Genomic DNA, 57671 nt, shown 5'->3' on the forward strand with positions numbered 1-57671 from the left:
ATCAGCATCGCCTTGAGAATCGCCTGCGCGTACCAATGCCGCGCTTGTGTCGCCGGTGCCGTCGGCTTGGTCTCGCCGGCGCGGCGCGGATCGGAGTACCGTCGCCCCGGGTAGCCCTTCACCTCGACGGCGAGGGTCCGGTCACCACGAGTCGCAAGAACGTCGATCCCTTGTTCCTTCGTGGTCGTATCCGCGACGCGCTGGATCCGCCAACCCTGACCGACGAGGTATGTCACGAGCATTGCCTGGGCCCGCGCTTCAGGCATGCCGTCTTCGACTGACGATGTTGAAACCATGATCGACTGGGGCGCCGGTATGGCCGGACCGGGCCTGGGGTTCCGCGCGATGGGATGGGGACCGCCAACGATGCTTCGTGTAAATACCACTCGCCCGGCGCGTTGGTCGACCGACTCGACATGCCAACCTGCGGCCCGCCACGCCTGAGCTTGGACCTTGGAGTCGTTCGCCCACCAGGCACGGTGGTCACGCGCAGAAGGGGGAAGCGATCCGACGAGCGCCTCGACCTCATCGAAACTCATCGTTACGCGGCTCATCTGCTCGGGTCGTGCGGCCAGATAATTCTGCAACGGCTCGTACTTGGCCATGAGGGGCTCCTACACGGGCTCCGACGCCACGCCGATCACGTTAGCCACCTCGACCAATCCACGCCATACACGTAGCGGTCATTTACACTCCGAGCCCGGCCTGAACAGATCACCCGCTCATGCCGCGATCCGCAGCGTCGAGGGAATAGCGGCGTCGGGCAGGATGGCGGGGTGGTATTGACCTTCGACTGGGTGGGCTTCGAGCGTGCGCTGGCGGACGCGCTGGTGCAGACCGTTCGGTCGACCATCGCTGGGCACCCTGACGAGCGGTTCTACGCCGCTGTGCTGGACCGGATCTACCGTGAGACCGACGGCCGGATCACGCTGCCCAACCTCGGGATGAACAGCGTCGAGGCGTTGGCGCCGCTTCCCGTCGAGGAGCAGGCAGATCTGCGGTGGGGCGCCGCCGACTGGGACCACTACTCCGACAAGTGGCTTCCCAAGGACCTGGCCCGGGAGTGGGAGCGGGCACTCACCGCGGAAGCCTGCCGGGGCGACCCGCCAATGGGCGTCAACGTTCCGCAGGTACCTCACGATGCTCGTCCGCGTGTGTTAGCGGGCCCGGACATCCCTTCGGACGAGCGGGATCACCGACCGGGACTTCGTCGTGCTGCTTCTCGACGACGAGCACTACGAGACGCTGGTGAAGCGCATCCTCACCAGGAGCGAGGTGACTCGGCACTTCCCCCAGTTCGACGCGCGGGCGGTCGAGCCGGCGCGGGTCACCGCGCTCCCGGAAGCCGAGCGCGTCGCGTACTACGTGTCCGGGCACTGGACGACGCGCTGACTCGGCGCGAAGGGGCGGACCAGTCGTGGGTGGCCACAGCGCTGTCCCGACTCGGCCGGCTGGACCTGGTGCTCGACAAGGTCGACCGCCTCCCGGAGGGGGCCGTGATCGGCGCCGTCGCCGCGCCGTACACCAGCTTCCGCAATCATGCGGTCGCCCCGCTGCAGCTGGACTACCGGCCCCTGGAGGATGTCATAGAGCGCTGGCCGGTGTACGTCCCGGCGCTGGCGGAGGGGCTCAAGCCCGGGCGGGGCTACTGCGACATCACAGTCGACGAGGTGGACGAAGCGGTCCGTGGGCTGACCTCGAAGCACGTCATCATCCGCCGGCACGCGGTGTGCTTACTCGGCGAACGGAGTCTCGGCGCGGCTGCCGCCCGGCGGGTCCTGCCGCTACTCTGCCGGTCGGTCAGCCGGGACGCGGACGCGGCAGTACGGCGGCTGGCGATCCTGTCCCTGCTGTTCTGGCAGAAGGACTCCCGCCGGTACGCGGATGTGGTCCGTGAGGCGCTCGGACGACCCGGCCGGAGAGGTCCGCGAGGCCGCTGCGTACTGGCTCCGGGAACAGGTCGCCGACCGGCATGACCGAGACCCGGCAGATTGAATACCGCGCGGCGGACACGGCCTCCACACACGGACCGGCGACCGTGACGCCTGGAGGTACTGCACATGTTGTGGCATCCACAGCGTCCTCAGTTCCAAATGATCTTCTAATCAAACGCACCATCATGCCGCTGTGCGCGGTCATGCCGATGAGCGGATGTTGGACTTTCGGCTATGAAGGTCGGTCTGCCGCTACGTCGCCACCGGAAACTCGGCGGCGCCATCACCGCCGAGATGCATGTTTACGGCGTCGCCTACACGGTGAACCACCTAAATCCTCTCCTGTAGCGTGACGCCTCGATCGCGCAGGTCGTCGAGGGTGCTGTGGTGTCCTTCAGGTGTGTTCCCGGCGATCGCCGGCAGGAGTACGGAGACCTTGTAACCCAGCCGCAGCGCGTCGATGGCAGTACTCGCGATGCCGCCCTCAGTCACCAGCCCGGCCAGCACGACATCGCGGACCACATGGTCGCGCAGCATGCTGTCCAATGGGGTACCCGCGAAGGCACTGCGGTCGTACTTGTTGACGACCGGCTCGCCGTCCTCGACCGTCACCGCGTCGACGAAGCGTGTCGTCGATGAGTCCGGCCCGCCGTCTGAGCCGTCGAGGGCCAGGTGGCGGACGTGGACGACAAGATTGCCGGATTCCCGGAACGAGCGCCGTGCTTGCTCGGCGGTTTGTGCCGCCGCGATGCCGCCGTCGGGTGCGTACCGCTCGACGATCCACTCCTGTAGGTCGATGAGGATTAGCGCCAATGCCATAGTCGCCCTTTAGTAGTATGCTGTCGTATGACAGGGTACTGCTATTCAGAGGGTGTGGGGCATGCGGACGCGTGAGGTGGGTGCCACCGGACGCCACGTGGGTGTGATCGGTCTGGGCTGCATGGGCATGAGCTGGGCCTACGCCGAGAGTACGCGCAACGATGCCGCGTCACGGGACGTGGTGCGCGCCGCCGTCGACGCCGGTGTCACCTTCATCGACACTGCCGATGTCTATGGCGACGGCCACAACGAAACCCTTCTCGGCGAGGCGTTGTCCGAGCTGCGCGACTCCGTGTTTCTGGCGACCAAGGCCGGGCTCGTGGTAGACGACATCCGCGCCAAGGGCATGCATCGCGACGGGTCGCCCGCCCACCTGCGCGCCGCCGTCGACGCGTCGCTGAAGCGCCTCGGCACCGATCACATCGACCTGTGGTACCTGCACCGCGTCGACGACGCCGTGCCGTTGACTGAGTCCTGGGCCGCCATGGCGGATGTGGTCCGCGCGGGCAAGGTCCGTTACCTCGGCTTGTCGGAGGTCACCGTTGAGCAGGCCGCCGCCGCGGCCGCGGTGCACCCGGTGACCGCCGTGCAGTCCGAGCTGTCTCTCTGGACCCGCGACGCGCTCGGGCAGCCCGGCACGGGCGCATCCGCGGCTGCCGTCGCCGGCGGCGGTACGTTCGACGCCGGCGACGTGGTCGGCTGGTGTGCCGCCAACGGCGCCGCGTTCGCTCCGTTCGCGCCGCTCGGCCGGGGCTTTCTGACGGGCGCGATCGACGCCTCTACCCAGTTCGAGGACAACGACCTCCGGGCCGGTAATCCGCGCTTCACCAGCGAAGCCCGCGCGTCCAATGCTCGCATCGTCGACACGGTGCGCGCCGTCGCCGCCCGCCACGGGGTGACTCCCGCACAGGTCGCGATCGCCTGGACCCTCGCGCAGGGCCCGCACGTCATCCCGATACCGGGTACGCGTCGGCTCGGGCATCTCGCGGACAACATCGGCGCCGCCGACGTCACGCTGACCGCAGCCGACCTCGCCGAGCTCGACGCCGCACCAACGGCCGTCGGCACCCGCTACTGAGATGGAACGGCTCGGCCTCGTCATCAAACGCGCCGAACAGGCGCTGATTGCCGAAAAGACGCGCGTGCTGCAGGAGTTTCACCTGACTGTCCCGCAGTACGCGGTGTTGCTCGTCCTGCTGCAGACCTCGGAAGCGTCCGCCGCGCAGCTTGCCCGCGCCTGCATGGTGACCCCGCAGACCATGGCGACCGTGCTCGCCAACCTCGAGGGGAAGGGGTTGATCGAACGGGCGGTGTCGCCGCTGCACCAGCGGGTACGGGTCGCCCGGCTGACAGCCGAGGGCACCGACCTGGTGCGCCGGGCAGACCGGGCCGTCCTCGCCGTCGAGCGGCGCCTAACCGCCGCGTTCAGCGCCGACGAACGGGAGGCGTTCACCGAGCACCTGGAGCGGGCGATCGTCACCCTGGCACCCCAGCGGATACACCGGGAGGACACACCGACGCAATAGCCTGGCTGCGAACAGTCGTAGTGTCGCGCGCCGGTTGCGTCCACGCGGCGAGCGGTTGGGCGCCGTCGGCGTTTCCGGAGGCCCATGGGCGGTCTGGGCAAGTAGGTCTCGGTGGCTCTCGCCGCCTCACATGTGGACCCGGGGGCAATTCGCCCTAAATGTGCAGGCAGGTAGACTGATGGGGAGACATTCCGAGGTGTCGGGGTGGGCAACATCAGGGGACGCTGAGGCCGGAAGATCGGCGGCCAACGAGGCCGCCTCGTCACACCGAGCATCATTGATCGACAGGCCCCCGGCTCCGTCCCAGTGACGTAACACCGTATGAGGGGGGTGCTCTCCGGTGGCCGAGGACAAGCGCATTCTGACCAATCGTCAGGGACATCCGGTCCACGACAACCAGAACCAGCGCACGGTCGGCCCGCGCGGCCCGGCAACGTTGGAGAACTACCAGTTCCTGGAGAAAATCACCCACTTCGACCGGGAGCGCGTCCCGGAACGGGTGGTGCACGCCCGCGGGGCGCTCGCGTACGGCTTCTTCGAGGCCTACGGCAGGTGGGGTGACGAGCCCATCGCGCAATTCACCCGGGCCAAGCTATTTCAGGAGGAGGGCAAGCGCACCGACGTGGCCGTGCGGTTCTCGACGGTGATCGGCGGCCGGGAATCCTCGGAGGCCGCCCGCGACCCGCGCGGGTTCTCGATCAAGTTCTACACCGAGGACGGCAACTGGGACCTGGTCGGCAACAACCTCGCCGTCTTCTTCATCCGGGACGCGATCAAGTTCCCGGACCTCATCCACGCGTTCAAGCCCGACCCGGTGTACTTCCGGCAGGAGCCGAAGCGGATCTTCGACTTCCTGGCGCACACACCTGAGTCGATGCACATGCTGGTCAACTTGTTCAGCCCTCGCGGCATCCCGGCGGACTACCGGCACATGCAGGGCTTCGGCGTCAACACCTACAGGTGGGTGACCATCGACGGGGAAACTTCGCTGGTGAAGTACCACTGGATTCCCAAGCAGGGTGTCAAGAGCCTCACCGAGGACGACGCCGCGCGCATCCAAGCCCGTGACACCGGGCACGCCACCCGGGATCTGTACGGCGCGATCGAGCGCGGCGACTACCCCGAGTGGGAGCTGCTGGTGCAGATGATGAGCGACGACGAGCACCCTGAGCTCGACTTCGACCCGCTCGATGACACCAAGATCTGGCCGGAGAACGAGTTCCCGCCCAAGCCGGTCGGCCGGCTCGTGCTCAACCGGATACCGGACAACTTCTTCGCCGAAAACGAGCAGATCGCCTTCGGTACCGGTGTGCTCGTCGACGGGCTGGACTTCTCCGACGACAAGATGCTCGTCGGGCGTACCTTCTCCTACTCCGACACTCAGCGGTACCGGGTAGGCGCGAACTATCTGCAACTGCCCGTCAACAGCCCCAAGAACGCCGAGCATCTGGCCACCAACCAGCGCGACGGCCAGATGGCCTTCTACGTCGACACCGGCGGGGAGAACCCGCACGTCAACTACGAACCCTCCGCCCTGGGCGGGCTGTCCGAAGCGGAGGAGCCGAACTACGACGAGCTGGGTCCGCTCATCACCGGCCGGCTCACCCGCGCCCCGATCCCACGCACCAACGACTACAAGCAGGCCGGGCAGCGCTACCGGCTGATGGAACAGTGGGAACGCGACGACCTGGTGCACAATTTCGTCACCCTGCTGTCCCAATGTGAACCGCAGACCCGGCAGCGCATGGTTTGGCACCTCCTGCTCATGGAGGACGAACTCGGGCTACGCGTCGGCAAGGGCCTGGGCATCCGCCCCGACGACGTCCGGCACCTGCAACCGCTGCCCAAACAGACGCTCACCGACAACGACCGCGACCGGCTGGCCAACCTCGGCAACAACGGCCCCCGCGATGTCGCCGGGCTCAAGATGACCCACTGCGTACCCAACGAACGCGTCGAGGTCCGGGCGGTGTCGCGGTGATGACCGCCTTCCGCATCACGGAATCCGGCCGTCTCGAAGGGCGCCCATCAGTCGTTTTGCCCTCTTTCGGAGAAAACCAGCCAAACGGCGGGGGATGATCCTTACCCGACATCCCAGGTGGGCAAAGGAGATCGTTGCCATGACTCGCGCTGGAGACGACCGAGCTCGTGCGGGACGCGGCGACACCTGCGGGTGCCGATTAATCATCCAGCCAGGTCATCGCATGTCGGTACTCCTTCAGGACTCCCCCGAGTCGATCATGTCGGCGGATGTCGAGCGGCGTGATCGGGCTGGGTCGGTGCTGGGATCGGGAAGCGGTCGAAGCGGAGCTGCCTGGCGGAGAGCCCGGTGCGGCCGATGAAAGGTGCTCGTCATCGTCAGGTAGGCCATGCGCAGCAACACGACCGATCATCATGCCGTTCCGTCGCAGTCCTCGCGATTCCCAGACGGGAGCACACGATCACCCATCATCCCTGCGACCCGCACGGATGAATTTTCGGCACCCGCAGGTTCAGGCGCCTGGCTCGACGAATCGCCGCAGCTCAGGTCCATAGTCGAAATGGGCCGGCAACGAGATTCCCGGCCCCTGCGGGGCGTGTACCAGCCCCGCGGCGTCGACGTGCCGCTCCCGCACCACAGTGCGGGAGGTCACCAATGACTCGTAATAGGTGGTGTTCGCGATCGCCATGCAAAGGTGATGGTTCGGGATGTCCGACCCGTGCACCTCCGCACGGATCCGGTACGCGTCGGCCAGGTGGGCCGTGCGCATCGCACCGGTGATGCCGCCCCGCAGCGTCGTGCTCGTACGCACGCCGAACGTCGCGGCACCGGCCTTGATGAAGTCGGCCGAGTTCATATGCGCTCCGTCGGAGGTCTCCCCCACCAGCAGGGGAACGTCCGTCGCCTCGGCCAGCCGCTGGTATGCGCTGATGCTGAACTCGCGCATCGGCTCCTCATACCACAGGTAATCCGCCTCACTGAGGGCGCGGCCCAGCCGGATCGCATCCGGCAGGTCGAACCCGGCCGAACCGTCGTACATGAGCGGCACATCCGGGCCGACATGCTCACGCAATGCCACGCACAACGCCGCGTCCCGGGCGGCGTCGCCCCAGGCGTGCAGCTTTATGCCGCGGTATCCCAGCTCGAGGCACTGGTCGGCGACCTCGAGGAACTCCTCAGTGGTGGCGAAGGTCGACGTCGACGCGTACGCCGGGATCTGCGTACGGAAACCGCCGAGGACCTGCCAGGTGGGCCGGCCGCTCACCCGGCCGGCCAGGTCCCACAGGGCGATGTCGATCAGGCCCAGGGTCGGCAGCGGGAGCTCCTGGATCCGGTCCAGCTCCCACACCCGGTGCCACAGCCACTCACGCTGGAACGGGTCCTGCCCGATCAGCTCCTCCCGGAACACCCGGTCCACCAGGTCCTCCAGCATCACCGCCGCACCCGGCCGGGCGAACAGCGCGACTCCCTCCGCGCCCTCGTCGGTTCCGATGCGCAGCACCGCGCCCTCGCCCGCGGGGGCGCTGCCGCCCAGCCCCTGCCGCCACTGGAACGGCGGGTCGGCCGCCGGGACGTGGAACCGGTGGACCTCAACATGCGTGATCTTCATACTGACTCTCTGTTCAGGGGGCGCCGTCTGCCCCGGGCAGGCTTCAGAAACCGCCGTAGACCTGCAGTTCGTAGATGCTGCCGCCGTTCCAGTTCGACCCGGTGATGGTCAGCCGGACATACCTGGCCTGCACCGGTGCCGGGGCGAACGAGGGGTTGGTCCGGTCCGTGGTGGCCGTGACGGTGTGGTCGTCAAAGGTCGACCACACCGTTCCGTCCTGGGAGTACTCGAGCCGGTACTTGTAACCGTTGGTCAGCTCGAACGTCGTCACGATGCTCTTCACGGAGGTGACCTGACCGAGGTCGACCTGGATCCACGACGGATCGGGAAGGCCGAGCCCCTGCGCCCACCGGGTCGAAAGATCACCGTCGACGGCCAGCGACGGGATGTTCGGGTCCGAATACGAGGACACGGTCACCGGCTTGTGCAGCGCCAGGTCGTTGTCGGCCGGTGTGGTCAGCGTCAGCTGAATCGGCGCCGACACGTTGCCCGCCGCGTCCTGCGCGGTGACCGAGAACGTGTACGGCGTCGCGGGGGTCAGCCCGGCCACGCGCAGTGTCGTCTGCCCGGTCAGCGCGATCTGCTTACCGTCCTGGGTGACCGTGTAGCCCGCGATCCCGGTGTCGTCGGTCGCGGCGGGCCAGCTGAGGTCGAGCGTGCTGGGCAGCAGCACGTTCGCCGTCGGCTTCCCCGACAGGACGGGGGCCTGCGTGTCGGTTCCCGTAGCCAGTGGAGCACCGTAGACCTGCAGTTCGTAGATGCTGCCGCCGTTGTAGTTGGAGCCGGTGACGGTCAGCCGCACATAGCGGCCGGCGATCGGCTGCGCGAGTGAGGAGTAGTTCGCCGAGGTGGTCGTGCTGGTGGCGGTGTGGTCGTCGAAGGTCACCCAGTGGCTCTGGTCGGTCGAGACCTCCAGCCGGTACTTGTAACCGCTCGACTTCTCGAAGGTGGTGATGACGCCGCTGATGTTGTGCTGCGCACCGAGGTCGACCTGGATCCACGACGGGTCGGGAAGGCCGAGCCCCTGCGCCCACCGGGTCGAAAGATCACCGTCGACGGCCAGCGACGGGATGTTCGGCTGCGAATAGGAGGACACGGTCACCGGCTTGTTCAGCGCCAGGTCGGCGCCGGCGGGCATCGTCACTGTGAGCTTCTTGCTCTTGTGTGACTCGTTGCCCGCCGCGTCTCGCGCGGTCACGGTGAAGGTGTACTTCTGTCCCGCGGTCAAGCCGGTGACGCGTGCCTGCGGGCCCTTGGAGGCGCTGACCAGGTCGCCGTCGCGGTAGATGGAGTAGCCGGTGACGCCGACGTTGTCCTGCGATGCGGGCCAGCTCAGCTGGGCGACGGTCGGGAACGCCGTCACCGCGGAGGGCGTGCCGGGAACCGACGGCGCGGACTGGTCGGCGGACGGCTGGTCCGGGTCGAGGTAACGGTACTGCGGTTGCAGACCCGCGTTGTCCACGATGGACGCCGGCAACTGCTGGCAGCCGTCGACCGTGGTGTTGTTGGCGACCGTGGTGTTGAGCGTGTTGGCCTGGGTCGTGTACTGCGACTGCGTGGTGAAGTTATAGTCCGCGTCGATGTTCAGCCCGTGGTTCATCAGCAACCACTGGTAAGCCACGTTGCAGAACGCGTTCTGCGTCGTGTGGAAGTACTGGCTGCCCTCATCGTGATAGATCGCGCCGTAGGCGGGCGCGGGTACGTCGGAGATGTAGTTGCCCGACACCACGCTGCCCGGGTTGGAGCTCAGCGTGTAGATCGCCCCGCCGTCGGCCTGGTGCTTCATGATGTCGAAGACCCGGTTGTCGGTGATGATGTTGTTCTTGGCCGTGGTGGGGGTGTCCCAGACCGGCACGCCGGAGTTGCCCGGGTAGTTGGTGTCGCCGCCCTTGTCGGTCAGACCCCAGCCCCAGCCGACCGAGATCCCGCTGTAGGGCAGGTTGTAGACCTTGTTGTGGCTGATCACGCTGTGATCGGTGTAACCGGCGAAGATGCCCAGAGAACCGCCGTACTGGTCGGCCACGTTCGTCACCACGTTGTTGGTGACCCTGTTGTTCTTGGTGATCGACCGCGCGTCGTCCGGGTGCGCGTCGATCACGTCGGTCCCGCCGACCTGCACGCCGGTGCCGGCGATCTCCTTGAACACGTTGCCGTTGATCACCGTGCCCTGGGAACCGGTGTTGAGGTTCAGCCCGACCGCGCCGAGGTGGGTGAAGGTGTTCCCGGTGAAGGAGATGCCATGGCCGTAGGTGACGTTCACCGCGCCGGGCGTCTTGACCCACTCGAGCCGCGTGGAGTCGAAGTCGGGGTTGTCCGTGCCGACGATGCGGAAGCCCGCCTGCCCCTCGACCATGCCGTCCGCCGAACTGGGCGCCAGCCAGGTGGCGTAGGAGAAGGTGATCCCCTCGAAGCCGACGTTGCTCACCGGATGATCGATGTCGCCGTTCAGGTCGACCAGGTCCTGCACCCGCGGCACGGTCACCGTCGCGGTGGACAGGTCCTGCCCGGACTTGGGCATGTAGTACAGGTCGCCGGTGGTCTTGTCGAGATACCACTCACCGGGGGTGTCCAGGAACTCGTAGGCGTTCTCCAGCCAGCTCGGCGTCTGGATCTCCTGCCCCTGATGCAGGTTCGCGTTGTGCCAGCACTGCTGTTGCATCGTCATCGCGGTGGCCGTGATGCTCTCCACCGGGCACCGGTACTGCATCCAACCCCAGCGGCTGTCCACCTCGATCGCCGACTGGTTCTTCAAATGCTGCAGGCTCTGGTCGGTGATCGCATACCCGGTCGCGGTCTTCGAGAAGCCGGGCGGATTGTCGCCGGTACGCGCGCGCGTCTCCAGTTCCCCATCGACATACAACTGGCGCGTGTCGATCCCGCCAACGTGGGCCTTGTAGATGTGGCGCGCCGGATCCGACAACACCCACCCGCTCACCTGGCTGCCGCCGTCGAGCACCGGGTGGGCCCCGGGCGCGGCCTTGTAGGTGATCCGGTGCCCGTTCACGCCCGAGTCGGCGCTGGTCAGCGTGAAGGTATCCGCGATCGGATAATCACCGTCGGCCAGCACGACATCGATGTCGCCATTCGTCTGCTGGGCAATGCCCCGGACGTAGTCCCTGGCATGGTCGAGCGTTTTGAACGGAGAAGCCGCGGTCCCGGAGTTGCTGTCCTGGCCGGTCGGCGAAACATACACGCTGACGGCCGCTGAAGACGTGTCATCCGCCCAGGCCGAACCTGCGGACACCAACGAGGTGACGGCCAAGGCAAGCCCGGCCGCCGCAGAGAACACTGCACGGGTAGTACGAGATGACGCAGATAATATCGACATTGAGTCCCAATCAACGCGTGCGGGAACTGGAGGGGTGATCACGCGGCAGCCCTCCGACGGAGGACTGAACTGAGCCGAACGCAACGGCTGGAACGGAACCCGGGTGCCCGGGTTATGTGCGGGTGACCAACCGGTCGCGGATCCGGCGTTCGAACTGGTCACGTGTGGTATCGACGTGCTCGATCATCAGCTTCCCGGCGGTCTCGGGGTCGCCGGCCGCGATGGCCTCGGCGATGCCGATGTGCTGCGCGCCGGCCACTTCGAGCGATCCAGGCACGTCGCCGTGGAACAAAAGCACGTCAGACTGCAGCACGAACCGGCGAATGTTCGCGACGGCGGCCTGGAGGAACACGTTCTGCGCCGCGGCACTGACCGCGTTGTGGAAGAGCGCGTCGGCATCGCGGAAACCCTTGATGTCGACCTGACTCGCGGCCGAGGCGGACTGCTCGGCATGCTCCCGGATCGAACGCACCTGGATCGGCGTGGCAAGGGCTGCCGCACGCGCGGCGCTCTCCCCCTCTATCAACCGGCGGTAATCAAGAAGCATCACCACTTGCCGCAGATCGGTGGGCTGGAAATCCGCCAACTCCTCGTCGGCGGGCCCCGCGGGCACTCCTGAAGAGGCGACGAAGATGCCGGCGCCCTTACGGACACTGAGCCTGCCGATCGCCGCGAGCACCTTGACCGCTTCCCTCGTCACATTGCGACTGGCGCCGAGGATCTCGGCCAGCCCCTTCTCCGTGGGAAGCCGGTCACCGGACCGCAGGTGATGCTCGGCTATGTAGGCCAGCAACCGCTCCGCGACCAGTTCATAGCCGGGACGGTAGCGATCGGAGTCGCCGCCGTGTTCGCCGTCGCCCAGTTTCCCCGCACCTGCCGCCATCGGTCCACTCCTCACAACGGATAGATCCGTTCTATCGCTGGAGAGTATGCACCCGTGAGCCCAAGAACAGAACAAGAATTTACTAAGAATCCTGGACATCACCCTGTGATAGCAGATGTATAGACATAATCCGGGCAAAACGGTCAGTAATTGACCATATCTATTGACCCATAGGTCCAGGAGATGCGCGCCATGAGCGACCTGGCGCCGGAGCACCACCACCTCATGCCGCAGTACGAGAATTTCCACTTCTTTAGAAGCATCGCTGCGGGCCAGCAGCATCAGCCAGCCCACAACCCGGACGAAGACCAGATACAGCAGACGGACATACGAGGAGTGAGGATAAACCGCAGGTCAACCGCCGTGGACGAGTATTGGCACCACAGGCACCTGTGCACCGGCCCGTCCCCCGCCGGCGGCACGACCCTCGATGCCGTCCTTCCGCTCTGACGCCCCTCTGACGCCGCCATTGACAGCGGGGCCCGGTCGATCGTAACCTCAGCGCACTACTGTTAGTAAACTTTCTTATAGGAAAGCTTCCTTGGTGGCTCCTGGGCTCCCGCCGTCCCCACTCCGGCAGGGGAGGCACGGGTGCCCATCGGCGCGTAAGCGATGGCAGGCCACGGCACCGGCGGCCATCACCACTCTCGGCCCCGCTCTCGGCGGGAATTGGAGGTGGTCGGCGGATCGACGTCGGCGCGATCGAACCGCCATCTGGACGTGCGAGCAGCCAAGCCACCTGCGATCGACGACTCGGACGGCTCATCGTGGCACGGCGTAATTCCGGCCGGGCCTTCTCGCACGCTGAGCCCGCACATCAGCCACCCCCCATCGCTGAAGGATCCCCGTGCCCAGGAAATTCGTGAAACGCGCCCTCGCCGCGATCTTCGGCATCACTGTCGCGGCCTCCATCGGATTCGCCGTCAGCCCGGCCAGCAGCGCCGTCACCAGGCAGGCAGCCGCCACCCCCTTCAAGGTGCTCGCCTTCTACAACGGCACCTGGGACGCCGCCCACATCGACTTCGACAAAGAAGCCAGGGAGTGGTTCCCCACGGCCGGCGCCCAGAACGGCTTCACCTGGGAGGCGACGACCGACTGGAGCCGCCTCAGCGCCAGCGGCCTGTCGCAGTACAAGGTCATCATGTTCCTGGACGACGTCCCGCCCGCGAGCCAGCGTGCCGCGTTCCAGACCTACATGCAGAACGGCGGGGCGTGGATGGGCTTCCACGTCAGCGCGTTCACCACCGACGCCAACTCGTGGAGCTGGTACTACAACACCCTCCTCGGCTCGGGCGCGTTCCAGACCAACACCTGGGGGCCGACCGCCGAGACCCTGAAGATCGAGGATCGCGCCCACCCGTCCACGGCGGGACTGCCGGCGACCATCCAGTCCTCGGTGAGCGAGTGGTACTCGTGGAGCCGCGACCTGCGGCAGAACCCCGACATCGACATCCTTGCGTCGATCGACGCCTCCAGCTTCCCGGTCGGCAGCGACCCGAACCAGCAGTGGCGCAGCGGCTTCTACCCGATCATGTGGACCAACAAGAATTACAAGATGCTGTACGCCAACTTCGGCCACAACGACATGAACTACTCCACGAACACGCGTACGTCGTCGACCTTCGCGAGCGCCCAGCAGAACCAGTGGCTGATCAACGGCCTGCTCTGGCTGGCCAACGCGGGCAGCACCACGCCTCCCACCACTCCGCCTCCCACCACTCCGCCTCCCACGACGGGGCCGATCTCCCCGACGACGTGGTACTCGGTCGTCAACAAGGGCAGCGGCAAGTGCGTCGACGCCCGCGCGGCCGGCACGGCCAACGGAACCGCGATCCAGCAGTACACCTGCAACGCGAGCAACGCGCAGCAGTACCAGTTCGTGCCGACGAGCGGGAGTTTCGTTCGCGTCAACAACCGCGGCAACAGCGCCCAGGTGCTCGACGTGACGAACGTGTCGACCGCCGACAACGCCCCGATCCAGATTTGGACGTACGGCGGCGGCAACAACCAGCAGTGGCAGCCGGTGTCCGAGGGCGGCGGCTACTACCACCTCGTCAACCGCAACAGCGGCAAGTGCCTCGACGTCCCCGGCGCGTCGACCGCCGACAGCGTCCAACTCGTCCAGTACACGTGCAACGGCACGGCCGCGCAGTCCTACCAGCTGACCGCACAGGGCTGAGGCGGCAGGCTCACGACGCGAAACCGGTGGCGGGGGGGGGGGGGGCCCCCCCGGGGGGGGGGGGCCCCCCCCCCCCCCCCCCCCACCGCGGCAGAGCGCCGGGAACTTCCCATCCCGGTCACGAATCAGATAGCGCACCCGGCAGCCCACACCGGCAACGCCTGCCACCAAGTCCGTGCGGCTCGACACAACGGAGCCTGGTCAACGGAGCTCTGACAGTTCGTGATCATTTTGTGTCTACACATGCCAGACATGAACGTGTTAGAACCACATTGATAAGTGTCCGAGGCGTAAATAGGCTGTTACTGACACGTCCCACGACCGTTCGACAGCATGACGGAGGCGGCACCCCCTCTGGCCCCCGCATCCCCCCGGCAATCAGCGTGGCGGCGCGCGCCTTGCCTGACTGAGCCATGAGGTCAGGTCGAAATGCACATGCATATGGGAGTTCACCTGCGCAGCGTGCGAGGTGCGGCATGAGAAGAATTCTCACCGCCATGCTGCTGCTCGTCTCCACCCTCCTAGTCCCTTCGCAGGTGATCTCGGCGCAGGCCGCGGCCGCCGCCGAACCGCCGTTCGCCGCGCTGGTCTTCTCCAAGACCGCCGGCTTCCGGCACACCTCCATCCCGGCGGGCATCGCCGCCATCAAGCAGCTCGGCCAGGAGCACGGTTTCACGGTCGACGCCACCGAGGACTCCGCCGCCTTCACCGAGGCCAACCTGGCCAAGTACCAGGTCGTGGTCTTTCTGTCCACCACGGGTGACGTGCTGGACGCCACGCAGCAGACCGCCTTCGAGCACTACATCGAGGGCGGCGGCGGGTTCGCGGGCGTGCACGCGGCGGCCGACACCGAGTACGACTGGGCCTGGTACGGCAAGCTGGTCGGCGCGTACTTCAAGCAGCACCCCGCGCCGCAGCAGGCCACCGTCAAGGTCGAGGACCCCGCGCACCCCTCCACCGCCGGGCTGCCCGCCCAGTGGTCGCGCAACGATGAGTGGTACGACTTCCGCACCGACCCGCGTGGCGCGGTCCACGTCCTGACCTCCATGGACGAGACCAGCTACAGCGGCGGCACGATGGGCGCCGACCACCCCAACAGCTGGTGCCAGAACTACGACGGCGGCCGCTCGTGGTACACCGCGCTGGGCCACACCGACGAGTCCTTCGCCGAGCCCAACTTCCTGAAGATGCTGCTCGGCGGCCTGCAGACCGCCGCGGGCGTGGTGCCGGCCGACTGCTCGGCGAGCCTGGACTCGGCGTTCGCCAAGGTCACCCTCGACGACAACACCTCCAACCCGATGATGCTGGACGTCGCCGCGGACGGCACCGTCTTCTACATTGACCTGGTCGGTGACGTCAAGGCGGTCAAGCCGGGCGGCGGTGTGGTCACCTCCGGTCACCTGGACGTCTTCACCGCCAACGAGAGCGGGCTGCTGGGTCTGGCGCTCGACCCGGCGTTCGCCACCAACCGCTGGGCGTACCTGTACTACTCGCCCCAGTCCAAGGTCGTGGACCGGCTCTCACGCTTCACCGTCAAGCCGGACCTGACGCTCGACCTCACCAGCGAGAAGGTCGTGCTGGAGGTGCCGGTCCAGCGGGCGGAGTGCTGCCACCACGGCGGTGGCATGGTGTTCGACAAGGCCACCGGCGACCTGTGGCTCGCCAATGGCGACAACACCAACCCGTTCGCCTCCGATGGGTACACCCCGATCGACGAGCGCGCCGGGCGGGACGTCTGGGACGCCCAGGGCAGCGCGGCCAACTCCAACGACCTGCGCGGCAAGGTGCTGCGCATCCACCCCCAGCCCGACGGCACGTACACCATCCCCGCGGGCAACCTGTTCCCGCCGGGCACGGCGAAGACCCGCCCGGAGATCTACGGGATGGGTTTCCGCAACCCGTTCAGGATCGGCATCGACCCCAAGACGCACAAGCTGCTGGTCGCCAACTACGGCCCGGACGCCGGCCAGCCCAGCGCCACGCGCGGCCCGGAGAACACCGTCGAGTGGGACATCCTCAACGGCCCGGGGTTCTACGGCTGGCCGTACTGCGTCGGCAACAACAAGCCCTACATCGACTTCGACTTCGCGACGAACACCTCCAAGCAGGCGTTCGACTGCGCGGCGCCGAAGAACGACTCGCCCAACAACACCGGCATCACCGACCTGCCCGCGGCCAAGGCCGCCACGGTCTACTACCACTATGCCGCCGACCCCGCGTTCCCCGAGCTCGGCGGCGGCGGCGCGCCCATGGCAGGGCCCGCCTACCGCTACGACCCGGCGCTGGTGTCCGACCGCAAGTGGCCCGCCTACTGGGACGGCAAGGCCGTCTTCGGCGAGTGGAACCAGAACTACCTGTACTCCTTCCAGCTCAGCGCCGACGGCTCGCAACTGGTCGACATCAACCCGATGCTGACCTCGATGAGCTTCAAGAAGCCGATGGACATGAAGTTCGGCCCTGACGGGGCGCTGTACCTCATCGAGTGGGGCTCGGGCTTCGGCGGCAACAACACCGACTCCGGCATCTACCGGATCGACTACACGAAGGGCAACCGGGCGCCGATCGCCCAGGCCAAGGCCGACAAGACCTCCGGCCCCGTGCCGCTCGCCGTGAAGTTCACAAGCGCCGGGTCCGCCGACCCCGACGGCACGCCGCTCACCTACGCTTGGGACTTCGACGGCAACGGCAGCGTCGACTCCACCGAGGCGAACCCCGCCTACACCTACACCACGGCGGGCAACTTCGCCGCCGTGCTGACCGTTAAGGACCAGGGCGGCAAGACCGCCACCGCCAATGTGCCGATCGTGGCCGGCAACACCGTGCCCACCGTGACGATCAATCTGCCGCCCAACGGCAGCCTGTTCGACTTCGGCGCCCAGGTGAAGTTCACGGTAACGGTCACCGACCCCGAGGACGGCACGATCGACTGCGCGAACGTGAAGATCCAGGCGATCCTGGGGCACGACACGCACGGCCACCCGCTCGACCAGTACACCGGCTGCTCGGGCACCGTCCAGACCACCCTGTCCTCCGGGCACAGCGACGGCGACAACATCTTCTACGTGCTCGAGGCCAGCTACACCGACCATGGCGGCGCCGGATCCTCCGGTCCGCTGACCGGCAGGGCCCAGACACTGCTGCAGCCCAAGCACAAGGAGGCCGAGTTCTTCACCACGACCGGGCGCGCCCCCGACGGCACCGGCACCGGCGACTCCGGTGTGCAGGTGGAGACGACCTCCGACCCACAGGGCGGCTTCAACGACATCGGCTCCATCGAGGACGGCGACTACTGGACCCACGACCCGGTCAACCTGACGGGGATCGACAGCCTGAGCTTCCGCGCGGCCTCCGCCTCCACCGGCGGCACGATCGAGGTCCGGGCGGGCGCGGTGGACGGTCCGCTGGTCGGCAAGGCCACGGTGACCAGCACCGGCGGCTGGCAGACCTTCCAGGACTTCCCGGTAACGCTGACCAACCCGCCCACGACCAGCGGGCCGCTGTACTTCGTCGTCCGCAAGCCGGCGGGCAGCACCAACAACGGCGCGCTGCTCAACGTCAACTGGACCGACTTCATCGGCAGTGTCAACGGCATCACCCTGAGAGCCAACCCCACCAGCCTGTCCTTCGGGTCGCGCATCACCGGCACGACCAGCCCGGCGCAGGCCGTCACGGTCACCAACTCCGGAACCGCGGCGGCGACCCTGAACGGGGTCACCGTCACCGGTGACTACGCGCAGACCAACACCTGCGGCACTTCGCTGGCCGCCGGCGCGTCGTGCACGGTCAACGTCACCTTCACCCCGACCGCCTCGGGCAGCCGTCCTGGCAGCCTCAACGTGGCGAGCAATGTGGGCGCGCTGACGGTGGGCCTTTCCGGCAGCGGCGTCACCTCGACCACCAACCTGGCGCTCGGCGCGACGATGACCGCCAGCTCCTCGGCGAGCGGCTACCCGCCGAGCAACGCCAACGACAACGACACCTCCACCTACTGGGAGTCGGCCAACAACGCCTTCCCGCAGTGGCTGCAGGCCGACCTCGGCTCCACCCAGAGCATCGGCTCCATCACCCTGAAGCTGCCGCCGCCCGCCGTGTGGGCCAGCCGGACGCAGACCCTGTCGATCCAGACCAGCACCAACAACTCCACCTGGACCACCGTCAAGCCGTCCGCCTCGTACACCTTCGACCCGGCGACCGGCAACAGCGTCACCATCCCGCTGACCACGACGGACGCCCGCCAGGTGCGGCTCAACTTCACCGCCAACACCGGCTGGCCGGCGGCGCAGGTCGCCGAGTTCCAGATCTTCCCGGGCACCGGCAACCCCACGCAGAACCCCTCCCTGTCCGCCTCGCCCGGCAGTCTGTCCTTCGCGTCGCGGGACGTCGGCAGCACCAGCCCGGCACAGGCCGTGACCGTCACCAACAACGGCACCGCCACCGCCAACCTCGGCACGGTCGCCACCACCGGTGACTTCGCGCAGACCAAGACCTGCGGGACCACGCTCGCCGCAGGCGCGTCCTGCACGGTCAACGTCACCTTCACCCCGACGGCGTCCGGCTCCCGCACCGGCACGCTGACCGTGGCCAGCAACGACCCGAACAGCCCGCTGACCGTCACGCTCAGCGGCACGGGCGCCACGGCCTCCAACCCCAACCTCGCCCAGGGCCGCCCGACCACCGAGACCAGCCACGTGCAGACGTACGGGTCCGGTAACGCCGTGGACGGCAACGCCAGCACCTACTGGGAGTCGGCCAACAACGCCTTCCCGCAGTCCATCACCGTGGACCTCGGCTCGGCGACCAGCGTCGGCCGGATCGTGATGAAGCTGCCCCCGGCCACCGCCTGGGCCACCCGCTCCCAGACCGTCGCCGTCACCGGCAGCACCGACAACTCCACCTACACCTCGGTGGTCGGCGCCACCTCCTACACCTTCAACCCGTCGACCGGTAACACCGCCACCATCACCTTCCCCGCCACCAGCCGCCGCTACCTGCGCCTGACCTTCTCCGCCAACACCGGCTGGCCGGCGGGCCAGCTCTCCGAATTCGAGGTTTACGCCTCCTGACAGGCCCCCCGACCGGACTCCGGGGACAGGAGGACGCGCCTGTCCCCGGAGCCCTCTCACTGATTGACGCCCAACCTCCGACGGTAGTGACAGAGGACTGCGGGTGGGCGCGGATGGACCGGACGGTGCCCGGACGTCCCCGCCTGTGCCGCTCGACAACTCGAACCTGGCTGTGAGCTGGGGCTTTGTCTGCGGCTGCGTGAGCCTGCTTGGGAGCCTTGCACGGGTCCGGCGCACCCCGCCCGGTCCTCGGCGGCCTGATCAACCAGTACACCAACGCCGCCTGACAAGCAAAGAAAGCCCAGCTCAGACCCAGAATCCTATTTTCGAGCAGGACAAGTCGGCCTCGCACTGATCTGCCGTCTCGGCCGAACCGCAGTCGTGGTGATCGCCTTTCGGACGGACGCGTGACGAGCTTGCCAGCCAGTCATCCGGTCACACCTGCCGTCAACTCTTCGGAATAGCTGAACAGCGCGGGAAGACCGCCGGTGTGAACGAACACCACGCGGTCACCTTCCGGGACGTGACCGGCCCGGCAGTAGTCCAGCAAGCCGGCGAACCCCTTGCCCGAGTAGACGGGGTCCAGCAAGATCCCTTCAGCCGCGCCAAGGCGGTAGATCGCCTCGACGGCTGCCGCGGTGGGCACGCCATAGCGCTCACCGACGTAGTCCTGCGTCGTGGTGATCCGGTCCGCGGTGATCTGGGTTGTGACGCCGAGAAGTTCCGCGGCGCCCTGCGCGAGTTCGGCGATCTGCTCCGGGCTCAGGTACGCCTCGTGCTCGGCTGTCATCGGGCAGACGCCGACGAGCCGAGTCGGAAGTCCGAGTAGCTCGCAGCCGAGCTGCAGTCCGGCGAGGGTGCTTCCCTGCGTCGCCGAGAAGATCCAGTCCGGAACGGCGTCCGGCCGCGCGCGCACAATCTCCAGCAGCGCCTGCACGTAGGCCACGGTGCCGAGCGTCAGGCTCCGAGTGGCCCCCATTCCGACGACGTAGGGCCTGCGGCCCTGCGCCCGCAGCTCCTCGGCCAGCTCGGCCTTGCGGGCCGAGGTGCTCTGGCCGTCGTCGATCGGGAGGATCGTCGCGCCCATCAGGTGGTCGATGAGGTAGTTGCCCTGCACCGGCGAGCTCTTCTCGTCCAGCTTGGGCACCAGGTAGACGTCGAGGCCGAGCCGTGCGCAGGCCGCCGCGAGCTGGCGCGAGTGATTCGACTGAGCGGCCGAGCCCTGGATGACGCAGTCCGCCCCTGCGGCAATCGCGTCGGCGAGCATGAACTCGTGCTGGCGGACCTTGTTGCCGCCGAACGCCAGCCCGGTGCAGTCGTCGCGTTTGATGCTGATCGTCCGGCCCAGCTCGCGGGAGAGGTTCGGGCAGTCGTCCAGCGGGGTCGGCAGGTGCGCCAGCGACACCCTGGGGATGGCGTCTATGCGCTCCTGGACCTCGTCGACCGTGTAGGTGCGGACGCGCGTCATGCCATCTCCTTGCCTTCTCCGGACACGATCGCTTCGACCTCCACCGCCGCGTTGCCAGGCAGCCAGGCGACGCCGACCGCCGAGCGCGCGTGGCGGCCGGCGTCGCCCAGCACGTCCACGAGCAGTTGGGATGCGGCGTCGACGACCTTGGGCTGCTCGACGAAACCGTCGGCGCTCGCGACGAATCCGGTAATCTTCAGGACGCGGGTGACGTTCTCGAGCCCGAGTTCGGTGTCGATCGCCGCGAGGAGGTTCAACGCGGCGATGCGGGCCGCCTGCTGACCCTCGTCGACGGAGAGGTCCCCGAGCCGGCCCGGGTGCTGCACGGTGCCGGCGACGATCGGCGTCTTGCCGGAGAAGAACCAGAGATCGCCCGTCCGGGTCGCGGGCTCGTACTGGTAGCGCGGCGCGGGCAGCCGCGGCAGTTCCAGTCCGAGGTCGGCGAGCCGCTGCCTGATCTGTTCGTTCACGATGTCACCTCCAGGACGGCCACCCGGCCGCCATCTATTACCACGGCGCCGTCGCGCCATACCTGGCGGATCGGTGCGATGCGCCGCGTCGCCTCGTTGGCGAGACCGTCGAGCACCACCAGATCCGCGGCCTTGCCCACCTCGATGCTGCCGATCTGGCCGGCCAGCCCCAGCGACTCGGCCGAGCGCAGCGTCGACATCGCGATCGCCTCGCTGTACGACAAGCCGAGCGCCTCCATCGTGCACTCCACCGACCGGCCGAACTCGCGAAACGGCGTGAACCGGACGCCCGCATCGCTCGCGACGGACATGTGCACGCCGGCCGTGCGCATGGTGCGTGCGAAGGCGAAGTCGTCGTACAGATTGCCGGTCGCGGACATGGCGTGCGCCGCGCCCAGCTCCACCGCGTCCGCGGGATCGGCGTCGGGCAGCAGCACCCGGGCGATGCCGGCCATCGTCAACGTCGCCGACACCGGGAGCCGCGCCATCTCGTCCACCAGATCAAGGTCGAGGTCGGGCGCGCCCTTCTCATCGACCCAGATGCAGTGCTCCAGGGTGTCCACCCCGGCGGCCACGGCGCGGCGGATGCTCTCGGTGTTCAGGGCGTGGGCGGCCACCCGCCGGCCTAGCCGGTGCGCCTCCTCCACCACGACCCGCATCTCGTGCGTCTGGAATTGCGGCTGCAGCTTGTTCGAGCCACGGGTCATGTTGCCGCCGCTGGCCATCACCTTGATGACGTCCACTCCGCGCGTGCAGAGCCGGCGGGTGGCCTTGCGGATCTCGTCGACGGAGTCGGCCGCGTTGCCGCACCAATGCAGGTGCCCGCCCGTCGTGGTGATCGGCGGGCCGGCGGCGAGGATCCGCGGTCCCGGCACCCGGCCGGCGTTGACCGCATCCCGTATTTCGAGGGTGACATAGTCGATGTCGCCGCAGTCGCGCACGGTGGTCACGCCGCCGAGCAGGCACTCCGTCGCACTACGCGCGCCGATCAACGCCAGCGCCGCCGGGGTGGAGTTCTCGACGCCGGCGCGCGTGCGTTCGTGATCGAGGTCGCAGGTGAACAGCAGGTGCACGTGCGCATCGACGAAGCCGGGGACGACCGTCGCGGTCGAGTGGTCGACGAGGCGGCCGGGGCCGGCGTCCTTGGGCAACTCGGCCGCGGTGTGCACGCCCGCGATCACGCCGTCGACGACGTGCACCACCGCGTCACGACGCAGCGGTTCGCCCGTTCCGGTGACGAGGACGCCGCAGCGGATCCAGTGCTCGGTCACGCCGACGTCCCCGTCGTGTGCGCGTCGCAGGCCGCGACCCACTGCTCGCTCGTCGCGGTGTAGCCGACGTTGGTCTCGATGAACCGCACCGCGTTGGCGTCGGCCCACTTTCCGTCGCCGGTCTCGGCGTCGTCGCCGTTGGCCAGCGGCGAGGTGCCGATCGCGTCCCGCAGCGCGATCACCCGGTAGTTGCGGTACATCGCGTCGATCACCGTCGTGTGCAGGCAGATCCGGCTGTCGAAGCCGACGGTGACCAGGTTGTAGATGTCCAGGCTACGCAGCAGCGAGTCCAGTTGGGTCTCGAAGAAGCCGCTGTAGAGCTGCTTCTTCACGAGGTACTCCCCTGGCCGAGGCGCGACCACGTCGGAGTAGGCCAAGATGTCGTTCGGCTCCTGCCAGCTCTGCAGGACGTCGATGTTGTGCACGCGCAGCGACATGTTGCGCCATTCGCTGCGCTCGTTCAGCGTCGGCGACAGGTGGTTGGAGAGGTAGACAATCGGTATGCCGGCTCGGACGGCCGCCTGCTTGGCCGGGACGATGTGGTCGACGACGATCCCGCGGCTGGCCTTGGCCTGGTCGGCGTACAACGCGGGCAGGTCCGGCGACGGCGCCGGCTCATCGCGGTCGAAGCCGAGACCGTTCACGTCGACGAGCAGGAAGGCGGTCCGGCGCGGGTCGAGGTCTAGCGTCTCCTCCGTGTGGCCGAGCGGCGCCTCGACCGGGAAGGTGCGGTAGTAGCGCGCGGCCAGTTGGAGCGGGGCAGTTGTCACGGTTTCGACCCTTCGGTGAGTGCTGGCAGTCGGTAAATTGCGGCGGCGGTGCCGGACAGGATCTGGATACGGTCGGCGCTGCCGAGCTCGCACGCGTCGAGGACGGTGCGTGCCTGCGCGTACCCGTTCACGTCGGTCGTGTACGGGAAGTCCGAACCCCACATCAGGCGTCGCGCGCCGAACTCGGCCAGGACGGTGCGCACCCACGGCCACACGTCCTCGTGCGGGTAGGCGCGAGTCGACATCTCCGGCAGCGCGGAGAGCTTGATGTGGACATTGTCGAAGCGGGCGAGCCGCAGCAGATCGTCGGAGACCGTCCCCGGACGCTGCGGGTCAAGGTCGGGGCGGGCGAGATGGTCGATGACGATCGTCAGGTCGGGATGCGCAGCGACCCACCGGTCCACCACTGGCAGGACGGCCGGAGGGATCAAAAGGTTCGCGCTCAGCTCCAGAGAGGCGGCCGCCTTGTACAGCGGCTCGGCCGCCGCGTCGAACCAACTCAGGTCCGGCGCGATCAGCGGAGCGAGCCGGAACCCCCGGATCGGCGCGCGCTGCACCAGCTCGCGGAGCCGGTCCACGAAACGCGGATCCACCGGGTCGGCCAAGGCGATGCCGACGAACCGGTCCGGTTGCGCCTCGAGGCAGCGCAGCAGCTGCGAGTGGTCGAATCCGTAGAGGCTCGGCTGGATGAGAACGGCCTGGGCGACCCCGGTCGCGTCCATCGCTTCCAGCAGCTGCTCGACTGGCGCCGTGAACGTCGGCGCGCTTGGGAACCGCGAGCTGCGCGGCACGCCGCTGCCGGCGGCGGCGGTGACGTGGGTGTGCGCGTCGATGATGGACGAGCCGGTCACTGTTGCACCTCATTCAGGACGGGCGCCAAGTGGCGCAGGAACTCCTGCACGTCGGCGACGGTGTTGTAGATGTGCGGCGAGATGCGAACCCGGCCGTCGCGCCCCCACACACTGACACCGTGCTCGCCGAGACGGCGAGTGATCTCCGCCTCCCGCGAGGTGGCGAAGGAGACGATCGACCCGCGACGCCCGGGCTCGCGCGGCGTCAGCGGCGCCACCCCGAGGTCGGCCAGCCCTTGCATCGCCACCGCCACCAGTTCGGCGTTATGTGACGCGATGGCCTCGACCCCGATGGACAGCACGAACTCCAGAGCGTTCTCCAGCACGTGCAGACCGAGGTAGTTGGGCATGCCTTCCTCGAACCGGCGCGCGTCCGGGTACAGCTCGAAGCGTTCCAGCCGGTCGGCCGCGAACAGGTCGGTGACGCCCCGGTACGCGACGTACGGCGGGGCGAGTCGGTCGAGGGCGTCCGGGTTGACATAGAAGATCGCCAGGCCGTGCGCTCCGAGCAGCCACTTGTACGTCCCGGCGCAGAGGAAGTCTGCGACACCGGCGTCGAACGGAACCGCGCCCGCGGCTTGCACGGCGTCGACGAAAAGCAGCGCGCCGCGCTCGTGGGCTGCGGCGGCGAGCGCGGGGAGGTCTACCAGGAAGCCGTTCTCGTAGCTGACCAGGCTGGCGACGACGAGCCGCGTACGCTCGTCCATCTGGGCGGCGTAGGTCTCGGTGGGCACGAGGCCGTCCTCCCCGGTCACCACCCGCCGCTCGACGCCGAGCTCCGCCAGGTGCACGGCCGCGAACGCGGTGCTCGGGAACTCCGACTGGGCGAAGACGATGTTGTCGCCCGGCATCCAGCGGATCGTCTTGATAACCGCGTCGAGACCGCGGGAGGTGCTGGCGAGGAAGGCAACCTGCCGGCCGTCCACCGAGAGCAACTCGCCGGCCAGCGCGCGGCAGTGGGCCTCGACCTCGGCGCAGGCGTCCCGGCCGCGCGCGCCGAGGTTCTTGCGCGCGGCGTAGTCGTTCATCGCGCGTACGTGCGAGCCGAGGAACAGGCTCTCCGCCGCGCTGTTGAGGTAGACGCCGGAACCGGTCCCGGGGAACTGGTGACGAACCCGCGTGGCGAGGTCCGGCGATTGGGTCGGTGCGGTCATGCGGTGAAGCCCTCCTGACGGATCTGGTCGTCGATCTGCTGGATCACGCGATAGGTCGGCAGCACGTCGGAGAACGACGGCCAGGAGCCGGACCGGTCGGCGATCGCACGCAGGAACGTCTGGGCCTGCGCGAACACCGCGTCCCCGAGCAGGTCGTTGGGATCGGACGCCGCCGCGGGCGAGGGTTGCCAGCCGCTGATCCGTACGGTCTCCGAACGGCCGAAGACCGACACCTCGCTCACCGGGCGCATCGCGTTGTAGGACATGGCGATCGTCGCGAGGCGGCCGGTGCGGGTCCGCAGTCCGACCGCGAGGTCCAGCGGGCGTCCGGTCTCCGGGTCCGCCGGACCGGCCAGGGCCCGGACCGACTCGATGGTGTCGTCGAGCAGCCGCAAGCTGGTGTCCACCGCGTGGGTCGTGTGGTGCCAGACGATGTCGTCGACCCAGGTGCGCCGCTCTCCCGTCCAGCCGACGTTCGAGCGGCGGTAGATCGCCGAGGTGGTCGAGATGCTGAACGGTTCGAAGTCGCCGGCGACGACCCTCGCGCGTAGTTCCGACACCACAGGGAAATGGCGCTGGGTGTGGCACGCCATCGCGATCAGATCGCCCGCCGCTTCGGCGGCGGCGGTGACCTCGGCCAGGGACAGCCCGATAGGTACCTCGCAGAGCACATGCTTCCCGCCGGACAGCGCGGCGAGAGCCTGCCGGGCGTGCTCGCCGCTGGGCGAGGCGATGACCACCGCGTCGACGTCTTCGGCGTCCACGATGCCGGCGACCGAGTCCGTCGCGCGGCCCACCGCGTGCTCCTCGGCGAACTTTCCCGCCGCCTCGGCGTCCGGGCCCATGACCGCCGCGAGGGTGCAGCCCGCTCGCCGGAACGCGCGCGCGTGCTCTACCGCGATGGCGCCATGCCCGAGAAACCCGATCCGTGGCAGAGTCATGCGGACGCCTCCCCTGGGACGAGGGAGACCTCGGCCGCGGCCGGGGTCTGCTCGGCGAAATGGCAGGCCGCCATGTGCTCCTCCTCCAGCCCCGTGAGCGGCGGCTGGACGGTGGCACACCGATCGGGATCCTTGACGATCTTGCGTAGCCAGCACCGGTCGTGGAACACGCACCCGCCGGACATCGGCCCGGCCGGCGTCGCGTCTCCCGCGAGCCACGGCCGGTGGTGGGGCGCGTCCGGGTCGCCGGTTGGCGCCGCCGACAGCAGCATCCGGGTGTACGGGTGCCGCGAGTGCTCCATGATCTGCTCGCGCGTGCCGATTTCCACCAGCCGCCCGCGGTACAGCACGGCGATGCGGTCACTGAGGAAGTTGGCGACCCGCAGGTCATGGGTGATCATCACGATGCTGAGCTTCAGGTCGCGGCGCAGGCTGAGGAACAGGTTGAGGATCTGCGCCTGAATCGACACGTCCAGCGCCGAGACCGGCTCGTCGGCGACGAGCACGGACGGCTCGACGGTCAGCGCGCGGGCGAGCACTATGCGTTGCCGTTGCCCGCCGCTGAACTCGTGTGGGTACCGGTCGAGCATCGCCTCGCTCAGGCCCACCTTCGGCAGCAGTTCGGCCATCGCCGCCGCGCGCGCCGCGCCGGGGGGCAGCCCGCGAGCGGCGAAGCCGGAGTGCAGCACGTCCCGTACCGTGCGGCGCGGGTTGAGCGAGGTGAACGGGTTCTGGAACACCATCTGCACGCTCTTGCGGAAGTTGCGCAGCGCACGCCCGCGCAGCGCCTCGGCATGGGTGCCCTCGAACCACACCTGACCGGACGTCGCCCGCTCCGAGCCGACGAGGATCCGTCCCAGCGTCGTCTTCCCGGACCCGCTCTCGCCGACCAGCCCGAGCACCTCTCCCCGGCGCAGCTCCAGGTTCACGTCGTCGAGCGCGCGCACGCCGGCCGACCTGTTGAGACCGAGCAAGCCGCGGAAACCGCCGAATTCCTTGGTCACGGATTCCAGGCGGAATACCACCTCTGGCTTAGTCATCGACACGCACCGAACCCCTTCCGGTCCCTACCGCGTCCTCGCCCGGAAAGTGACAGGCGATAGCGTGCGCGCCCACATCGCGCAATGCGGGTTCCTCCGCCTCGCAGATGGCGGGATCGCCGAGCGCGGCGCGGCGCGGGCAGCGCGGGTTGAACCGGCACCCGCTGGGCCACTCGTTCGGCTGCGGAGTCTGGCCGGGAAGCGCCTGGAGCACCGGCGGCGGCGCGCCTCGCAGCGGCAGCAGCGCCGCCAGCAGCGCGACGGTGTACGGATGGCGCGGCGAGGTGAAGATCTGCCGGACCGGCCCGCTCTCCACCACTCTCCCCGCGTACATCACCATCACCCGGTCGCAGGTCTCGGCGACGACGCCGAGGTCGTGGGTGATGAGCAGCACGCTCGTTCCCTGCGTCCGGCAGGCGCTGGTCAGCAACTGCAGCACCTGCGCCTGCACGGTCACGTCCAGCGCGGTCGTCGGCTCGTCGGCGATGATCAGCCGCGGTCCGAGCAGCAGGCTCTGGGCGATCGAGACCCGCTGCTGCATGCCGCCGCTGAGCTGGTGGGGGTAGGAGTGCAGGCTGTGCGCCGGCCGCGGGAAGCCCACCGAGGCCAGCACGTCCCGCGCCCGCACCAGCCGGTCGGCCCGGCCGGCCTGTCCGTGGTCGCGGAGCACCTCGGTCAGCTGTTCCCCGACGCGCGTCACGGGGTTCATCACGGCCAGCGCGTTCTGGACGACAAGCGAGATGTCCCGGCCTCGTATCCGGCGCAGCTCCTTCTCCGGGAGCGGAACGAGGTCGCGGCCGTCGAAGATGACCTCTCCGCCGACGATCTCGCCGGGTGCTTCGATGAGCCGCAGCAGCGACATGCCGAGGGTGCTCTTGCCGCATCCCGACTCGCCCACCAGCCCCACGATCTCGCCGCGGCCGATCGACAGCGAGACGTCGTCCACCGCTCGCACGGTCGTGTCGCCGGTACGGAAGTGCACGGAGAGGTTGCGCACCGTGAGCAGCGCCTCGGGCGTCTCGCGTTTCGTGGTGGTCGCCCCTGTCATTTCGCACCGCCCTTTCGGTAGCTGTGTCGCCGGGTCCACGCCCTCGGGTCGAGCACGTCCCGAAGCCCGTCACCGAGGATGTTCACGCCGAGCACCGCGACGACGACGAAGGCGCCCGCGCCGATCGGCAGCCATGGCGCGTCGTACATGTACTGGCGGCCCTCGATGAGCAACGAACCCCATGACGGCGCGGGCGGCTGCACACCCAGACCGAGAAAGCCCAGGCTCGCCTCGTCGAGGATCCCCCAGGCGAGCGAGGTGGTGACCTGCACGACCATGATCGGCAGCACGGGTGGCAGCAGGTCCTTGACCACGACGACGATCGCCGGGAGTCCGAGCCCGCGGGAGGCCTCGACGTAGGTCTGGTCTCGTGCCGCCACCACAACGCCGCGGAAGACCCGCGAGAACTGCGGCGTGTACGCCACCGCCAGCGCCACCGTCACCGACGTGGCCGACGCGCCCAGCATCGCGACGATGCCCAGCGCGACGACCAGCGCGGGAACCGCGAGCATCGCGTCGATGACCCGGCTGAGCACGATGTCGATGACGCCGCGCATGTAACCGGTGAGAAAGCCGATGACCGTACCGATCGCCGCCGCGATCCCGACCGCGCACGCAGAGATGATCAGCGAGGTCTGTGCGCCGACCATGGCGCGGCTGAGGATGTCGCGGCCGAGTTCGTCGGTGCCGATCAGGTGAAGCCACTGTGGCGCGGCGAAGCGCGCCTGCAGGTTCGTCGCGTCCGCCGGGTACGGCGTCCACACCAACCCCACCACGGCGACGGCGACCACGATGAACAGGAGGGTGCCGCCGAACACGACCCGTCCGTTGAGCAGGCCGCGAGAGCGGAGCGTGCCGCGCCGCCTCTGGGCCGTGACCGGCGTGGCGGCCGACGCCGCGGGCGCGGTCACAGCCGGATCCTCGGGTCGAGGGCGGCGTGCGCCAGTTCCGCCGCGAGGTTGAGCACGACGTAGAGCACCGCGATGACCAAGATGACCGCCTGCACCATGTAGTAGTCGCGTTGGACGGCGCCTTCGATGAGCAGCCGGCTCAGGCCCGGCCAGTTGAACAGTTGTTCCACGACCACCTGGCCACCGATCAGCGCTCCGAGCTGCAGGCCTATGACCACGATGGTCGACGGCACCGCGTTGCGCGCCGCGTAACGCAGCAGCATCGTGCGTCCACGCAGGCCCTTGGCGCGCGCGTGCCGCAGGAACGGCTCGTGCTGCACTTCGACCGTCGCCGCCCGGGTCATCCGCGCGAGGTAGGGCGCGAGGCCGAGCCCCATCGCGAAGCCGGGCATCAAGCTGTCCTTGATGCTCTGCACCGGATCAACGGCGAGCGGGACGTAACCTCCCGCGGGCAGCCACCGCAGGTGCACGGCGAACACCAGGATCAGGATCGTGCCGATCCAGAACACGGGGGTCGACAGGCCGACCAGTGTGATGCCGGACAGCATCCGGTCGGCCCAGGTGTCCTTGAACGCGCCCGCGAGGAAGCCGCCCAGCCAGCCCAGGGCCACCGTGAAGATCAGTCCCGTCACGGTGAGCTGCAGCGTCGCCGGTATGCGGTCCATCAGCACCGGCGTGATCGGCTGGCGTGTGATGAAGGAGATACCGAGGTCACCGTGGGCGAACAGGTTCGACAGCCAGTGCCAGTACTGGCTGGGAAGGGACTGATCCAGGCCCAGTTCGTGGCGTAGCTGCGCGACGAGCGCAGGAGTTCCACCCGGGCCGAGCATGCCGGCCACCGGGTCGCCAGGAATGATCTGGATGTAGACGAACGTCAGGATGGACAACAAGAACAGCAGCGGCACCGCAAGGCAAAGCCGGTAAAGCGCGTACTTGAGCAATCAGATCACCGGAGTCGTTTCGCTAGCCATGAGCGGCACCGGGTGGCCGGACAGCGTTCCCGCCGACCACCCGGGCCCGCTTCCTAACCCAAGGTCGCCTCGATCAACGGCCGATTCGATCCGTCGGTGCGCGCGACGTAGCCGTGCACCCGCTTCGCCAAGCCCACCACGGCGTACTGGTTGCCGGTCACGATCAGCGGCACCTGGTCCTGTACGATCTGCTGAACCTGCGCGTAGAGCTGCTTCGCCTTGGCGAGATCGAGCGTCGCCTGCGCCTGCGCGATCAGGTCGTCCACCTGGGGATCGCACCACTTCGCCATGATGTTGGTGGCCTGTCCCTTACAGGTGAAGGCCTGGGACATCTCGTCGTCGACCGTCGCCCACTGGTTGCCCGCGTGGTACATCTGGAACTTGTTCTTCCCCGCGTCGGCATAGAACGTCGCGTCATCGTAGGCCTGAGGGGTGATCGCCGCACCGAGCGGCTTCAGGTCCGACTGGAGCAACTGGGTGTGGCAGCGCGACTGCGCCCAGTGGTTCTCGTACGGCACGGTGACAGCGAGCTTCGTCCCGTCGGCGACGCCCTTGACGCCCTGGGCCTGCCGGACACCGTCCGGCCCCATCTTCCACCCGGCCTCGTCGAGCAGCGCGCCCGCCTTGGCGAGAGCCTCGTCCTTGCTCACCCCGTACTTGTCGAACCCGGGCGTGTACGCCCAGTTGCCTTCGAAGATCAGCTCGCCGGTCGCGTCGACGCCGATGCCGTTCCAGCACGCGGTCTGCTTATCCGCACGCGGAACCATGTAGGCCACGGCCTGCCGCACCCGGACGTCGTCGAACGGCGCCTTCGTCTTGTCCAGGCCCCACATGATCACGCCAGGGGTCGGCGTCGGGTAGTTATCGATCACGCCGGCTTTCTGCAGCCGGACGGCGTCCTCGGGGGCCATCGGGAAGGTCATGTCCGCGGTGCCGGCCTGCAGCGCCGACGCGATGGTCGTACTGTCGCCACTGAACGTGTAGTTGATCGTCTTGATCTTCGGGAACCCCGTGTGCCAGTACGAGTCGTTGGCGGTGAGCGCCAGACTGCTCTTCGGCGTCCACTGCTGCAGTGACCAGGGCCCGGACGTCGCCGTCGGCTTGGTGAAGTACGACTGGCCGCCGGCGGTGACGGCCTTTTCCGACAGGATCGCGGCGTTGCCGACCCGGGCCAGCGCGTTGAGGAACACGCGGGACGGTTCCTTGAGGTTCACCTTCACCGTGGACGGGTCGACGACGTCCACCGAGTTCATGTCCGACAGCGCCGCGCCGAGCGCGGCTCCCTTCGCCGCACGCTCGAGAGAGAACTTGACGTCGTTCGCCGTGATCGCGGAGCCGTCGCTGAACTTGGCTCCGTCGCGGAGGGCGAATGTGTAGCTCGCGCCGTCGGCGCCTGACGTCCACTTCGTCGCCAGGTCAGGAACCAGGTTGCCCTTGGCGTCGTAGTCGATCAGTGTGTCGTAGATGAGCTCCATGACGCGCAGCGACGTCTGCGTCACCGCGGTGTTGGGGTCCAGGCCACTGGTGGGCTCGGCGGTGATGATGTTCAACCCCCCTGACGAGCCCGAACTCCCGCTGGACGAGCAGGCCGCCGCCGCGCCGGCGGCCAGCGCCGTCACCACAGCCATGGTCGTAGTTCGCCTAACGACGCTTCGAAGGTTCACGCTTCCTCATTTCCGCTCCGCGAGCCCAGTGGCGCAGCTGGGGTTAGTGTTGCCTGGTGTCCTGATCAGCAGCGATGAACGGAGAGTCGCCGGACGAACTCTCCTCGATGATCCGGCGGAGTTCCTCCAGGTGCTCTGGGGTGGGATCGACCAGCGGCGGGCGCACGCCGCCGACGTCGAGTCCCCTGAGCCGCACGCCGGCCTTCACCAGTGACACGGCGTATCCGGGAACCTTCGAGCGCAGGGCCACCAGAGGCACGAAGAAGGTGTCCAGCAGCCGCTGCACGAGCTTCACGTCCTGCGTGGTGACCGCATGGTGGAAGCGCAGTGCGACCTCGGGGGCGAAGCAGAAGACGGCGGACGAGTACAGGTGCACGCCGAGGCCCGCATACGCGGGGACGGTGACCTCTGCCGTGGGAAGTCCGTTGAAGAAGTGGAACGACTTGTCGCTACCGTCCAGCGTGGTGCGGACCGAGGAGATGATCCGCGTCATGAGCTCGACATCGCCGATGCCCTCCTTCAGCCCGATGACCGAGGGCAGCTCGGCGATCGTCGCGGCGGACTCCGGGTCGAACCGGGCGTTGCCGCGGTGGTAGACGATCACCGGTAGGTCCGTCGCGGCGGCGACGGTCTCGACGTAGCGGGCCAGTCCTCGAGGCGGCCCCTCCACCAGGTAGGGCGGCATCAGCAACAGGCCGTCGGCACCGGCCCGCGCCGCGGCGCGGGCCTGCTCGACCGCGACGCTGACCTGGCCGCCCGCGCCGGCGAACACCGGTACCTGCCCGGCCACGACTTGCACCGCCGTCTCCACCACCTGGGCCGACTCGGCGGGGCCCAACGAATGGAACTCGCCGGTGCCGCAGGCGGCGAAGACGCCGCCCGGCCCGGCGGACAGTCCGTCCTCCAGATGCTTCCGCAGGACGGGGAGGTTGAGGTCCCCGGTAGGCGAGAACGGTGTCACAGGAAAAAACAACACTCCGCTGAGTTGCGGCAAGATCCCTCCATGTGTTCTCATATGTGAACCATGTTCGAGCTGCTGACCAGGTGTGCAAGAATATGGTCACTGTTCATTGCGGTCAAATGTCCGAATGATTACAGAAAGGCAACACATGTCGGAGTTCCCCCCCCTGGCCGATGATGTGCGCACGAACAGAATCAGCCGGGCGACGACCGCTGCCGGGCCCGTGAAGTCCGCTGATCGCACGATCGACGTGCTCGAGCTGCTCGCCGGCGCACCGCGCCGGCTCACCCTCAGCGAGATCCATCGCGAACTTGGAGTACCGAAGTCGAGCCTGCACAACCTGCTGCAGACGCTCGTCTCCCGCTCCTGGCTGGAAACCGACGAGCGGAACTCCACCTACGCGATCGGGCTGCGCGCGCTACGCGCCGGCGCCTCCTACCTCGATCGCGACCCGGTGATCGAGGCCGCAGGGCCCCTGCTGTCCCAAATGCGCAACGAGCTCAACGAGACAGTGCACCTGGCGCGGCTCGACGGGTCTGACATCGTCTACCTCGCGAGCCGCGAGTCCGCTCATCACCTCCGCAGCAGCTCCCGCATCGGACGCCGCCTGCCCGCTCACGCCACCGCCCTCGGCAAGGCACTGCTCGCCGTCCGCAGCGACGAGGAGGTGGCCACGCTGCTGCCGAAGGACCTCGAGCGGTTGACCCCCGACACCGTCACCGACCTGGAGACGCTCATCGGGGAACTGAACCAGGCGCGACGAGACGGATACAGCTTCGAACAAGCGCAGAACACGCCGGGCCTCGGCTGCTTCGCCGTGGCCGTGCCCGGACGACAGCCCGCGATCGACGCGCTGAGTTGCTCCGTCCCCCTGGTGCGCCTCATCGACGAACACCGGCCGCAGATCGTCTCCGCACTCGTGCACGCCGCCGAGGAGCTGGGGCACATCGCACGACGGCAGGCACGGTGAGTTGACCCCTACCCCGAACAGGAGCCCGATGACCCAGGACACTCAACTGGAACCGCTGTTCAGCTTCGATCCGCACACCGGCCGGCGGGTGTACGACCCGGTGGCGCAGACCACCTCCGCCGAACTCGCCGCGACGGTCGAGCGCGCCGCCCTCGCCGATGCGACATGGGCACAGACGCCGCGGAGGCAACGCGCGTCCTGTCTCGAAGCGATCGCCGCCGCACTGGACGCCGCGGCGCCCGGCCTCGTCGACACCGCGATGGCCGAATCAGGCCTACCCTCCGCGCGGCTCACAGGCGAGGTGAGCCGCACCACCGGCCAGCTGCGGATGTTCGCCGACGTGATCCGCGACGGCGGCTATCTCGGCGCGATCATCTGTCCGCACGACGCAGCACGCAACCAGCCCGATGTGCGCCGCGTGCTGCGTCCGATCGGGCCGGTCGGCGTCTTCAGCGCGTCCAACTTTCCTTTCGCCTTCTCGGTCGCCGGTGGTGATACCGCCTCCGCGTTGGCCGCCGGCAGCGCCGTCGTCGTCAAGGCGCACGAGGGGCATCCGCGCACGTCGGCACAGGTAGCCGCTGTGGTACGCCAGGCGCTCCACGATGCCGGCGCGCCAACCGACATCCTGCAGGTCGTGTACGGCAAGTCCGCCGGGAGCGAGCTGGTGCGGCATCCAGCCATTCGCGCGGTCGGATTCACCGGCTCGCTCGCCGGCGGGCGGGCACTGTTCGACATCGCCTCCGGCCGTCCGGACCCCATCCCGTTCTTCGGCGAGCTGGGGAGCATCAACCCAGTCGTCGTGCTCCCCTCCGCCGCGCAGCTACGGCGCACGGAACTGGCGGACGGCTACGCTGCCTCGCTTACCTTGGGCTCGGGTCAATTCTGCACAAACCCCGGCGTCATCTTCGTGCCGGACGATGCCGCGTTGCTGACCGCGATCGCCGATGCGGTCGGGGCCACCACCGTAGGGCCGCTGCTGACCGAACGGATCCACGACGGGTTCCAGGCCGCAGTGACCGACGAAGTGTGGGCATCCCTGCCGCTCCTGGCGAGCGGAACGTCCGACGGCGCATGGAGCGTCCCGGCGCAGATCCGCCGGGCATCGCTGGACCAGTTCCACAGCGCACGCGACATCCTCACCGAGGAGCGCTTCGGTCCGGCCGGTCTCGTCGTGACGTACTCGGACGCGTCGCAGCTGCTGCCGGTGCTCACGCAGCTCCCGGGCAGCCTGACGGCCTCGGTGCACGCAGAAGACGGTGACGCAGAGCTTGCCGCGCCGATCGCAGAGGCGCTCTCGGCCAAAGTAGGACGGCTCATCTGGAACGGCTGGCCGACTGGTGTCGCGGTAAGCTGGGCGATGCATCACGGCGGGCCGTGGCCAGCGAGCACCGCGGCGTCGCACACATCCGTCGGCGCTACCGCAATCGCGCGCTGGCTGCGACCAATCGCCTACCAGGACTGGCCACAGTCCCTGTTGCCCGAGGAACTCCTCGACGACAACCCAACCGGCGTGCTGCAACTGCGCCGGTGACAGCAGACGCCCGACAGTAGATGGGGCATTGCTGCTCACCGCCCCGTTCGCGGTCGGTCAGGCCGAAGTGGGCGAGAGGTCGGGGTTCTCCGGCTGAAGGATGGGGCGTGCGGTCCCCTGGCCGGGCGTGTTCCCGGCCTCCGCCGCTTCGTCGTCGTGCAACCGCGGCCGCGTAGGGGGCGATCTTGTCCTCGATGCGGCGGGACACCGTCTCGCCACTGACAGCAACGCTGACCAGTCGACGCCCTGAGATCACCATCCGCCCTGTGGGTATCCGCCGCGTGGGTAGTGGTGCGCGATGACCAACGCCACCCCGACCGACGTCAAGGCGTTGACACGCGAAAACGTTGGTCAGCGTTTTGTTCGTTGATGCCGACCAGCACGGCGGCGATCTTCTCAACTCGCTCGTCAAGATCGTGGGGGCTGGACCGGCCGGTGGCGAAGAGGTGGTGCAGTGCGCCGACGAACATCAGGGCCAGTGTCTCCGCGTCGGCGTGCAGCTTGATCCGTCCCAGCTCCTTCTCCGCCGCGAAGTACTCGGTGAAGGTGCGTTCCAGGTCCTCGATGCCGCCGCTGCCCTCGACCGCAAGCGCCTCTTGTACCCGCGACTGGAGCTGCGGTTGAGACATCAGCAGGCTCGCGATCGCCACTGACCTGGAACCGAACACCGAGACCGCCGTCGTCGTGAGGTTCCCGATCACGGTTCCTTCGCCGGCCCGTGCGGCCAGTTGAGTGGCGTTCTTCAGCAGTTGACGAAGGCGGTCGGCCGCGAATGCCGTCAAGAAACCGTCGAGACTGCCGAAGTGGTTGTGCAGGACCCCCTTCGCGCAGCCGGCTTCGGACGTGATGCTCCGGCTATCCAGCGCGGAGGGGCCATCGCGGACGAGCAGTTGCTCCGCCGCATCGAAGAGCCGCTCGTGGAGCCCGGCGACGGGCACGCCTCGTGGTGACATCCGTTGATCCCCGCCACCTCTTGAAAGTATGGGCGTTCGCCCATACAGTTTGGGCAACTGCCCATACATTAGCAGCGACGCCCCGGCGTGCGTCCGACACGTCCTTCGCACCGGGGGGAAGGAACGCGTGGCCCATGCCTGAGCGACGCTCACGCGGTGTGATCAACTTCTCGGCCCGCTACTACGACCTGATCGTGCAGTGGTTCGTCATGCGCGGTAAGGAGCAGACGTTCCGCTCCATGACCGCCGATATCGCCCACCTGCAGCCCAGCGAGGAGGTACTGGACATCGGATGCGGCACCGGAACGATGGCTGTCGCCGCCAAGCGGAGGGTCGGCGAATCGGGGCATGTGGTCGGCATCGACCCGTCGGCTCAACTGCTCGCCGGCGCACGACGCAAAGCCGCCCGGCAGGGCCTCACGATCGACTTCCGGCTCGCTGGAGTCGAGGAACTGGACTTTCCCGACGACTCGTTTGACGTCGCGATGGGCACCTTCATGATCCATCATTTGCCCGACGACGTCATCCGGAGGGGGCTCGCGGAGCTTGGCCGCGTGCTCAGACCTGGCGGACGCCTCCTCCTGATCGACTTCAAGCGGCCGGAGGACCACCACGTTCGGCCCGAGCGCTTCGGCGAAACCGCGATCGGCATTCAGGACCTGCCCCCACTCCTGGAGACAGCGGGTTTCTCCCGGCTCGAGTCCGGCGAGATGCCGTTCAGGATCCGGAGCGTTTCCAGGGAACACAAGTCGTACGGCTACGTCCGGGCGGTGCGGGGGTCTCGCTGACGGTTCGACCCGGACACCAGCGCGAACGGCAGTAGCCGATGAGGGTGAGTTGTTCGATGGATGTGGGGAGGTGTTGCGAGCAAGTGGTGCACGGGAGGTTGGTACCCGGCGTGGCCGGCGCTGTCGGTGAGGTTCCATGGCGCCGCGTCTCGAGCACGGCGCGGCCTCGGAAGCGCTGGTTCAGGTGATGCTGAATTTCGCTACCGGAACGGTCAGCCAAGGATGCCGGCCTCGACCTCGGGGATCGGCAACTCCTCAAGGACAGTGATGGCGCAGGACTCGGCCCACTGCAGGTGATGGTGATCGCGGACCATCCCGAGCGCGTCTTCCATGGTGTCGGCCTGCAGGATCGTCATTCCGATGACCTCGGTCGGCGCCGCCGTGATGCCGCTGCGGGTCACGGTCCTCGCATTACCGAGGGGACGGCCGGGGTCAACCAGCGCCGAGCCGAGTTGGTCGAACCATTCCGTCCAGAGCCGTACGCCGGCCTGGGCCTCCTCGGTTGTGGCCGTTGCGAAACGTTCCGCGGCCTCTTGTGGAGCGCGGTACAACACGATGAACCGTGCCATTTCGTTGTCTCCCTAGTGAGTTATGACGCCTGTTCTTCATTACTCATGCTCGATGCAAGGGCTTGCGAGACCTCATTGAGCGAGGTCGTCAGTTCACGCAATGTGGCCTCGCTCAGCCGTGACGCGATCTCGGCGAACCATGCCACCTGCCGCTGGTAGATCTCACCGAGCACCTCGTGTCCACGGGGCGTGAGTTCGACCAGCTTTGTGCGACGGTCGGTAGGGAGTGGCCGATACGCGATCAGTCCCTCCCGCTCGAGTACGTCGGCCACCCGCTGAACGCTCTGTCGTGCGTGCCCCATCTCGGCCGCCATCTGAGCGACGGTCTGCGGCTGGAACGCTCGCCCGAGCACGTGCCACCGCGCCGAGCTCTGCCCCAAGGGGCGCGAGATGCGCTCGCCTGCCTGGGTTATCAAGCCGTTGACGTCGAAGACGGCCAGTACGAACTCGCTCCACGCGTCCTCGGGTCCGCGCCGATCGCTCACGCGGCCAGCATCACACGATCGACAGCATGCTGTCAATCGTGGGCGGGCGCCGGACGCCGGACCGGCGATCCCGACCGGCCGTGGGCGGCCTTCCCCGGCCAATCGGGAGATCCGCCTCATGCCCGCGGGAACGAGGGCGCAGCACCCTGGGCCCATGAAACAGCTCGCGCACATCGCGTATCCGATGCTCACGGCCGCCGGACTGCTGCTGCTCGTGGCAGCGCCCTTCGAGGTGCTGACCGAGATCGACGACCGCCCCTACTCCCAGCAGGCACTGGCCTCGACCTATCACGTCGACAGCCTGCTCGGCCTCGTCTCCACGCTCTGCCTCTTCCTCGGAGTCGCCGCCGTGGCCGGCCGCACGGGGCCGGGGGGCCGCATGATCAGCGGCCCCGCGTGCGTGACGGTCCTCCTCGGCCTGATGGGCGCGGCCTTCCTCCAGGCCGTCAGCGTCTTCCTCGTCCCCTCGCTGGCCACCTCGGCTCCGGCCGTGCTCGACGCGCCTCCCTCCGGCTGGCACGCGGCGGGGGTGATCGTCAGCCTCGCGCTCTGGGTCGTGGGGATCGTCTGGCTGTCGGTCTCCGCGTTCCGCTCCCGCGTGTTCCCCAGGATCGCCGCCGTCGTGCTCGGTGTCGGCGGAGCGGCCACGTTCTTCGGCCCGATCAGCGGGTTCCTCATGGGGATCGGACTGCTGTGGATCGGCATCGCCGGGATTAGGCTGAAGCAGGGTGGCGCATGACACGACGGTTGTGGACCTCCATCGTCCTCGGCGGCCAGGCGGCGATGACCGCCTGGCTTGTCGTGTTCTTCGCTGGCTTCGGGCGTGTCGTCCCCGCGTCCGGCCCGGAACAGGCGGTCCCGATCGGCATCGGCGTGGCGGGCTTCACCGGCCTGGTCGTCGTCGGCGTCCTGCTCGGGCGACGCCAGCCGGCTCATCCCCTGGCGCCGTTCCTGATCGTCCCCTTCATGCTGTCGACCGCCGCCTTCGCCCTCACGGCATGGGTGCTGGTCGCCCACGCGTACGGCCGGCCCGAGCTGGACGCCGTGCTCTGGGTGGCCGGATGGATCTGGACGGCGCCCGTCTTCGGCCTCATCTTCCTGGTCTTCCGTTTCCCGACCGGGCGACCGGCGGGCCGCTGGTGGCGACGGTACGAGTACCTGGTCGTGGCCACGATGGTGCTGGGGACCGTGCTCGCCGCGTTCAGCCCAAGCACCAGCGGGGCCCCGGCGCCGCTCGACCTGCCCAATCCCCTGGGCATCGCCGCGCTGGGCGGCCTGGACCGGCTGCTCAACGTGCTGACCGGTCTCTACGTCGTGCACGCCGCGGTCGGGCTGGCCTGCATGGTCACCCGGTATGTGCGCGGCGACGAGGTGGAGCGCCAGCAGCTCCGGTGGGTGGCTGCCGCCGGAGCGCTGCTGATCACGGTCACCGTCGCGGACGCGTACGTCACGACGTGGCTGCCCGAGGCGATCGCCATCGTCCTCCTCCCCGTCGTGATCGGTGTCGCGGTGCTGCGGTACCGGCTGTGGGACCTCGGGCTGGTCATCCGCCGGGCCGTCGTGTACGCGCTACTCACCGGCCTTCTGCTGCTGGCCTACATCGGCCTGGTCCTGGTGCTCAGGTCGCTGCTGCCCGGCCTGGCGCCGGAGATCCTGGTGACCGGCCTGATCGCCATCGTGGCGCTGCCCCTGCGCGAACTGCTCCAGACAGCGCTCGACCGGATCCTGTACGGCTCCCGGCGCGACCCCTATGCGGTCGTCCGGATGCTGGGTCACCGGCTGGAGGCCGGGGCCGAGCCGCTGCTGCCGATGGTGGTCAGAGAGCTGGCCGAGGCGCTGCGCCTGCCGTACGTGGCGATCGTACTGACCGACGGCGGCGTGGTGGTGGCCCACGGGTCCCGCCCGGCGTGGGAGGTGGAGCCCATGGCCCTGCACCACGGCGGGAAGCCGGTCGGTGAGATCCTCGCCGCGCGCCGCCACCCGGCCGAGTCCCTGACGGCACGCGACCGGGAGCTCCTCGGCGGTCTGGCCGGCCATCTCGGCGTCGCCGTGCGGGCCGCCGCCCTGGATGAGGAACTGCGGCAGAGCCACGCGCGGCTGCTCGCCGCCAGGGAGGAGGAACGGACCAGGATCCAGCGCGATCTGCACGACGAGCTGGGCCCGCTGCTCGGGGCCGCATCACTCCGCGCCGAGGCTGCCAGGAACCTCCTCTCGGGCCAGGACCGCATCAGCGACGTGCTGACCGCCCTCGGCACCGATCTCACCAGAGCCATGGGAGAGATCCGCCGCATCCTTGCCGACCTCGCCCCAAGCCCGCTCGACGGGCAGGGGCTCATCGCGGCGCTCCGGCAGCACGCCGCCTCCTGGACCGGCGGGATGAACCTCGGCCTGGACCTCCCCGAGACGCTGCCGCCGCTCGATCCGCCGGTCGAGGCTGCCGCGTACCGGATCGCCGTCGAGGCCCTCCACAACGCTCAGCGGCACAGCTCGGGGTCGAGGGTCACCCTGCGCCTCCGCCTCACCGGCGAGACCCTGGAAGTGCGGGTGACCGATGACGGGACGGGGTTCCCCGTCCAGGCGGAGGCGGGCGTCGGGCTCCGCTCCATGCGGACGCGGGCGCAACAGCTCGGTGGATCGCTGGTCCTCGAGTCGGGCGAGCGGGGCGGCGTCGTCGTGCACGGGCTGCTTCCGGCGAGGGCGGTGACCCCGTGACCATCCGGGTCCTGCTCGCCGACGATCACCCCGTCTACATGGAAGGGTTGCGCATGTTGCTCGGCACCATCGACGGGATGGAGGTCGTGGGCGCAGCCGTGGACGGCGCCTCCCTTGTCGATCTCGCCGATCAGGTCGACGCCGACGTCGCCGTGGTCGATCTCGACATGCCGGGCATGGACGGTGCGACCGCGTCGGCCCTGCTGCGCGAGCGGCATCCGGATCTCGACGTCCTGGTCCTCACGATGCACGAGGAAGAGGCGATGGTGATCCGGGCACTTCGTGCCGGAGTCAGAGGGTACGTCCTCAAAAGCGCCGGTCCCGGCGCCATCGCCCGCGCCATCCAAACGGTCGCCGAAGGAGACACGGTGCTCGGCGGCGGCGTGGGCACCTGGGCGCGGACCGCGGCGGCTCGCGCGTCCGCGACCGGACCTTTCCCGGAGCTATCCACTCGCGAGACCGAGATCCTCGACCTGGTGGCGCGCGGCCTGTCGAACCCGCAGATCGCTCAGCGGCTGTTCATCTCGGTGAAGACGGTCGGCAACCACCTAAGCAACATCCTCACCAAGCTGAGCGCGGCAAGCCGGGCCGAGGCGGTCGCCCGGGCCCGTGACGCCGGCCTGGGAACCGACTCCCGCGCCTAGCTTCGCCGGTCCCGGCGATTGCCTATTTGGTCGCAGCCGATGAAGACACCGTGCGCGATGTCATCCATGCCTCAGCGACAACGGGCTTGATGCACTGGACCCTAAATGGGCGGGTGGCCGTCCCCGCCTGATCAGTACCGACGATGAGGCGTTCGCCTCGCAACGGCCGTGACGCGCCCGGAGAAGCTGGGTCGTCCGTTCACGCAGTCGTCATCGAGGTCTGGGTGGGCGGCGGTGGCGGGCGCCGCCGGTGAGGTTGGTCTGTTTAGCGCCCTGCGGCCGCTCAGTTACCGGCGTGCCTTGGTCAGTTGGGCGCGCATATTGGGGTCGAGTGGTGCCCGGTCGAGCAGCCAGCCCAGCCATTGTTCGAGGCCGGAGACGAGTCGCAGCTACGCGCTCGGCTGGGATCTTTCGTGGCTCGCGCGGTATCCGGCTGGATCGCGCCGCCATGCTTTCGAAGAACTCGGTGTGGACGTCGCCGCAGCGCAGGAGACTGACGTGGACACCGGTGCGGCGCAGCTCGCGGTGGACCGCGGTGCTGTATGCCGCGAGGAACGCTTTCGTGCCGGTGTACATCGCGAGTCCGGGGAAGTGCACGTGCGCGCCGCCCGAGCCGATGTTGACGATGTGACCGCCGTCGGCCGGATGCGGAGCTCCATGTCCGTGACGAACTCGGCTTTCTCCGTTTTCTCCGGTGTGCTGAACGTCGGCTGAAGGTAGAGCCATGCGGAGGTTCCCTGAGCCATCCGCAAGTAGGCCGGCAGGGTGAGCGTGACATCGGGCTCGCGATTCAGCGTGCTCCAGTTGTCGAGCGACAACACGAGGGCGACGACTCCGGTTACGACTCCGGTCCAGATCTGGATGAGCTCCAGCCACCCTTTCCCGCTCCGGCTTCTGCCCGTGGCACCGGACGGCCCCCCCGGGATGGGTTCCTCGGCCATCCTGGGCCGGGGGCCCGGTTTCGTCGTTCTGGAGGAGAGCGGAGGTGCGGCGCCACCTTCCTGGCGAGTTTCGCCGGCCGCTCCTGCCGGATCCGGGTTCATTGCGGAAGGGCCGGTCGACGCAGAGGTCATGCCCTTTCCATTCGTTCGCCGGAGAACCCTGCGTGGCATAGGACGCGAGCGGCGTCCTTCCGGATGACCCTGCGAGGAGCCGCGTCTCAGTGGGGGCAGGCCTCCTCGAGCAGCAGGGCGGCGCGGTCGAGAGCTTCCGGTGGGGCTGTATAGGGGAGGCGTAGCCACTGGGTCAAGGTGCCGTCCGGGGAGAATCGGGGCCGGGGAGTAATTCGAGTCCCGCCGACGCCGCCTTCCGGGCCACCGTCTCCGGGGACACGCCAGCGAGCCGGAGCCGTCGCCCACCCAGGGCCCCGGCGAGTTTGCAGATCCGCGTGACGGCATCGTCGACGAGATCGTCCCCGAACACCCGACGGGCCACTGCTCTCCTGTGATGACAACCGGACCGCAATGCAAAGCTGGACCGCTCACAGATACTCCCGCGCCGTCGGGTTTGGAGAGGCAAGGCGGTCGAGCCATCTTTCCGGGCCGGAGTGATGATCACCTCCGTGTGCGGTGATGCCTGATGAGAAACGTTACGACGTCCCGGTCCGGAGCGGTTGTAACTCATAGTGATAGCAATACTCTAGGAACCAAAGAATGCATGATCCTGACGTGAGGTGCCTATGACCCCGAGGTCAACGCCCCTCCTGCTCCTGCACACCTGGGGCGGCGACGCCGCCACCTGGGCGCGGCACTGCCGCACCTGCGTGCCGGCGACCGGCCCGCCGAGGCGCCCGACCTGCCGGGTCACGGCGTCCGCGCCGCCGAACCGTTCATCCTGGCCGACGCCGTTGCCACGGCCGCGGCGGCCCTCGACCGGCTGGACCCCCGGGGTCGCGGGTCGCGGCGCCGCCGGGCCCCGCCCGCTCGACATCATGAGCTCGGGACCGCGGAGGTCGCTCGCCCGGCAGCTCGGCGCCACGCCCGCCACCGTGCCCGGAGCGGGCCACATCGCGTACCTGGATGAGCCGGAAGCCTTCGCCGCCACGCCGGCGGCCTTCCACCGCGGCTTCGACGCGGCGTCCGGTGGGCCGTCGGCCGCGCTCGGCGGCTGCCCCGTTCGGGACGCCGGCCTTACGGCGAGCCCCCTGGACCGGTACGTGATGGGCGGCGTCGACATGGTCCACAATAGATCGCATCGCCGAGCCACCGCAGCGGCGCGTCGATACGACACTCATCAGTCCCGCCAATCCGACGCTCCCCCGAGCGCTTACCGATCAAGGACAGATCCATGCCGAAACCGCTGACCAAGCGCGATCGCATCGCCAACGAGCTGCGGCGGATGATCAGCGAGGGGGAGCTGCCCCGCGGCAGCCGCATCCAACAGGACGTGCTCGCCTCGATGTTCGACACCAGCATCACGCCGGTCCGCGAGGCGCTACGCCTGCTCGAGGCCGAGGGCGTGCTGGTCGGCGAGCCATACAAGGGCCTCCGGGTCGCCGACGCCGACTACGAGCAGGTCAAGACCGTCTACATGCTGCGCCGCCTCGTGGAGCCGTACGCCATGCAGCGGGCCGCCCGGCGTCTCTCGCCCCGCGACATCGACCTCGCCGAACGTCTGGTCGCGGAGATGGAGCAGGCCGCTGCCGAGGGGGACCTGGCGCGGCTAAACGCCACAAACCACCGGTTCCACTTCCTCTTCTACGCCAAGTGCGGCAACGAGGGACTGGCCGATGAGATCGATCAGCTCTGGCAGAAGTTCCCCTGGGACATGCTGCAGGTGCTCGACGACCGCGTCGACGAAACCCCCAACGAGCACCGGGCGATGCTGGCCGCGGCCCGGCTCGGCGACGGCGACGCGCTGGCCAAGGCGACGGAGTGGCACCTCTCCCGGAGCTTCCTGGCGCTGGGCCGGCACCTGACCGGGCACAAGATCGCCGATCCGTTCGAAGTCGACAACGACTGATCGCCACCACAGCCCGGGCCGGTGCCGCAACCAACGGCCCGCGTCGGCCCGGGCTGTGGTGGCCTACCGCGCGGCCGGTGCGGACGGTGGTGTGGTGGGCATCGCGGACGGCTCGAGCAGCTCGGCGATCTCGGTCTCGGACAGGCCCAGCTCGCGCAGCACCTCCGCGGTGTGCTCGCCCAGCAACGGCACCCGCCGGCCACCGGGCGGCTCCGGCTCGCGATGCAGCGGCGAGGTGACCACCCGGACCGCCCGCCCGGACGGCAGCGTCGCCTCCGACCAGCGGCCGGTCGCTTCCGCCTGCGGGTGGACGAGGACGTCGGCGATCTGGTTCAGCTGTGCGTACGGCACGTCCGCCCGCTCCAGCCGGTTGATGACCTCGGCGGTGGACAGGGTAACCAGCCGCGCCTGCACCGTCCGCTCGGTGCGCTCGCGGTGCCGTACCCGGGCGCTGTTCGACGCGAACGCCGGGTCCTCCAGCAGCGCCGGGTCGTCCAGCACGGTCCGGCACAGCCGGCGCCACTGCCCCTCGTTCTGCACCGCGATCAGCACGTCCTGGCCATCGGCCGTCGTGTACGGCCCGTACGGGACGATGCTGGCGTGCCGCAGCCCGGCCGGCTGGGGAGCCGAGCCCGAATGCAGCTCGGCCAGCAGGAGCGGGCTCATCCACTCCAGCAGTACGTCGAACAGGGCCACGTCGATCCGCTTGCCCAACCCGGTCCGCTCCCGCGCGTACAGGGCGGCGGTTACGGCGGTGAGCGCGTACGTCCCACCTGCCAGGTCGGCCAGGGAGACCCCGGGCTTGGCGGGCGTCTCGGGGGTACCGGTGGCCATGATCGTCCCGGCCTCGCCCTGCACAAGCGCGTCGTACGCCTTGCGGGTGGCGTACGGGCCGGTCGCTCCGTACCCGGACAGGTAGCAGCGCACGAGGCGCGGGTTCAGCTCGGCCAGCTCGTCGTCGGAAACGATCCGATCCAGGGCGCCCGGGGCGAGGTTGCACACCAGTACGTCGGCTTTGCGCAGCAGCCGGCGCAGTATCTGCCGGCCCGTCTCCGCCTTCAGGTCGAGTACGACGCTGCGCTTGCCCCGGTTCAGCCAGACGAAGTGGCTCGCCTCGCCGTAGACGGTTTCGTCGTAGCCGCGGGCGAAGTCCCCGCCTCCCGGCCGCTCGATCTTGACCACCTCGGCGCCGAGGTCGGCAAGATGCCGGGTGCACAGCGGGCCGGCGACAGCCTGCTCGACCGCGATGACGCGGATGCCCCGCAGATCCGCCGTCATCAGCGGGCGAAATGCAGCACGGTGCCTACCGCGGGCTGCACGTAGTTCGCGGGCAGGTCACGGGACAGGTGCGCATGGGTGCGCAACCCGCTGCAATGCATCGGCATGACCGTCGCCACCTCAAGCTCCGTGAGCGCGGTCGCGGTCAGGTCGACGTTCTCGGCCGGGGTGGTGGGAAAGCCGAGGTGGAAGCCGCCCATCACCGCCCTTACCGGCTTGGGTCCGCACACCGCACGGGCCTGGGCGATCGTGTTGATGACGCCGGCGTGGGCGCAGCCGGTCAGGATCACCAACCCGACATCGCGCACGTCCACCACCAGGCCCATCTCGTCCATGACCTCGTCCCGGCGTAGCTTGCCCTGCGCCGAGACCTGGTAGAGCCCGGGGTCCCCGGGCTTGAAGGCGGGCGCCGCGCCGGCCTCGAAGGCGACCTTCCGGGGGATCTCCCCGGTGGTGTGCACGCCCCAGCCAAGGTCGAGCGAATCCCGGGTCAGCACGGGTACGCCGCCTGACCGCTCGACCTCACCAAACCCAAACGCGGCGTTGTAGACCGGTGAGGTCCGACCGTCTCCCATGACCGCGTACCTCGGCAGTTCCGCGTCGGCGTGCGTGGCGACGGGGATGCGGCGTCCGGCGAGGCCGAGGAAGCGGTGGATCCCACCGAAATGGTCCGGGTGGCCGTGGCTGATCACGACGTGGTCGATCGTGGTGGGGTCGACGCCGAGCACCCGCATGTTGTGTTCGAGCACCGTGCCGGTCAGGCCGACGTCGAACAGCACGCGCAGGGTGTGCCGGCCCCGGACTGCCTCCACCAGGAAGCTGATGCCGTTCTCCGCCTGCGGCGGGACGCGCTTCGGGTCGAAGTGCTCGATGAGCCCGTACCGGGTGACGCAGTGGTCGTCCCCGTCGGCGGGGCTGGCCTGGTCGGGCAGCAGCATGTCCACCTGGTTCTCGACCAGCACGGTTATCGTGACGCTGTCGGCTTCGAACACGCCGCGATCCTCTCCTCGTGGGCGGGACTGACCGCAGTCCCACGCCTCGCCACGGCCCGGGTGGCCCGCCTGGTCAGCGTGGCTCGGCCCGAATTATCTTGACTGTAAACTACATGATCTAATCAGAAAATGCATCATCTACCTCTTTATGTATGAGGAGTAGCCGGTGTCCCCTCGACCACCCCGTTCGCACCTCTACGTTCCCGCCGACCAGCCCCGCTTCCTGCGCAGCGCCCTGCGCACCGCCGCCGACGCGCTCATCCTCGACCTCGAGGACGCCCACCTGCGCAGCCTCGGCTTCCAGGGCCGTGCCTGCATTCACCCCGACCAGGTCACCATCGCCAACGAGGTGTTCGGCGTCGACGACGCCGAACTGGCCGACGCCCACGCCCTCCTCGACCTCTTCGAGCGACACCAGCGCTCTGGCAGTGGTGCGTTCCGCGACGCGCACGGCGCGATGGTCGATGCGGCGACCGTACGCCGTGCCCGGGACCTCACCGGACGGACCGCGACCTGACTGCGTCCGACTGGTGTGCTGCCGCTCTGCCATCCGAAAGGCCTGGCCTTGGCGCCGGCTGGGCTTGCCTCCGCCCGTCGCTCACGTACTTCCCCCTTCGCGCCGCCTTCGTCACAGTTCCACGGGGCTGTCCGGTTCCGGTTGTGACCCGGCGAGCCGGACGCCATAGATGGCGCACGCCTCGTCCACGTCGGACAGGTCACCGCTGACACCCACGGCGCCGAGTAGCACACCGTCGGTGTTCCGGATCAGTACGCCACCCGGGACCGGAACGACGCGGCCATCGGAGGCGACGGAGATCGCGGCGAAGAAGCCCGGCATCGACTCGGCGCGCCGCGCCTGCTCGCGCGAGTTGAAACCCATGCCCAGGGAGCCCCAGGCCTTACCCACGGCGATCTGTGGCCGCAGAATGCCGGATCCGTTCTGGCGCTTCAGGACGACCACATGTCCACCGGGATCCAGCACGGCCACAGTCAGTGGAGCCGCTCCGAGCTGCCGCCCGCGATCGAGGGTGCCAGATACGATCTCGTCCGCGTGCTCAAGGGTGATCATGCCTTGTCCTCCTGTGCCGGGGTGTGGTGGGAACCGATGCGGTCTGAGCCCATCACAGTGAGCAGAGCCGCGGCGTCGTCGTCGGCGAGTCCATGATCGATCGCTCGACGGTAGAGGTCTCGGGTAGCGCTCAGCATCGGTGTCGGCAGGTCCAGCTCCTCGGCGTAGGCGGTGATCACGTCGACGTCCTTGAGGAACATGCTGAGCTTGGCAGACGGCGGTTGGTACTGGCGCCGAGCCATGAGCAGCCCGCGCTTTTCGAAGATGACCGAGCTTCCGGCCCCGTCCTGGATGACGTCGAGGATCTGAGCCGGGTCCAGACCTGCTCGCTCACCCAGCGCGAATGCCTCTGCGGTGGCGACGTTGTGGATGGCCACGAGCAGGTTGGCCACGAACTTCATGGTGGACCCGCGACCGAACTCTCCGAGGTATCGCACCGAGCGGGCGAATGCCTCGAGTACTGGGCGCACCGCCTCGAAGGCGTCCTCGTCCCCGCTGCCCAGGACCACGAGATCCCGCTCGAGTGCCTGCGCGCCGGTGCCGCTCAACGGGCAGTCGAGCAGTGTCATCCGCGCGTCGGCGAGCAGTCGACGGCACTGCTGTTTCACGTCCATGGGCAGTGTCGATGTCTCGACCACGGTGAGCCCCGCAGGCCCGGACGTGGCGACCCGCGCGCACACGTCTAGGGCGGCGGACGCGCTCGGCAGGGATGTGATGGCGAAGTCGCAGCGACGAGAAAGCACCTCAACGGACTGCTCCGCGTGACCACCGGCGGCCGAGAGAGCGGCGGCGCGCTCGGGTAGGGGGTCGTAACCGACCACGTCGAAGCCGCGTGCGAGCAGGTGGCCCGACATGGCCGAACCCATGATCCCGAGACCCAGCATCCCCACAGTCGTCACTGGTGCTCCTTATCGTCATCGTCGCTCTGGGCTCCGAACGATCGGAGCGCTACCGCGTCGACAGAGACGCCTCCGTCGCGAGAGTGCACTATATTCCACTTGAGGCATCACCATAAGGTCTGGTGCCCGTTCTCGTACATCTGACCTCAGATGCGCCCTGCTGCGGCCAAGTCCGGTGGGGCTTGCCGCAACCGGCCGTCGCAGCGCCGAAGTCGCTGCCTCTCCCAACCGTCCGGGCGCCTGCCGGTCTGGCCGCCGGCTGCCCGTCCGAGGTGCGCCGGCGCCCCTGGTGGGCGGCCGTGCGCCCGGGAACTGGGTTTTTGTGCATCACCCGAGGCGAACGTGCCACATCGCTGGTGTGACGCATCAAGAATAAAATTATGTATCAGACGTAGACACGATGCATCGGATGACCTAGCGTCGCACTACCGAAATACGCCGGAAACAGTCCCGTCGAGAAACACTTCCGCCCCTGAATGGCAGGCCGCTCAGACGCTCGCCTCCGAGCTCTCCGGCCGCTCCGACAGGTACGTCAACGTCCAACCGGACGTCGGCGCTGACTGCGTTCCGGCGCCTAGAGGCCGGTTGCCATGAGCAGACCCGACCACACCAGACACACCACCCATTCGTCCAACGTCGCCCTCCGGCGCAACTTCAGAGGAGGAGCTATGAGGCCCTCAATCAGGAAGCTCATACCTGCGCTCGTGATACCGCTGCTCGTCGGGCTTGCCGGCTGCGGGGGTCCCGGTGGCGCGGGATCGGGGGAGGGCGGTACGCCGCTCACCTTCGTCTTGCCCGCCGGAAGCGTGATGCAGTTCCACCCGTGGTACCTCGCCGAGCGGCTCGGCTTTTTCAAGGACGAGGGAGTGCAGGTCAAGCTCGTCGCCGGTGACGGCTCGAGCAGCATCATCCAGCAGATCATCGCCGGCAACGCCGACGCCGGCGTCCCCTCTCCGGCCGCGATCCTCGTCGCGGCCGACAGCGGTCGAGAGCTCACCGGCATCTTCCAGTACTTCCAGTCGAACGTCTTCACCTTGGCCGCACCCACAAGCGGGGGTCTGACCAGCGTCGACCAGTTGCGCGGTAAGGCCGTCGGCGTCTCAGACCTTGCAGGCGGCGAGGTTCCCCTTGTGCGGGCGGCGCTGCGTGAGGCCGGCCTGAAGGATGGCACGGACGTAAAGATCACTCCGGTTGGTGAGGGTGGTGCCCTGACTCTGGAGGCGCTGCGCAAGGATCGGGTACAGGCCTACGCTTCGTCCTTGTTCGACGTCGCCCTGGTCGGGGCAACGGGCGCACCCATGACGAACATCCTGCCCGAGAACCTCCGGTCCTTTCCTGCCAACACCGTGATCACCACGCCGGACACGCTCAAAGCCAAAAGAGCAGCTCTGACGAAGATGATGAGGGCCGTGGCGAAGGCCATGGTGTGGACGAAGGCCAACCCCGACGCGGCTAAGGCCCTGTCAGCCAAGGAGGCGCCGGAGGAGTTCGACAACCCCGCCGTCGCGGACAGCGGTTGGAAGGCCGCGGAGACGTTGAAGGAGCTGCCGCAACAGATCCAGGGCCAACCTCTCGGCACGTTCGTCCCGCAGAACTGGGAGCAGTACCAGCAGTTCCTGCTGCAGGGGACGCGTGAAGAAGGTGCCCTGTCGCGGCCGGTCGACCTGAAGAAGCTGCTGGACAGCTCGCTGCTTGCCGACATCAACAAGTTCGACCAGGCCGCAGTGATCCAGCAGGCCAAGGCGTACAAGGTTACGTCATGATCGCGGACAAGGGCACTTCCGCAAAGGCCACCAAGACCGTGGTGGAAGCTGGTCGACCGCTGATCGAGATCCAGGGCGTCCGCAAGTCGTACGTGACGCAGGAGAAGACCGTGAAAGCTCTGGCCGAGGTCAACCTGGACATCCACGCGGGCGAGTTCATGTCCTTCGTCGGACCGAGCGGTTGTGGCAAGTCGACTCTGCTGAACATCGTAGCCGGGTTGTTGGACGCGAGTGAGGGCACCGTTCTGGTCGGCGGCGAGCACCTGACCAAACCTCGCAGGGACATGGGCTTCATGTTCCAGGCGCCGGTGCTTCTTCCGTGGCGGAGCGTCGAGCGAAACGTCATGATGCCCGCTGAGGTCTTCGGACTGCCCCAGGAGGAGATACGGCCCAAGGCCCGCCGGATCCTGACTACCGTCGGGCTGGGCGACTTCCTCGACGCGCTGCCTTCCGAGCTTTCCGGCGGCATGCAGCAGCGCGCGTCGTTGGCGCGAGTGCTCACCTACGAACCCCGGGTTCTCCTGATGGACGAGCCGTTCGGCGCTCTGGACGAGTTCACTCGGGAGGCGATGAACCTGGAGCTGATGCGCATCGCGGCGGAGACGGGAATCACCATCCTCTTCGTGACGCATAACATCAGCGAGGCGGTATTCCTGAGCCACCGCGTCGTCGTCATGAGCGCACGGCCGAGTCGGGTGGCTGGTGTCGTCGAGGTCCCCTTCGAGTATCCGAGAACGGTGGACGTCATGCACGACCCCCAGTTCACGGACTTGACCTTCCAGATCCGCCAACTCCTGGGGGAGTCTGTATGACCAGCAGCACACTGCGACGGTTCAGGCATCGTCGCGCGCCCGCCTCGAGCCGGCAGCAGATCTCCCGAGCACAGCGGTGGAAATATCGCGGGGCCAGCCTGCTCATCACCGCGGCGATCCTCGGGTTCTGGGAGCTGCTTCCGCGGACCGGGCTCGTGTCGGAGATCGTCCTCCCACCTCTGCACGAGGTGATCACGGCACTGGGCCTGCTCCTACAGCAAAGCACCTTCTACGGACATCTCGCCGTCACGCTGCGCGAGATCATGGGTGGCTTCCTCGCGGGTACCATCATCGGGCTGGTCGGCGGTATCGGGCTGGCCGTGTGGCAGCCCGTGAAGCAGGTCACCTATCCCTACGTGGTCGGTTTCCAAGCGATCCCCAAGATCGTCTTTGCTCCCCTGTTCATCGCCTGGTTCGGCTACGGCGAGGGGTCGAAGGTCGTGATGGGTATCGCGATCGCCTTCTTCCCGGTTCTGATCAACACTCTGGTCGGTCTGGAGTCGGTCCCCACGGACTCCGTCAAGCTGATGCGCTCTCTGCGTGCGACCTCGTTGCAGATCTTCCGCAAGGTGTCGTTCCCACATGCTCTGCCGCTCATCTTCGCCGGTATCAAGCAGGCACTCACCTATGCCGTCATCGGTGCGCTCGTCGGAGAGTTCGTCGGGGCTTCAGCGGGTCTTGGCTACCTGTTGGACTCCTACAACTACCAGCTGCGGATCGACTATGTCTTCGCCCTGATCGTCGTCCTCGCGGCAATCGGAGCGGCCCTCTACTTCATCGTGGAGTGGCTCGACAACCGGCTCATCTACTGGCGAGAGCAGTAGATCGGCCGAACCGTGCCCCCGCGCACCACCCACGTCCAGCAAGGAGTCCGTAATCGAGCGGTCAGAGAGGCCGCCCGCCCCGGCCGGCCCGAATCACAGTCTTGCGCGATAGAGCAGGCGGTGGCGGGACCTCTCTGCACTCGTCACGTGCCCGAACTGGGCACCGACTTATCAGAATCGAACGTCCGGGAAAGGGAGATACCGGGTTGCGACGACGAACCATCATGCGACTACGATTTGCTGAGGCCGCGTCAGAAATGACCATCCCGGCAAAATGAGGTCATCGATGTAGCGGTACTTGCCAGGTGTTCGGCCGTCGTGGGTAAATTCCGCCGCGCGTTTTCGCTCAGTGACGATATGACTCCAGGTCAAATCGCAATGGTGCGTTCTCGGCCGGTGGCCGACGGGCTTCACGGCCATACGCATCCGTCCGCGACCGGGAGCCCCCCGCAGCGCGGGCGGCAGCCTGCCCAGGTGGATGCGGCGACCCCGACGCATTACGCGGTCCAGCGCGTGCGGCAGCCCCCGCTCGACGCCAGCCACACTTGGAAATATCGCATTCGTCGATACAACCCAGCAAAGCACTTTCAGGAACGGTGAGGAGACGGTATGGGCGAGCGCGAAGCAGGTCAGACAAAGCGAGATCGCATCGTGCACGAGCTTCGTTCGCTGATCGCCTCGGGGGAACTGCCCCGCGGCGCGTGGGTGCGTCAGCTGGAACTCGCGAAGCGGTTCTCGACCAGCATCACACCGGTCCGGGAAGCTTTACGTCTACTCGAGGCCGAGGGTCTGGTGACCGCCGAGCCGCGGCGTGGGGTGCGCGTAGCGTCCGCGGACCTGGAACAGGTCGGTGGTTCGTACATCGCCAGACGGCTGATCGAGGCATATGCGACTCAGCGCGCCGCCCTGCGGATGTCACAGCGCGATCTGCAGAAGGCGCAGGCCTACCTGGATATGCAGCGGCAGGCATACGAGAACGGGGACCGCAACGCGGTCCTCGTGGCCAATCGCTCCTTCCATTTCCACTTCTTCGAGAGGTCGGAGATCCCGAGCCTCGTGGACATAATCGACGGACTGTGGACAGCCTTCCCCTGGGACGTCACGAATCTCAACAACGAGCGCGTTGAGGCATCCCTGGCCGAGCACGCGCAGATCCTCGCGATGGTGCGTGCCGGAGATCTCGATGCGGTCGGGGCCGCGGCCGCGGAGCACGTCAAGAACAGCTATTTGGCGCTCGTCGAGCACCTCACCGGTAAGCCGGCGATCGATCCTTTCCCGGTGGACGGCGACGTCATGGAGTGACCATGTCGGACTCGTAAACGGGTCAAGCCTGTGAGCCGCCGAGACTCGGATCGACCCGACCGAGTGCCTGGCATGGACGTGTCGCCGGGTGGCCGGCATTGGTGGGCGCCTGGTCGCACCGCGAGACGTGACCGAGGCGGCCGTTTTCCTCGCGTCCCCACGTGCCGCCTCGATCGCGGGTGAGGACCTCAATGTCAGCGCCGGCTTGGTCATGCACTGACGTACAAGAGAAAGGCTTAACTGATGTCGAATCCTCCAGCCACCGAGGGCCTCGTCGTCGAGCAGCGCGGTGACGTGCTTGAGGTGACGATCGACCGCGGCGACGAGAACCTGCTGTCGATGCCGATGTGCGAGACCCTGACGGAGTTGCTCCGTCGCCCGCCGGCCGGGTCACGCATCATGCGCCTGCGGGCCAACGGCCCCAACTTCTGCCTTGGCCGGGACCGGGGCGAGCGCGACCCCGACGCCCTGCGCCACCAGGCGAACATGCTCATCGAGCTCAACCAGGCGTTGCAGGGCGGCGAACTGGTGACGGTCGCGGAGGTCACGGGCGGCGCGGCCGGCTTCGGCGTCGGGCTGGCCGCCTTGTGCGACCTGTCCTACGCGTCCCCCTCGGCGCAGTTCTGGTTCCCGGAGGTCAACGCGGGCTGGGCGCCTTCCGTGGTCCTGGCCTGGCTGCCCCGCATGGTCGGCCGCTCCCAGGCTTTCCGGCTGACAGCCACAGGATCCCGGCTGGATGCTGAGGCGGCTGCCGGGCTCGGCCTGATCACCGAGGTGGCCAAGGGGGATGAGGACCTGTCAGACCTCGTCGAGTCGGAGATCGCGGCGCTGCTGCCGCACGACTCCCGGACCCACCACGAGATCCGGTCGTTCCTGCGGGACACCGCGAGCGCCAGCGTCGACCAGGCATACCGGTTGGGCGTCGAGCGCCTGACGCTTGGGGTGCTGCGCCGTCTCGGATCGGCCGGCAGCTAGCCACTGTGGTCAGCGCGAAGGTGGCCGGCGTCGAGCGCGTCACGGCGTGCACGCCTCCCATCCGGGCAAGATCCCCGCGGCGACCGTGGCGGTACTGGCGCTCGCCGGCGCCGCACCACTGTCAGACCTATTGATTGACCGAGAGGAACCTTAGAAACATGAGCGGGAACAACCGCCGCACCGTGGACCTCCACGCGCACGTGTTCACCCCTGCGTGCCTGGAGCTGGTCGAGGGCCTGATGGCGCCGGAGATGGAGCCCTTCTCCTACTTCGGCGGCCAGGAAACCAACGCCTACCAGGTCGGGCATGTGAAGAGCATCATGCCCAAGCTCACGGATCCGGCAGTGCGCATCGCCGACATGGACCGCATGGGCATCGACGTGCAGGCACTGTCGGTGGCACCGCCGCAGTTCTACTACTGGACCGATCCCGAGCTCGGCCGCCGGCTGGCCCGCTTGCAGAACGAGCACCTCGCCGAGCTGGTTGCCGGCAACCCCGACCGGTTCGTCGGGTTGGCGACGGTGCCCATGCAGGACGTCTCGTCCGCGGTTGCCGAGCTGGAGTACGCGGTGCGCGAGCTCGGCTTCCGGGGAGCTGAGATCAACACGAACATCGCCGGGCTGGACCTCGACGACCGCCGCTACCGCCCGTTCTTCGCCAAGGCCGAGGAGCTGGACGTTGTGGTGCTCCTCCACCCGAACGGCTTCACCCACGGTGAGCGACTGATGAAGTACTACCTCACCAACGTCCTCGGGAACCCGCTCGACACCACTGTCGCGCTGACGCGGATCATCCACGGCGGCGTACTCGAGGACCACCCCGAGCTCAAACTGTGCTTCGTGCACGGCGGCGGCTACCTGCCGTTCTACTCCTCGCGGATGGACCACGCGTACGAGGAGCGCCCCGAGGGCCGCCACCACATCTCGCGCCCACCGAGCACCTACCTGAAGCAGGTCTACGTCGACTGCCTTGTGTTCGACGAGGTCCACCTCGAGTTCCTGCTGAAGAAGATGGGACCCGACCACGTCGTGGTCGGAACCGACTACCCCTTCGACATGGGGTACTACGACCCGCTCGGCCAGCTCGACAGGGTCCCCGGCCTCAGCGACGAGGAGCGCGAGATGGTCCGGGGTGGCACGGCCGCCCGGCTGCTGAAGCTGGACCGCTGACCGCGGCTCAGCCGTCCCAGGGCGCCGCACACCTGCTCTCCGCAAGAGTGCGGCGCCGCTCGTCTGCGTGCCATGTCGATCCCGCGCCACCCCGTTCGGGCCCGACATGGCTCCCCCGACGGGAGGCCCGCCCGTCTGGACCTCAAGCACAGCACGGCGTCGAAATCCGTGTCGAAGGCGCGGGCCGGCCGGTGAAGTCCTCACTCACGAGCGCCGATGACTGATATGGCGCTCGGCCGTACTGCCATTCGCGCTGGAAGCAGGGTCGCGGCCAGGCCCAGAACGACTGCCAGAGCCACGATGGTGAGGTAGATCAGCGGAGGGGCGGCGAACGCGGGGGTTCGGGCGAGCGCCAGGCTCGAGCTCACCAGTGTGGTGGCGGCGATGAGCGTGCCGAGAAGGACACCGATCACCACGGTGATCAGGGCCTCCCCTCCGACCATGGTCAGCACCTGACGCCGCGTTGACCCGGCAAGGCGCAGGGCCGCGAACTCGCGGGTACGGGCCGCGGTCGCCGCGGCCAGCGTGTTCATCACGGATATCGCTGTGTACAGGCCGATCAGCATGATGAAGAGGTAGACGGCGGTCGTCTGGGAGTCATTGCTCCTCTGTAATTGCGACAGGTATGCGCCCCGCGAGAGCGTGACCAGAGTGGGGTGGTCTTTCGTGAGCGCGCTTAGGCTGTCTGCCGTCGAACGGCCGTCGTCCTTGACGTAGATCGCCGACGCGAGCGCCTGGGGTGCGTAACGCGCGGCCAAGTCCGCCGACACAAGCACGTCGCTCAGGCCCAGGCTCCGCTCGTATGTCGCCACGAGATGCAGTTCCTTGCGGGTGCCGTCTGGCAACGCCACTGGCAAGCTGTCACCCACGTGCCAGCGGCTTTCCCTCGCCAAGGATGAGCTGGCGGCGATGCCGTCATCGGTCAGCGTACTGAGGTGACCCACGCTGACATCGAGATCCAGAAGCGCCGGCACCTCACCGGGTTCGACAGCGAGCGCCATCAGTGTTCGCGTCAGCACAGGACCACCGGCTGCACCCATGCCCAGACGCACGGGGATCGGAGTCGTCGCGGCGACGGCGCTGACACCGGGAAGGCGGGCGACGTCCCTGGTGACGGCGGAGGGCAGACCCTGCCCGTCTGCTGAGACGAGTACGTGGTCGGCATGGATACGCAGCAGGCTCTCCTGGAGGGTGAGCATCTGCACGGTCTGTGGCATGAAGATCATGATGCAGGTGAACGTCACCGCGAGGGTGATCGGTATGCTCGCCGAAGCGATACGCCACGGATTGGCTTTGGCGTTGGCGGCGGCGAGGAATCCCTGCCCCCGCCCCAGAATGACGATCAGCGGGGCGACCAGGCGGGCTAGCTGTGCGGTGATCAACGGCCCGAGCAACGTGACCGTGATCATGAGCGTGAAGCTCACGACGAAGGCGTCTCCCGACCCCTTGTTACCGCCGGTGGCGATGCTGTTGACGACGATGAACGCGCTCAGGGCTCCGAAGGCGGCACCGGCCAGCAGCCGCAAGCGGGACAGGCGCTTGAGTGGGGCCGCCGACTCACGGAGCGCCTCTGTCGGGCGCACCCGCGCGGCACGGTTCCCAGCGGTGAAGGCCGCGAGCTGAGTGAGTCCGACCCCCGCCGCCGCCGTCACGATCAGCGGGATGGCCCCGTAGACGGGGTGGAAGCCCGCAGGGGCCACCCCCAGCGATACCAGAAGGCCTGCGAGTGGCCGGGACAGGGCGAGCCCGGCGGGCACTCCTGCCACCAGAGCGATCGCGGACACCACCAGGCCCTCGGCGGCGATCATGCGCCGAACCTGTCCGCCTGTGGCGCCGATCGCCCGGAGCAGCGCGATCTCCCGGCGTCGCTGCACGACCAGGAGGGAGAAGGTCCCCGCGATAACGAAGATCGCGACGAACCCGGCGACGGCACTCATAATGCCGAGGAACGCGGTAGTCGCAACGTAGGCGCCGGAGTCGGCCGACGGCTCGGCTTGAGAGGTGTCGGTGAGCACCAGGGTCCCGTCCCCGGCGGCGTCCCGGACACGAGAGGCCAACTGTGCGATGTCCACGTGCGGCTCGGCGAACACCGCGACCGCATCAACGCCGGTCGAGTCTCCGGACAACCGCGCG

49 protein-coding genes (1 of these 49 running past the window's edge) are annotated in these 57671 nt (G+C 68.1%); 22 read left to right on the top strand and 27 right to left on the bottom strand.

The window, feature by feature from the left end; translation table 11 throughout:
* Positions 1-605 (bottom strand): DUF7662 domain-containing protein (locus MYF83_RS13460; protein ID WP_248960627.1); only part of this gene is annotated, 605 nt, incomplete at its 3' end.
* Between the two features lie 607 nt (positions 606-1212).
* Between MYF83_RS13460 and MYF83_RS13465 the strand changes: the two genes are divergently transcribed.
* Both MYF83_RS13465 and MYF83_RS13470 read left to right on the top strand, forming a co-directional pair.
* Positions 1213-1392 carry a hypothetical protein gene (locus MYF83_RS13465; RefSeq protein WP_248960628.1) on the top strand — a complete coding sequence of 60 codons (180 nt, stop codon included), beginning with the start codon at positions 1213-1215 and terminating at the stop codon, positions 1390-1392.
* A gap of 29 nt (positions 1393-1421) precedes the next feature.
* Positions 1422-1976, top strand: a complete 555-nt coding sequence (locus MYF83_RS13470; protein ID WP_248960629.1) for a hypothetical protein — start codon at positions 1422-1424, stop codon at positions 1974-1976.
* 288 nt (positions 1977-2264) lie between these two features.
* On the opposite strand, the gene MYF83_RS13475 is transcribed toward MYF83_RS13470, so the two are convergent.
* Positions 2265-2753 (bottom strand): cysteine hydrolase family protein, encoded by a 489-nt coding sequence (locus MYF83_RS13475; RefSeq protein WP_248960630.1) that lies wholly within the window; start codon positions 2751-2753, stop codon positions 2265-2267.
* A gap of 61 nt (positions 2754-2814) precedes the next feature.
* Between MYF83_RS13475 and MYF83_RS13480 the strand changes: the two genes are divergently transcribed.
* The 3 genes from MYF83_RS13480 (at position 2815) to MYF83_RS13490 (ending at position 6260) form a co-directional block, all read left to right on the top strand.
* Positions 2815-3831, top strand: a complete 1017-nt coding sequence (locus MYF83_RS13480) for an aldo/keto reductase (RefSeq protein ID WP_248960631.1) — start codon at positions 2815-2817, stop codon at positions 3829-3831.
* 1 nt (position 3832) lies between these two features.
* Positions 3833-4279, top strand: coding sequence for a MarR family winged helix-turn-helix transcriptional regulator (locus MYF83_RS13485; protein ID WP_248960632.1), 447 nt, complete (start codon positions 3833-3835; stop codon positions 4277-4279).
* Positions 4280-4619: 340 nt separating this feature from the next.
* Positions 4620-6260, top strand: coding sequence for a catalase (locus MYF83_RS13490; RefSeq protein ID WP_248960633.1), 1641 nt, complete (start codon positions 4620-4622; stop codon positions 6258-6260).
* A 511-nt stretch (positions 6261-6771) separates the two neighbouring features.
* Here the strand turns inward: MYF83_RS13490 and MYF83_RS13495 are convergent.
* From MYF83_RS13495 to MYF83_RS13505, 3 genes are all read right to left on the bottom strand, one after another.
* The gene (locus MYF83_RS13495) at positions 6772-7869 is read right to left on the bottom strand and encodes an enolase C-terminal domain-like protein (RefSeq protein ID WP_248960634.1); all 1098 of its coding nucleotides are present in this window, start codon (positions 7867-7869) and stop codon (positions 6772-6774) included.
* Between the two features lie 43 nt (positions 7870-7912).
* The gene (locus MYF83_RS13500; RefSeq protein WP_248960635.1) at positions 7913-11239 is read right to left on the bottom strand and encodes a discoidin domain-containing protein; all 3327 of its coding nucleotides are present in this window, start codon (positions 11237-11239) and stop codon (positions 7913-7915) included.
* Positions 11240-11309: 70 nt separating this feature from the next.
* Positions 11310-12080, bottom strand: a complete 771-nt coding sequence (locus tag MYF83_RS13505) for a FadR/GntR family transcriptional regulator (protein WP_248960636.1) — start codon at positions 12078-12080, stop codon at positions 11310-11312.
* A gap of 192 nt (positions 12081-12272) precedes the next feature.
* On the opposite strand from MYF83_RS13505, the gene MYF83_RS13510 reads away from it, so the two are divergent.
* From MYF83_RS13510 to MYF83_RS13520, 3 genes are all read left to right on the top strand, one after another.
* Positions 12273-12530: a hypothetical protein gene (locus tag MYF83_RS13510; protein ID WP_248960637.1), complete on the top strand. Its 258-nt coding sequence runs from the start codon at positions 12273-12275 to the stop codon at positions 12528-12530.
* Between the two features lie 397 nt (positions 12531-12927).
* Positions 12928-14259, top strand: coding sequence for an RICIN domain-containing protein (locus MYF83_RS43730; protein WP_248960638.1), 1332 nt, complete (start codon positions 12928-12930; stop codon positions 14257-14259).
* Positions 14260-14735: 476 nt separating this feature from the next.
* Entirely contained in the window at positions 14736-19322 is a 4587-nt protein-coding gene (locus tag MYF83_RS13520; protein WP_248960639.1) for a ThuA domain-containing protein, read from the top strand.
* A 427-nt stretch (positions 19323-19749) separates the two neighbouring features.
* On the opposite strand, the gene MYF83_RS13525 is transcribed toward MYF83_RS13520, so the two are convergent.
* The 13 genes from MYF83_RS13525 to MYF83_RS13585 form a co-directional block, all read right to left on the bottom strand.
* Positions 19750-20790, bottom strand: coding sequence for a D-cysteine desulfhydrase family protein (locus tag MYF83_RS13525; RefSeq protein ID WP_248960640.1), 1041 nt, complete (start codon positions 20788-20790; stop codon positions 19750-19752).
* Positions 20787-21260, bottom strand: a complete 474-nt coding sequence (locus MYF83_RS13530; RefSeq protein ID WP_248960641.1) for a RidA family protein — start codon at positions 21258-21260, stop codon at positions 20787-20789. Before MYF83_RS13530 ends, MYF83_RS13525 begins: the two co-directional genes overlap by 4 nt.
* Entirely contained in the window at positions 21257-22531 is a 1275-nt protein-coding gene (locus MYF83_RS13535) for an amidohydrolase family protein (protein WP_248960642.1), read from the bottom strand. Before MYF83_RS13535 ends, MYF83_RS13530 begins: the two co-directional genes overlap by 4 nt.
* A complete protein-coding gene (locus MYF83_RS13540; protein WP_248960643.1) occupies positions 22528-23301 on the bottom strand; it encodes a cysteine hydrolase family protein in 774 nt (257 codons plus the stop codon). The genes MYF83_RS13535 and MYF83_RS13540 overlap by 4 nt, the downstream gene beginning before the upstream one ends.
* The gene (locus MYF83_RS13545; protein WP_248960644.1) at positions 23298-24152 is read right to left on the bottom strand and encodes an amidohydrolase family protein; all 855 of its coding nucleotides are present in this window, start codon (positions 24150-24152) and stop codon (positions 23298-23300) included. Before MYF83_RS13545 ends, MYF83_RS13540 begins: the two co-directional genes overlap by 4 nt.
* Positions 24149-25306, bottom strand: coding sequence for an aminotransferase class V-fold PLP-dependent enzyme (locus MYF83_RS13550; protein WP_248960645.1), 1158 nt, complete (start codon positions 25304-25306; stop codon positions 24149-24151). The genes MYF83_RS13545 and MYF83_RS13550 overlap by 4 nt, the downstream gene beginning before the upstream one ends.
* Complete coding sequence (locus MYF83_RS13555; protein ID WP_248960646.1) at positions 25303-26247, bottom strand: Gfo/Idh/MocA family protein; 945 nt, start codon at positions 26245-26247, stop codon at positions 25303-25305. Before MYF83_RS13555 ends, MYF83_RS13550 begins: the two co-directional genes overlap by 4 nt.
* Positions 26244-27287 carry an oligopeptide/dipeptide ABC transporter ATP-binding protein gene (locus MYF83_RS13560; RefSeq protein WP_248960647.1) on the bottom strand — a complete coding sequence of 348 codons (1044 nt, stop codon included), beginning with the start codon at positions 27285-27287 and terminating at the stop codon, positions 26244-26246. Before MYF83_RS13560 ends, MYF83_RS13555 begins: the two co-directional genes overlap by 4 nt.
* Complete coding sequence (locus tag MYF83_RS13565; RefSeq protein WP_248960648.1) at positions 27280-28335, bottom strand: ABC transporter ATP-binding protein; 1056 nt, start codon at positions 28333-28335, stop codon at positions 27280-27282. The genes MYF83_RS13560 and MYF83_RS13565 overlap by 8 nt, the downstream gene beginning before the upstream one ends.
* Positions 28332-29246 (bottom strand): ABC transporter permease, encoded by a 915-nt coding sequence (locus tag MYF83_RS13570; RefSeq protein WP_248960649.1) that lies wholly within the window; start codon positions 29244-29246, stop codon positions 28332-28334. Before MYF83_RS13570 ends, MYF83_RS13565 begins: the two co-directional genes overlap by 4 nt.
* On the bottom strand, positions 29243-30187 hold the full coding sequence (locus MYF83_RS13575) for an ABC transporter permease (protein ID WP_248960650.1): 945 nt from the start codon (positions 30185-30187) through the stop codon (positions 29243-29245). Before MYF83_RS13575 ends, MYF83_RS13570 begins: the two co-directional genes overlap by 4 nt.
* 83 nt (positions 30188-30270) lie before the next feature.
* Positions 30271-31845 carry an ABC transporter substrate-binding protein gene (locus tag MYF83_RS13580; RefSeq protein ID WP_248960651.1) on the bottom strand — a complete coding sequence of 525 codons (1575 nt, stop codon included), beginning with the start codon at positions 31843-31845 and terminating at the stop codon, positions 30271-30273.
* A 79-nt stretch (positions 31846-31924) separates the two neighbouring features.
* The gene (locus MYF83_RS13585; protein WP_248960652.1) at positions 31925-32896 is read right to left on the bottom strand and encodes a 5-dehydro-4-deoxyglucarate dehydratase; all 972 of its coding nucleotides are present in this window, start codon (positions 32894-32896) and stop codon (positions 31925-31927) included.
* 169 nt (positions 32897-33065) lie between these two features.
* On the opposite strand from MYF83_RS13585, the gene MYF83_RS13590 reads away from it, so the two are divergent.
* Complete coding sequence (locus MYF83_RS13590; protein WP_248960653.1) at positions 33066-33812, top strand: IclR family transcriptional regulator; 747 nt, start codon at positions 33066-33068, stop codon at positions 33810-33812.
* A 28-nt stretch (positions 33813-33840) separates the two neighbouring features.
* The gene (locus MYF83_RS13595) at positions 33841-35343 is read left to right on the top strand and encodes an aldehyde dehydrogenase (NADP(+)) (RefSeq protein ID WP_248960654.1); all 1503 of its coding nucleotides are present in this window, start codon (positions 33841-33843) and stop codon (positions 35341-35343) included.
* Positions 35344-35666: 323 nt separating this feature from the next.
* On the opposite strand, the gene MYF83_RS13600 is transcribed toward MYF83_RS13595, so the two are convergent.
* Positions 35667-36296 (bottom strand): TetR/AcrR family transcriptional regulator, encoded by a 630-nt coding sequence (locus MYF83_RS13600; RefSeq protein WP_248960655.1) that lies wholly within the window; start codon positions 36294-36296, stop codon positions 35667-35669.
* A gap of 134 nt (positions 36297-36430) precedes the next feature.
* Here MYF83_RS13600 and MYF83_RS13605 point away from each other — a divergent pair, with 134 nt between their 5' ends.
* Positions 36431-37084 (top strand): class I SAM-dependent methyltransferase, encoded by a 654-nt coding sequence (locus MYF83_RS13605; RefSeq protein WP_279339496.1) that lies wholly within the window; start codon positions 36431-36433, stop codon positions 37082-37084.
* A 212-nt stretch (positions 37085-37296) separates the two neighbouring features.
* On the opposite strand, the gene MYF83_RS13610 is transcribed toward MYF83_RS13605, so the two are convergent.
* Both MYF83_RS13610 and MYF83_RS13615 read right to left on the bottom strand, forming a co-directional pair.
* Positions 37297-37653, bottom strand: a complete 357-nt coding sequence (locus tag MYF83_RS13610) for a hypothetical protein (RefSeq protein ID WP_248960657.1) — start codon at positions 37651-37653, stop codon at positions 37297-37299.
* A 20-nt stretch (positions 37654-37673) separates the two neighbouring features.
* The gene (locus MYF83_RS13615) at positions 37674-38138 is read right to left on the bottom strand and encodes a MarR family winged helix-turn-helix transcriptional regulator (RefSeq protein ID WP_248960658.1); all 465 of its coding nucleotides are present in this window, start codon (positions 38136-38138) and stop codon (positions 37674-37676) included.
* 154 nt (positions 38139-38292) lie between these two features.
* Here MYF83_RS13615 and MYF83_RS13620 point away from each other — a divergent pair, with 154 nt between their 5' ends.
* Genes MYF83_RS13620 through MYF83_RS13630 form a run of 3 tightly spaced genes read left to right on the top strand, consistent with a single transcriptional unit; the run spans position 38293 to position 41494 of the window.
* Positions 38293-38877 carry a hypothetical protein gene (locus MYF83_RS13620; RefSeq protein WP_248960659.1) on the top strand — a complete coding sequence of 195 codons (585 nt, stop codon included), beginning with the start codon at positions 38293-38295 and terminating at the stop codon, positions 38875-38877.
* Complete coding sequence (locus tag MYF83_RS13625) at positions 38874-40850, top strand: sensor histidine kinase (RefSeq protein WP_248960660.1); 1977 nt, start codon at positions 38874-38876, stop codon at positions 40848-40850. Before MYF83_RS13620 ends, MYF83_RS13625 begins: the two co-directional genes overlap by 4 nt.
* Positions 40847-41494, top strand: coding sequence for a response regulator transcription factor (locus tag MYF83_RS13630; protein ID WP_248960661.1), 648 nt, complete (start codon positions 40847-40849; stop codon positions 41492-41494). The genes MYF83_RS13625 and MYF83_RS13630 overlap by 4 nt, the downstream gene beginning before the upstream one ends.
* Before the next feature lie 210 nt (positions 41495-41704).
* Here MYF83_RS13630 and MYF83_RS44260 read toward each other — a convergent pair whose 3' ends face one another.
* Positions 41705-42220, bottom strand: a complete 516-nt coding sequence (locus MYF83_RS44260) for an SDR family NAD(P)-dependent oxidoreductase (protein ID WP_372500150.1) — start codon at positions 42218-42220, stop codon at positions 41705-41707.
* Between the two features lie 1560 nt (positions 42221-43780).
* On the opposite strand from MYF83_RS44260, the gene MYF83_RS13640 reads away from it, so the two are divergent.
* Positions 43781-44455: a GntR family transcriptional regulator gene (locus MYF83_RS13640; protein WP_248960663.1), complete on the top strand. Its 675-nt coding sequence runs from the start codon at positions 43781-43783 to the stop codon at positions 44453-44455.
* 63 nt (positions 44456-44518) lie between these two features.
* Here the strand turns inward: MYF83_RS13640 and MYF83_RS13645 are convergent, their stop codons facing one another.
* Positions 44519-45733: a CaiB/BaiF CoA transferase family protein gene (locus tag MYF83_RS13645; RefSeq protein ID WP_248960664.1), complete on the bottom strand. Its 1215-nt coding sequence runs from the start codon at positions 45731-45733 to the stop codon at positions 44519-44521.
* Entirely contained in the window at positions 45733-46725 is a 993-nt protein-coding gene (locus MYF83_RS13650) for an MBL fold metallo-hydrolase (RefSeq protein WP_248960665.1), read from the bottom strand. The genes MYF83_RS13645 and MYF83_RS13650 overlap by 1 nt, the downstream gene beginning before the upstream one ends.
* Before the next feature lie 166 nt (positions 46726-46891).
* On the opposite strand from MYF83_RS13650, the gene MYF83_RS13655 reads away from it, so the two are divergent.
* Positions 46892-47242 (top strand): aldolase/citrate lyase/malate synthase family protein, encoded by a 351-nt coding sequence (locus MYF83_RS13655; RefSeq protein ID WP_248960666.1) that lies wholly within the window; start codon positions 46892-46894, stop codon positions 47240-47242.
* A 111-nt stretch (positions 47243-47353) separates the two neighbouring features.
* Here the strand turns inward: MYF83_RS13655 and MYF83_RS13660 are convergent, their stop codons facing one another.
* Positions 47354-47794, bottom strand: a complete 441-nt coding sequence (locus MYF83_RS13660; RefSeq protein WP_248960667.1) for a GlcG/HbpS family heme-binding protein — start codon at positions 47792-47794, stop codon at positions 47354-47356.
* A complete protein-coding gene (locus tag MYF83_RS13665; RefSeq protein ID WP_248960668.1) occupies positions 47791-48693 on the bottom strand; it encodes an NAD(P)-dependent oxidoreductase in 903 nt (300 codons plus the stop codon). Before MYF83_RS13665 ends, MYF83_RS13660 begins: the two co-directional genes overlap by 4 nt.
* Positions 48694-49361: 668 nt before the next feature.
* Between MYF83_RS13665 and MYF83_RS13670 the strand changes: the two genes are divergently transcribed.
* The 6 genes from MYF83_RS13670 (at position 49362) to MYF83_RS13695 (ending at position 55538) form a co-directional block, all read left to right on the top strand.
* Positions 49362-50456, top strand: a complete 1095-nt coding sequence (locus tag MYF83_RS13670) for an ABC transporter substrate-binding protein (RefSeq protein ID WP_248960669.1) — start codon at positions 49362-49364, stop codon at positions 50454-50456.
* The gene (locus MYF83_RS13675; RefSeq protein ID WP_248960670.1) at positions 50453-51268 is read left to right on the top strand and encodes an ABC transporter ATP-binding protein; all 816 of its coding nucleotides are present in this window, start codon (positions 50453-50455) and stop codon (positions 51266-51268) included. Before MYF83_RS13670 ends, MYF83_RS13675 begins: the two co-directional genes overlap by 4 nt.
* Positions 51265-52092, top strand: a complete 828-nt coding sequence (locus MYF83_RS13680) for an ABC transporter permease (protein WP_248960671.1) — start codon at positions 51265-51267, stop codon at positions 52090-52092. Before MYF83_RS13675 ends, MYF83_RS13680 begins: the two co-directional genes overlap by 4 nt.
* A 609-nt stretch (positions 52093-52701) precedes the next feature.
* Complete coding sequence (locus tag MYF83_RS13685; protein WP_248960672.1) at positions 52702-53394, top strand: GntR family transcriptional regulator; 693 nt, start codon at positions 52702-52704, stop codon at positions 53392-53394.
* 243 nt (positions 53395-53637) lie between these two features.
* On the top strand, positions 53638-54369 hold the full coding sequence (locus MYF83_RS13690; protein WP_248960673.1) for an enoyl-CoA hydratase/isomerase family protein: 732 nt from the start codon (positions 53638-53640) through the stop codon (positions 54367-54369).
* A 158-nt stretch (positions 54370-54527) separates the two neighbouring features.
* The gene (locus tag MYF83_RS13695; protein WP_248960674.1) at positions 54528-55538 is read left to right on the top strand and encodes an amidohydrolase family protein; all 1011 of its coding nucleotides are present in this window, start codon (positions 54528-54530) and stop codon (positions 55536-55538) included.
* Between the two features lie 200 nt (positions 55539-55738).
* On the opposite strand, the gene MYF83_RS13700 is transcribed toward MYF83_RS13695, so the two are convergent.
* A protein-coding gene (locus MYF83_RS13700) for an ABC transporter permease (protein ID WP_248960675.1) crosses the window boundary here: on the bottom strand, positions 55739-57671 show its 3' portion. Its footprint extends 638 nt past the window's final position; the window shows 1933 of its 2571 coding nt (coding positions 639-2571); its start codon lies off the right edge, out of view; the stop codon is at positions 55739-55741.

It is taken from the genome of Sphaerisporangium perillae, from assembly GCF_023276435.1.
In the GTDB taxonomy this organism is placed as follows: domain Bacteria; phylum Actinomycetota; class Actinomycetes; order Streptosporangiales; family Streptosporangiaceae; genus Sphaerisporangium; species Sphaerisporangium perillae.

Bases quoted from the DNA above. Each gene is read 5' to 3' on its own strand.
- MYF83_RS13645 (WP_248960664.1), bottom strand. From the start codon at position 45,733: ATGACGGCGGATCTGCGGGGCATCCGCGTCATCGCGGTCGAGCAGGCT.
- MYF83_RS13670 (WP_248960669.1), top strand. From the start codon at position 49,362: ATGAGGCCCTCAATCAGGAAGCTCATACCTGCGCTCGTGATACCGCTG.
- MYF83_RS13690 (WP_248960673.1), top strand. From the start codon at position 53,638: ATGTCGAATCCTCCAGCCACCGAGGGCCTCGTCGTCGAGCAGCGCGGT.
- MYF83_RS13605 (WP_279339496.1), top strand. From the start codon at position 36,431: ATGCCTGAGCGACGCTCACGCGGTGTGATCAACTTCTCGGCCCGCTAC.
- MYF83_RS13660 (WP_248960667.1), bottom strand. From the start codon at position 47,794: ATGATCACCCTTGAGCACGCGGACGAGATCGTATCTGGCACCCTCGAT.
- MYF83_RS13600 (WP_248960655.1), bottom strand. From the start codon at position 36,296: ATGTCACCACGAGGCGTGCCCGTCGCCGGGCTCCACGAGCGGCTCTTC.
- MYF83_RS13585 (WP_248960652.1), bottom strand. From the start codon at position 32,896: ATGAGAACACATGGAGGGATCTTGCCGCAACTCAGCGGAGTGTTGTTT.
- MYF83_RS13550 (WP_248960645.1), bottom strand. From the start codon at position 25,306: ATGACCGCACCGACCCAATCGCCGGACCTCGCCACGCGGGTTCGTCAC.
- MYF83_RS13580 (WP_248960651.1), bottom strand. From the start codon at position 31,845: ATGGCTGTGGTGACGGCGCTGGCCGCCGGCGCGGCGGCGGCCTGCTCG.
- MYF83_RS13485 (WP_248960632.1), top strand. From the start codon at position 3,833: ATGGAACGGCTCGGCCTCGTCATCAAACGCGCCGAACAGGCGCTGATT.
- MYF83_RS13680 (WP_248960671.1), top strand. From the start codon at position 51,265: ATGACCAGCAGCACACTGCGACGGTTCAGGCATCGTCGCGCGCCCGCC.
- MYF83_RS13640 (WP_248960663.1), top strand. From the start codon at position 43,781: ATGCCGAAACCGCTGACCAAGCGCGATCGCATCGCCAACGAGCTGCGG.
- MYF83_RS13595 (WP_248960654.1), top strand. From the start codon at position 33,841: ATGACCCAGGACACTCAACTGGAACCGCTGTTCAGCTTCGATCCGCAC.
- MYF83_RS13695 (WP_248960674.1), top strand. From the start codon at position 54,528: ATGAGCGGGAACAACCGCCGCACCGTGGACCTCCACGCGCACGTGTTC.
- MYF83_RS13555 (WP_248960646.1), bottom strand. From the start codon at position 26,247: ATGACTCTGCCACGGATCGGGTTTCTCGGGCATGGCGCCATCGCGGTA.
- MYF83_RS44260 (WP_372500150.1), bottom strand. From the start codon at position 42,220: ATGGCTCTACCTTCAGCCGACGTTCAGCACACCGGAGAAAACGGAGAA.
- MYF83_RS13610 (WP_248960657.1), bottom strand. From the start codon at position 37,653: ATGGCACGGTTCATCGTGTTGTACCGCGCTCCACAAGAGGCCGCGGAA.
- MYF83_RS13685 (WP_248960672.1), top strand. From the start codon at position 52,702: ATGGGCGAGCGCGAAGCAGGTCAGACAAAGCGAGATCGCATCGTGCAC.
- MYF83_RS13495 (WP_248960634.1), bottom strand. From the start codon at position 7,869: ATGAAGATCACGCATGTTGAGGTCCACCGGTTCCACGTCCCGGCGGCC.
- MYF83_RS13510 (WP_248960637.1), top strand. From the start codon at position 12,273: ATGAGCGACCTGGCGCCGGAGCACCACCACCTCATGCCGCAGTACGAG.
- MYF83_RS13525 (WP_248960640.1), bottom strand. From the start codon at position 20,790: ATGACGCGCGTCCGCACCTACACGGTCGACGAGGTCCAGGAGCGCATA.
- MYF83_RS13565 (WP_248960648.1), bottom strand. From the start codon at position 28,335: ATGACAGGGGCGACCACCACGAAACGCGAGACGCCCGAGGCGCTGCTC.
- MYF83_RS13520 (WP_248960639.1), top strand. From the start codon at position 14,736: ATGAGAAGAATTCTCACCGCCATGCTGCTGCTCGTCTCCACCCTCCTA.
- MYF83_RS13475 (WP_248960630.1), bottom strand. From the start codon at position 2,753: ATGGCATTGGCGCTAATCCTCATCGACCTACAGGAGTGGATCGTCGAG.
- MYF83_RS13505 (WP_248960636.1), bottom strand. From the start codon at position 12,080: ATGGCGGCAGGTGCGGGGAAACTGGGCGACGGCGAACACGGCGGCGAC.
- MYF83_RS13620 (WP_248960659.1), top strand. From the start codon at position 38,293: ATGAAACAGCTCGCGCACATCGCGTATCCGATGCTCACGGCCGCCGGA.
- MYF83_RS13625 (WP_248960660.1), top strand. From the start codon at position 38,874: ATGACACGACGGTTGTGGACCTCCATCGTCCTCGGCGGCCAGGCGGCG.
- MYF83_RS13675 (WP_248960670.1), top strand. From the start codon at position 50,453: ATGATCGCGGACAAGGGCACTTCCGCAAAGGCCACCAAGACCGTGGTG.
- MYF83_RS13560 (WP_248960647.1), bottom strand. From the start codon at position 27,287: ATGACTAAGCCAGAGGTGGTATTCCGCCTGGAATCCGTGACCAAGGAA.
- MYF83_RS13480 (WP_248960631.1), top strand. From the start codon at position 2,815: ATGCGGACGCGTGAGGTGGGTGCCACCGGACGCCACGTGGGTGTGATC.